This is a genomic window from Ottowia sp. (genome assembly GCF_047601385.1).
Lineage (GTDB): Bacteria > Pseudomonadota > Gammaproteobacteria > Burkholderiales > Burkholderiaceae_C > Ottowia.
On the sequence record NZ_JASGJP010000001.1, the window covers coordinates 3,081,616 to 3,137,030 of the forward strand.

Annotated in this window: 57 protein-coding genes (2 of these 57 only partly in view); 37 read left to right on the forward strand and 20 right to left on the reverse strand. The window is 68.5% G+C overall.

Features of this window, described 5'->3' with window-relative positions:
* From ccsB to QM772_RS14925, 3 genes are all read left to right on the forward strand, one after another.
* On the forward strand, positions 1–494 hold the final stretch of the coding sequence (ccsB, locus tag QM772_RS14915) for a c-type cytochrome biogenesis protein CcsB (protein WP_415137796.1). 844 nt of this gene lie to the left of the window's left edge; the window shows 494 of its 1,338 coding nt (coding positions 845–1,338); its start codon lies off the left edge, out of view; the stop codon is at positions 492–494.
* Between the two features lie 157 nt (positions 495–651).
* Positions 652–1,647, forward strand: coding sequence for a protein-methionine-sulfoxide reductase catalytic subunit MsrP (gene msrP / locus QM772_RS14920; RefSeq protein ID WP_415137798.1), 996 nt, complete (start codon positions 652–654; stop codon positions 1,645–1,647).
* A 4-nt stretch (positions 1,648–1,651) separates the two neighbouring features.
* The gene (locus QM772_RS14925) at positions 1,652–2,251 is read left to right on the forward strand and encodes a sulfite oxidase heme-binding subunit YedZ (protein ID WP_415137800.1); all 600 of its coding nucleotides are present in this window, start codon (positions 1,652–1,654) and stop codon (positions 2,249–2,251) included.
* Between the two features lie 96 nt (positions 2,252–2,347).
* Here QM772_RS14925 and lysA read toward each other — a convergent pair whose 3' ends face one another.
* Positions 2,348–3,652, reverse strand: coding sequence for a diaminopimelate decarboxylase (gene lysA, locus QM772_RS14930; RefSeq protein WP_415137802.1), 1,305 nt, complete (start codon positions 3,650–3,652; stop codon positions 2,348–2,350).
* Positions 3,649–3,900 (reverse strand): LPS translocon maturation chaperone LptM, encoded by a 252-nt coding sequence (lptM, locus tag QM772_RS14935; protein ID WP_415137804.1) that lies wholly within the window; start codon positions 3,898–3,900, stop codon positions 3,649–3,651. The genes lysA and lptM overlap by 4 nt, the downstream gene beginning before the upstream one ends.
* A 14-nt stretch (positions 3,901–3,914) precedes the next feature.
* Here lptM and cyaY point away from each other — a divergent pair, with 14 nt between their 5' ends.
* Complete coding sequence (cyaY, locus tag QM772_RS14940; protein WP_415137806.1) at positions 3,915–4,247, forward strand: iron donor protein CyaY; 333 nt, start codon at positions 3,915–3,917, stop codon at positions 4,245–4,247.
* A gap of 10 nt (positions 4,248–4,257) precedes the next feature.
* Here the strand turns inward: cyaY and QM772_RS14945 are convergent, their stop codons facing one another.
* Positions 4,258–6,654 carry a penicillin-binding protein 1A gene (locus QM772_RS14945; RefSeq protein ID WP_415137808.1) on the reverse strand — a complete coding sequence of 799 codons (2,397 nt, stop codon included), beginning with the start codon at positions 6,652–6,654 and terminating at the stop codon, positions 4,258–4,260.
* 327 nt (positions 6,655–6,981) lie between these two features.
* Here QM772_RS14945 and QM772_RS14950 point away from each other — a divergent pair, with 327 nt between their 5' ends.
* From QM772_RS14950 to QM772_RS15005, 12 genes are all read left to right on the forward strand, one after another.
* Positions 6,982–8,052 carry a pilus assembly protein PilM gene (locus QM772_RS14950; RefSeq protein WP_415139610.1) on the forward strand — a complete coding sequence of 357 codons (1,071 nt, stop codon included), beginning with the start codon at positions 6,982–6,984 and terminating at the stop codon, positions 8,050–8,052.
* Positions 8,049–8,669 carry a PilN domain-containing protein gene (locus QM772_RS14955; RefSeq protein ID WP_415137810.1) on the forward strand — a complete coding sequence of 207 codons (621 nt, stop codon included), beginning with the start codon at positions 8,049–8,051 and terminating at the stop codon, positions 8,667–8,669. Before QM772_RS14950 ends, QM772_RS14955 begins: the two co-directional genes overlap by 4 nt.
* A 2-nt stretch (positions 8,670–8,671) precedes the next feature.
* Positions 8,672–9,388 (forward strand): type 4a pilus biogenesis protein PilO, encoded by a 717-nt coding sequence (locus tag QM772_RS14960; RefSeq protein WP_415137812.1) that lies wholly within the window; start codon positions 8,672–8,674, stop codon positions 9,386–9,388.
* Positions 9,385–9,927 carry a pilus assembly protein PilP gene (locus QM772_RS14965; RefSeq protein ID WP_415137814.1) on the forward strand — a complete coding sequence of 181 codons (543 nt, stop codon included), beginning with the start codon at positions 9,385–9,387 and terminating at the stop codon, positions 9,925–9,927. Before QM772_RS14960 ends, QM772_RS14965 begins: the two co-directional genes overlap by 4 nt.
* Entirely contained in the window at positions 9,924–12,095 is a 2,172-nt protein-coding gene (gene pilQ, locus QM772_RS14970) for a type IV pilus secretin PilQ (protein ID WP_415137816.1), read from the forward strand. The genes QM772_RS14965 and pilQ overlap by 4 nt, the downstream gene beginning before the upstream one ends.
* Before the next feature lie 55 nt (positions 12,096–12,150).
* Positions 12,151–13,584: a putative Ig domain-containing protein gene (locus QM772_RS14975; RefSeq protein WP_415137818.1), complete on the forward strand. Its 1,434-nt coding sequence runs from the start codon at positions 12,151–12,153 to the stop codon at positions 13,582–13,584.
* Positions 13,585–13,694: 110 nt separating this feature from the next.
* Positions 13,695–14,225, forward strand: a complete 531-nt coding sequence (locus QM772_RS14980; protein ID WP_415137820.1) for a shikimate kinase — start codon at positions 13,695–13,697, stop codon at positions 14,223–14,225.
* A gap of 32 nt (positions 14,226–14,257) precedes the next feature.
* Positions 14,258–15,367 (forward strand): 3-dehydroquinate synthase, encoded by a 1,110-nt coding sequence (gene aroB / locus QM772_RS14985; protein ID WP_415137822.1) that lies wholly within the window; start codon positions 14,258–14,260, stop codon positions 15,365–15,367.
* A gap of 221 nt (positions 15,368–15,588) precedes the next feature.
* Positions 15,589–16,812, forward strand: coding sequence for a deoxyguanosinetriphosphate triphosphohydrolase family protein (locus tag QM772_RS14990; RefSeq protein ID WP_415137824.1), 1,224 nt, complete (start codon positions 15,589–15,591; stop codon positions 16,810–16,812).
* On the forward strand, positions 16,809–18,008 hold the full coding sequence (locus QM772_RS14995; protein ID WP_415137826.1) for a CynX/NimT family MFS transporter: 1,200 nt from the start codon (positions 16,809–16,811) through the stop codon (positions 18,006–18,008). The genes QM772_RS14990 and QM772_RS14995 overlap by 4 nt, the downstream gene beginning before the upstream one ends.
* Positions 18,005–18,565, forward strand: coding sequence for a DUF1415 domain-containing protein (locus QM772_RS15000; RefSeq protein WP_415137828.1), 561 nt, complete (start codon positions 18,005–18,007; stop codon positions 18,563–18,565). The genes QM772_RS14995 and QM772_RS15000 overlap by 4 nt, the downstream gene beginning before the upstream one ends.
* On the forward strand, positions 18,562–19,485 hold the full coding sequence (locus tag QM772_RS15005) for a class I SAM-dependent methyltransferase (protein ID WP_415137830.1): 924 nt from the start codon (positions 18,562–18,564) through the stop codon (positions 19,483–19,485). The genes QM772_RS15000 and QM772_RS15005 overlap by 4 nt, the downstream gene beginning before the upstream one ends.
* Here QM772_RS15005 and prmC read toward each other — a convergent pair.
* The 12 genes from prmC to hemA all read right to left on the reverse strand — a co-directional run bounded on the left by prmC (position 19,465) and on the right by hemA (position 30,181).
* Positions 19,465–20,289, reverse strand: coding sequence for a peptide chain release factor N(5)-glutamine methyltransferase (gene prmC, locus QM772_RS15010; RefSeq protein WP_415137832.1), 825 nt, complete (start codon positions 20,287–20,289; stop codon positions 19,465–19,467). The two genes, QM772_RS15005 and prmC, sit on opposite strands and share 21 nt — an antisense overlap.
* Before the next feature lie 76 nt (positions 20,290–20,365).
* Complete coding sequence (locus QM772_RS15015; protein WP_415137834.1) at positions 20,366–20,737, reverse strand: BON domain-containing protein; 372 nt, start codon at positions 20,735–20,737, stop codon at positions 20,366–20,368.
* A gap of 43 nt (positions 20,738–20,780) precedes the next feature.
* On the reverse strand, positions 20,781–21,020 hold the full coding sequence (locus tag QM772_RS15020) for a hypothetical protein (RefSeq protein WP_415137836.1): 240 nt from the start codon (positions 21,018–21,020) through the stop codon (positions 20,781–20,783).
* Positions 21,021–21,055: 35 nt separating this feature from the next.
* Entirely contained in the window at positions 21,056–22,138 is a 1,083-nt protein-coding gene (gene prfA / locus QM772_RS15025; protein WP_415137838.1) for a peptide chain release factor 1, read from the reverse strand.
* Between the two features lie 39 nt (positions 22,139–22,177).
* Positions 22,178–22,594 (reverse strand): type IV pilin protein, encoded by a 417-nt coding sequence (locus tag QM772_RS15030; protein ID WP_415137840.1) that lies wholly within the window; start codon positions 22,592–22,594, stop codon positions 22,178–22,180.
* Positions 22,595–22,608: 14 nt separating this feature from the next.
* Entirely contained in the window at positions 22,609–25,821 is a 3,213-nt protein-coding gene (locus QM772_RS15035; protein ID WP_415137842.1) for a PilC/PilY family type IV pilus protein, read from the reverse strand.
* Between the two features lie 25 nt (positions 25,822–25,846).
* Positions 25,847–26,566 (reverse strand): hypothetical protein, encoded by a 720-nt coding sequence (locus QM772_RS15040; protein ID WP_415137844.1) that lies wholly within the window; start codon positions 26,564–26,566, stop codon positions 25,847–25,849.
* Positions 26,567–26,569: 3 nt separating this feature from the next.
* Positions 26,570–27,319 carry a PilW family protein gene (locus tag QM772_RS15045; protein ID WP_415137846.1) on the reverse strand — a complete coding sequence of 250 codons (750 nt, stop codon included), beginning with the start codon at positions 27,317–27,319 and terminating at the stop codon, positions 26,570–26,572.
* On the reverse strand, positions 27,316–27,891 hold the full coding sequence (pilV, locus tag QM772_RS15050; protein WP_415137848.1) for a type IV pilus modification protein PilV: 576 nt from the start codon (positions 27,889–27,891) through the stop codon (positions 27,316–27,318). The genes QM772_RS15045 and pilV overlap by 4 nt, the downstream gene beginning before the upstream one ends.
* Before the next feature lie 24 nt (positions 27,892–27,915).
* The gene (locus QM772_RS15055; RefSeq protein WP_415137850.1) at positions 27,916–28,473 is read right to left on the reverse strand and encodes a GspH/FimT family pseudopilin; all 558 of its coding nucleotides are present in this window, start codon (positions 28,471–28,473) and stop codon (positions 27,916–27,918) included.
* A gap of 94 nt (positions 28,474–28,567) precedes the next feature.
* Positions 28,568–28,795, reverse strand: coding sequence for a BrnA antitoxin family protein (locus QM772_RS15060; RefSeq protein ID WP_415137852.1), 228 nt, complete (start codon positions 28,793–28,795; stop codon positions 28,568–28,570).
* Between the two features lie 105 nt (positions 28,796–28,900).
* Positions 28,901–30,181 (reverse strand): glutamyl-tRNA reductase, encoded by a 1,281-nt coding sequence (hemA, locus tag QM772_RS15065; protein ID WP_415137854.1) that lies wholly within the window; start codon positions 30,179–30,181, stop codon positions 28,901–28,903.
* A gap of 78 nt (positions 30,182–30,259) precedes the next feature.
* On the opposite strand from hemA, the gene QM772_RS15070 reads away from it, so the two are divergent.
* The gene (locus QM772_RS15070) at positions 30,260–30,532 is read left to right on the forward strand and encodes a hypothetical protein (protein WP_415139612.1); all 273 of its coding nucleotides are present in this window, start codon (positions 30,260–30,262) and stop codon (positions 30,530–30,532) included.
* On the opposite strand, the gene ugpQ is transcribed toward QM772_RS15070, so the two are convergent.
* Entirely contained in the window at positions 30,529–31,272 is a 744-nt protein-coding gene (ugpQ, locus tag QM772_RS15075) for a glycerophosphodiester phosphodiesterase (protein WP_415137856.1), read from the reverse strand. The genes QM772_RS15070 and ugpQ overlap by 4 nt on opposite strands.
* A gap of 227 nt (positions 31,273–31,499) precedes the next feature.
* Between ugpQ and serA the strand changes: the two genes are divergently transcribed.
* Together serA and QM772_RS15085 are read left to right on the forward strand one after the other, a co-directional pair.
* Entirely contained in the window at positions 31,500–32,729 is a 1,230-nt protein-coding gene (gene serA / locus QM772_RS15080) for a phosphoglycerate dehydrogenase (protein WP_415137858.1), read from the forward strand.
* A gap of 52 nt (positions 32,730–32,781) precedes the next feature.
* Complete coding sequence (locus QM772_RS15085; RefSeq protein WP_415137860.1) at positions 32,782–36,666, forward strand: DUF3683 domain-containing protein; 3,885 nt, start codon at positions 32,782–32,784, stop codon at positions 36,664–36,666.
* 251 nt (positions 36,667–36,917) lie between these two features.
* Here QM772_RS15085 and QM772_RS15090 read toward each other — a convergent pair whose 3' ends face one another.
* On the reverse strand, positions 36,918–37,247 hold the full coding sequence (locus tag QM772_RS15090; RefSeq protein WP_415137861.1) for a hypothetical protein: 330 nt from the start codon (positions 37,245–37,247) through the stop codon (positions 36,918–36,920).
* 104 nt (positions 37,248–37,351) lie between these two features.
* Between QM772_RS15090 and QM772_RS15095 the strand changes: the two genes are divergently transcribed.
* Positions 37,352–38,335, forward strand: coding sequence for a LysR family transcriptional regulator (locus tag QM772_RS15095; protein WP_415137863.1), 984 nt, complete (start codon positions 37,352–37,354; stop codon positions 38,333–38,335).
* On the opposite strand, the gene QM772_RS15100 is transcribed toward QM772_RS15095, so the two are convergent.
* The gene (locus tag QM772_RS15100) at positions 38,332–39,405 is read right to left on the reverse strand and encodes an AI-2E family transporter (RefSeq protein ID WP_415137865.1); all 1,074 of its coding nucleotides are present in this window, start codon (positions 39,403–39,405) and stop codon (positions 38,332–38,334) included. The two genes, QM772_RS15095 and QM772_RS15100, sit on opposite strands and share 4 nt — an antisense overlap.
* Positions 39,406–39,499: 94 nt before the next feature.
* Here QM772_RS15100 and QM772_RS15105 point away from each other — a divergent pair, with 94 nt between their 5' ends.
* From QM772_RS15105 to QM772_RS15180, 16 genes are all read left to right on the forward strand, one after another.
* Positions 39,500–39,922, forward strand: a complete 423-nt coding sequence (locus QM772_RS15105) for a gamma-butyrobetaine hydroxylase-like domain-containing protein (RefSeq protein WP_415137867.1) — start codon at positions 39,500–39,502, stop codon at positions 39,920–39,922.
* A gap of 79 nt (positions 39,923–40,001) precedes the next feature.
* A complete protein-coding gene (ubiE, locus tag QM772_RS15110; protein ID WP_415137869.1) occupies positions 40,002–40,736 on the forward strand; it encodes a bifunctional demethylmenaquinone methyltransferase/2-methoxy-6-polyprenyl-1,4-benzoquinol methylase UbiE in 735 nt (244 codons plus the stop codon).
* Positions 40,737–40,782: 46 nt separating this feature from the next.
* The gene (locus QM772_RS15115; protein ID WP_415137871.1) at positions 40,783–41,775 is read left to right on the forward strand and encodes a Tim44 domain-containing protein; all 993 of its coding nucleotides are present in this window, start codon (positions 40,783–40,785) and stop codon (positions 41,773–41,775) included.
* 31 nt (positions 41,776–41,806) lie between these two features.
* A complete protein-coding gene (locus QM772_RS15120; RefSeq protein WP_415137873.1) occupies positions 41,807–42,337 on the forward strand; it encodes a hypothetical protein in 531 nt (176 codons plus the stop codon).
* A complete protein-coding gene (gene ubiB / locus QM772_RS15125) occupies positions 42,334–43,914 on the forward strand; it encodes a ubiquinone biosynthesis regulatory protein kinase UbiB (RefSeq protein ID WP_415137875.1) in 1,581 nt (526 codons plus the stop codon). The genes QM772_RS15120 and ubiB overlap by 4 nt, the downstream gene beginning before the upstream one ends.
* A gap of 9 nt (positions 43,915–43,923) precedes the next feature.
* Positions 43,924–45,390, forward strand: coding sequence for a sodium:solute symporter family protein (locus tag QM772_RS15130; protein WP_415137877.1), 1,467 nt, complete (start codon positions 43,924–43,926; stop codon positions 45,388–45,390).
* 148 nt (positions 45,391–45,538) lie between these two features.
* A complete protein-coding gene (locus QM772_RS15135; protein WP_415137879.1) occupies positions 45,539–45,871 on the forward strand; it encodes an FmdB family zinc ribbon protein in 333 nt (110 codons plus the stop codon).
* A 20-nt stretch (positions 45,872–45,891) separates the two neighbouring features.
* Complete coding sequence (locus QM772_RS15140) at positions 45,892–46,593, forward strand: DUF502 domain-containing protein (RefSeq protein ID WP_415139614.1); 702 nt, start codon at positions 45,892–45,894, stop codon at positions 46,591–46,593.
* Positions 46,594–46,622: 29 nt separating this feature from the next.
* Complete coding sequence (aspS, locus tag QM772_RS15145) at positions 46,623–48,416, forward strand: aspartate--tRNA ligase (RefSeq protein ID WP_415137881.1); 1,794 nt, start codon at positions 46,623–46,625, stop codon at positions 48,414–48,416.
* Positions 48,417–48,502: 86 nt separating this feature from the next.
* On the forward strand, positions 48,503–48,829 hold the full coding sequence (locus tag QM772_RS15150) for a DUF883 family protein (RefSeq protein ID WP_415137883.1): 327 nt from the start codon (positions 48,503–48,505) through the stop codon (positions 48,827–48,829).
* A gap of 34 nt (positions 48,830–48,863) precedes the next feature.
* Complete coding sequence (locus QM772_RS15155) at positions 48,864–49,244, forward strand: phage holin family protein (protein WP_415137885.1); 381 nt, start codon at positions 48,864–48,866, stop codon at positions 49,242–49,244.
* A gap of 61 nt (positions 49,245–49,305) precedes the next feature.
* Positions 49,306–49,620 (forward strand): YqjK family protein, encoded by a 315-nt coding sequence (locus QM772_RS15160; protein ID WP_415137887.1) that lies wholly within the window; start codon positions 49,306–49,308, stop codon positions 49,618–49,620.
* 29 nt (positions 49,621–49,649) lie between these two features.
* Entirely contained in the window at positions 49,650–50,126 is a 477-nt protein-coding gene (nudB, locus tag QM772_RS15165; RefSeq protein ID WP_415137889.1) for a dihydroneopterin triphosphate diphosphatase, read from the forward strand.
* A complete protein-coding gene (locus QM772_RS15170) occupies positions 50,123–50,884 on the forward strand; it encodes an endonuclease/exonuclease/phosphatase family protein (protein WP_415137891.1) in 762 nt (253 codons plus the stop codon). Before nudB ends, QM772_RS15170 begins: the two co-directional genes overlap by 4 nt.
* Before the next feature lie 172 nt (positions 50,885–51,056).
* A complete protein-coding gene (gene folE / locus QM772_RS15175) occupies positions 51,057–51,782 on the forward strand; it encodes a GTP cyclohydrolase I (protein ID WP_415137893.1) in 726 nt (241 codons plus the stop codon).
* 4 nt (positions 51,783–51,786) lie between these two features.
* Positions 51,787–52,209, forward strand: coding sequence for a BLUF domain-containing protein (locus tag QM772_RS15180; protein WP_415137895.1), 423 nt, complete (start codon positions 51,787–51,789; stop codon positions 52,207–52,209).
* 69 nt (positions 52,210–52,278) lie between these two features.
* Here QM772_RS15180 and QM772_RS15185 read toward each other — a convergent pair whose 3' ends face one another.
* Positions 52,279–53,973 (reverse strand): SulP family inorganic anion transporter, encoded by a 1,695-nt coding sequence (locus QM772_RS15185; RefSeq protein ID WP_415137897.1) that lies wholly within the window; start codon positions 53,971–53,973, stop codon positions 52,279–52,281.
* Positions 53,974–54,032: 59 nt separating this feature from the next.
* Here QM772_RS15185 and QM772_RS15190 point away from each other — a divergent pair, with 59 nt between their 5' ends.
* Positions 54,033–54,656: a hypothetical protein gene (locus tag QM772_RS15190; RefSeq protein ID WP_415137899.1), complete on the forward strand. Its 624-nt coding sequence runs from the start codon at positions 54,033–54,035 to the stop codon at positions 54,654–54,656.
* Positions 54,657–54,830: 174 nt separating this feature from the next.
* Here the strand turns inward: QM772_RS15190 and QM772_RS15195 are convergent, their stop codons facing one another.
* On the reverse strand, positions 54,831–55,415 hold the end of the coding sequence (locus QM772_RS15195; RefSeq protein ID WP_415137901.1) for a sulfatase. Its footprint extends 741 nt past the window's final position; 585 of the gene's 1,326 nt are visible here — the last part of the coding sequence; the start codon falls outside the window, past its right edge; the stop codon is at positions 54,831–54,833.

Here is a 55,415-nt window from a genome sequence, read left to right on the forward strand (position 1 = left end):
GCTGGTGGCGGCTGACGCCGATCTGGCTGCTGGGCATCGCGCTGTGCTTCGTGCCCATCGCCTTCCGCCAGCGCGGCGTGGGCGAGGCGGGCGGCAGCTACTGGCTGGGCTACGCCATCGTCGCGGCGCTGATCGTGGGGGGCATCCTGCTGGGCCGCCGGCGCATCGCCGCGCGGCTGCCCGGCTTCGAGGTGCTGGACGACGTGATGTACAAGTCCATCGCCGTCGGCTTCGCCTTCTTCACCATCGCCACCGTGCTGGGCGCGCTGTGGGCCGCCGAAGCCTGGGGCGGCTACTGGAGCTGGGACCCGAAGGAGACCTGGGCTCTGATCGTGTGGCTGAACTACGCCGCCTGGCTGCACATGCGGCTGATGAAGGGCCTGCGCGGCACCGTGGCCTCGTGGTGGGCGCTGGCGGGGCTGGCGGTGACGACCTTCGCCTTCATCGGCGTCAACATGTTCCTGTCCGGCCTGCACAGCTACGGCACGCTGTAGCGCGTTTTCCAAGGCAAATCGGGCTCCAGCGCTTGCAGGACGTGCGCTGGAAGCTATTGTTTAAGTAGCATCCGCCGTGGCGGGCCGCCGGAACGAACCGGCGCGTGCCCGGCTCCAACGGCCCGGCGCCCCCGGCGCAGACTTCCGAGGCTTCACCATGCTGATCCGACCCCGCGACCCCGGCTTCGTGCATCCCCAGGCCAGCGACATCACGCCGCGCGCCGTCTACGAAGGCCGCCGCGCCTGGCTGCGCCGGATGGCCGGCGGCGCGGCCGGCGCCGCGCTGGCGGGCTGGGCGGGGCGCGAGGCGCTGGCGCAGCCCGCCCCGCCGGTCAAGCGGGCGGCGCTGTCCGGCACGCCCTCGGCGGTGGCCGGCGCGATGACCATGGAGAAGCCGACCGGCTACCAGGACGCCGCCGGCTACAACAACTTCTACGAGTTCGGCATCGGCAAGGACGACCCGGCGCGCCACGCGCACACGCTCAAGACGCGGCCGTGGACGGTGGAGGTCGAGGGCCTGGTGGGCAAGCCCGGCCGCTTCGCCATCGAAGACCTGCTGACGCTCGCGCCGATGGAAGAGCGCATCTACCGCCTGCGCTGCGTCGAGGGCTGGTCGATGGTGATCCCCTGGGTGGGCTATTCGCTGTCGGCGCTGATCAAGCGCGTGGAACCGCTGGGCAGCGCCAGGTACGTCGAGTTCGTGACGCTGGCCGACCCGCGGCAGATGCCCGGTCTGCGCTCGCGCGTGCTCGACTGGCCCTACGTCGAGGCGCTGCGGCTGGACGAGGCGCAGCACCCGCTCACCCTGCTGGCCTTCGGCATGTACGGCGAGGTGCTGCCCCACCAGAACGGCGCGCCGGTGCGGCTGGTGGTGCCGTGGAAGTACGGCTTCAAGTCGGCCAAGTCGATCGTGAAGATCCGCTTCGCCGAGAAGCAGCCCGGCACCGCCTGGAACAAGGCCGCGGCCAACGAATACGGCTTTTATTCCAACGTCAACCCCGGCGTGGACCACCCGCGCTGGAGCCAGGCCACCGAGCGCCGCATCGGCGAGGACGGCCTGTTCGCCAAGAAGCGCAAGACGCTGCTGTTCAACGGCTACGAGGCGCAGGTCGGCCAGCTCTACGCCGGCATGGATCTCCAAAAAAATTACTGAGCCCATGCGCGCCTGGCTGCTGCGCCCGGCCGCCAAGCCGGTGGTCTTCGTCCTGTGCCTGCTGCCGCTGGCGTGGCTGATATACGGGGCCGCGGCCGACCGGCTGGGCGCCAACCCGGCCGAGGCGCTGATCCGCTCCACCGGCGACTGGACGCTGCGCTTCCTGTGCCTGACCCTCGCCGTCACGCCGCTGCGCCAGCTCACCCGCACGCCGCAGCTGGCGCGCTACCGCCGCATGCTGGGGCTGTTCACGTTCTTCCATGCCTGTCTGCACCTGCTGGCCTACGGCTGGCTCGACATGGGGTTCGACGTGGCCGACATCGCGCGCGACATCCTCAAGCGGCCCTTCATCCTGGTCGGCTTCGGCACCTGGCTGCTGCTGCTGCCGCTGGCGCTGACTTCGTTCAACCGCGCCGCGCGCTGGCTGGGCGGGCGCCAGTGGCAGGCGCTGCACCGGCTGGTCTACCTGATCGCGGGGCTGGCGCTGCTGCACTTCTTCTGGATGCGCGGCGGCAAGAACGACTTTGCCGAGGTGGGCGCGTACGCGGCCATCATCGCGGCCCTGCTGGGCTGGCGCGCCTACCGGCATCTCGCGCCGAAGTAAGCGGCTCTCGATGGAATATTGGGAGTATGTACGTCCGGCGCTCGATTGACGGGCGCTGGAGGCCGTGCATGCGGGGAGTATGCTGGCCGTGAGGGCTTAAGCCAGCTCGTCGCGGAACAGGTCCTGCACGCCCTCGCGCCGGCGGACGAGCCGCGCCTCGGCGCCCGACACCAGCACCTCGGCCGCGCGCGGGCGCGTGTTGTAGTTGCTGGCCATCGCCATGCAGTACGCGCCCGCCGACAGCACCGCCAGGTGCTCGCCCGGCGCCACCGCCAGCGCGCGGTCGCGCCCCAGCCAGTCGCCGCTCTCGCACACCGGGCCGACCACGTCGTAGATGACGGCGGGCGCGCCGGGCGCCGGAGCCGCCAGCGGCTCGATGCGGTGGAAGGCCTGGTACAGCGCCGGCCGCGGCAGGTCGTTCATGGCGGCATCGACGATGCAGAAGTTCTTCTGCTCGCCCGGCTTGATGTACAGCACCTCGGTCACGCACACGCCGGCGTTGCCCACCAGCGAGCGGCCGGGCTCGATCACCACCTTGCGGTTGCCGAAGCCCCGCGCATCCAGCCGCGCCAGCAGCGCCGACCACAGCGCGTCGGCGGGGGGGGGCAGAGATGGGTCGTCCGTGCCGCCGTAGTCGATGCCCAGGCCGCCGCCGAAGTCGATGTGGTGGATCGGGATGCCGGCCGCCTCGATGGCGGCCACCAGGTCGAGCACGCGGTCCATCGCCTCCAGGTAGGGCGCCGGCTCGGTGATCTGCGAGCCGATGTGGCAGTCGATGCCCGCCACCCGCAGGCCGGGCAGGCTGGCGGCGCGCCGGTAGGCGGCCAGCGCCTGCTCGTGCGCGATGCCGAACTTGTTGCCCTTCAGCCCGGTGGAGATGTAGGGGTGCGTCCTGGCATCGACGTTGGGATTGACGCGGATGCTGACCGGCGCCACCCGGCCACAGCCCTGGGCCACCTCGCTCAGCACGTCCAGCTCGGCCAGGCTCTCGACGTTGAAGCAGCCCACGCCGGCTTCCAGCGCGCGGCGCATTTCCTGCCGCGTCTTGCCGATGCCCGAGAAGATGATTTTCTCCGGCGCCGCGCCCACCGCCAGCGCGCGCTCCAGCTCGCCGCCGGAGACGATGTCGAAGCCGCAGCCCGCATCGGCCAGCAGTTTCAGGATCGCCAGCGACGAATTGGCCTTGACGGCGTAGCAGATCAGCGCGTCGCGCCCGGCCAGCCCGCGCTGGTAGGCCGCCAGCGCGTGCCCGATGGCGGCGCTGGAATAGACGAACAGCGGCGTGCCGTGCGCGCGCGCCAGATCGGCCAGGGCCACGTCCTCCACCATCAACTGGCCATGGCGATAGGACACGAAGGGCGCGCCGGGCAGGGGCGCCGGGCTCGGGGCGGCAGGGGTCATTGGATGTCGGGAACGTTGGGCAGCGCCGGCACCGGCACCGGGCGTGGCGGGGCCGATGCGGCGGAGGCGGGCGGCGCCGGCGCGCGGGCGCCGCCGAACACCGTCTGCGGCAGGGTGGCGCGCTGCTGCGCGGCGGGCGTGTCGGGGATGGTCAAAGGCCCTTTCTGCCCGCAGGCCGAAAGGATGGCCGCCCCCGCGAGCGCCAGGCCCGTGGCTAGAATGATTCGGTGCACCGGCTGGAACGACATGGACTGGAATTGTAATGACCGATCTTGAGTACCTGGACCGTGCCGAGGCCCTGCTGAGCGCCGTCGAGGCGCAGTGCGACCGCCTCAACGAGCGCACCGACGCCGACATCGACAACCAGCGCGTCGGCGGCATGATCACGCTGGTGTTCCCCGACCGCAGCCAGATCGTCATCAACCTGCAGAAGCCGCTGCACGAGGTCTGGCTGGCCGCGCGCTCGGGCGGCTACCACTACCGGCTGGCCGACGGCGCGTGGCGCGACACCAAGACGGGCGAGGAATTCTTCGAGCGGCTGTCGCAGAGCGCCAGCGAGCACGCGGGCATGGCGCTGCGCTTCGACCCCGCGTAGCTGATCTGGCCTAGTTCTTGAACAGGTCGAGGATGCGGTTGCGCTCCTCGGACGGCGCGGGCGCTTGTCCGCCCTCCGGCGAAGTGGCCGGGTCGGGTTCCAGCCCGGCGCCGCCCAGGTTGCTGATGCCGCCGCCGCGCGCGTATTCCTCGTAGTACCAGTCGCCGCCGACGCGCACCACGCCCTCGGGCGGGGTGGCCTCGGCCACCGGCACGCCCTTGAGCGCGGTCTGCATGAAGTTGATCCAGATCGGCAGGCTCAGGCCGCCGCCGGTCTCGCGCGCGCCCAGGTTGCGCGGCGTGTCGTAGCCCATCCACACCACGGCGGCCAGCGTCGGCTGGTAGCCGGCGAACCAGGCGTCCATCGAGTCGTTGGTGGTGCCGGTCTTGCCGCCGATGTCGGGGCGCTTGAGCGTGGCCTGCGCGCGCGCGGCGGTGCCGCTGCGGGCCACCTCTTGCAGCATGGTATTCATGACGAAGGCGTTGCGCGCGTCGATGGCGCGGTTGGATCCGACCAGGCCGGCCGGCTGGCTCTCGACCAGCACCTTGCCGGACTGGTCGGTGACGCGCGTGATCAGGAACGGGTTGATGCGGTAGCCGCCGTTGGCGAACACCGAGAACCCCGCCGCCAGCTGCATCGGCGTGACCGAGCCGGCGCCCAGCGCCATGGTGAGGTAGGGCGGGTGCTTGTCGGCGTCGAAGCCGAAGCGCGCCACCCAGTCCTGCGCGTACTGCGGGGTGATGGTTTGCAGCACGCGGATCGAGATCATGTTGCGCGAGCGGGCCAGGCCGCGCTTCATCGTCATCGGGCCCTCGAAGCCGCCTTCGTAGTTCTTGGGCTCCCAGGGCTGGCCGCCGGTGACGCTGCTGTCGAAGAACAGCGGCGTGTCGTTGATCATGGTGGTGGGGGAGAAGCCTTTTTCCAGCGATGCCGAATAGATGAACGGCTTGAAGCTGGAGCCCGGCTGCCGCCAGGCCTGGGTGACGTGGTTGAACTTGTTCTTGTCGAAGTCGAAGCCGCCCACCAGCGCCTTGACGGCGCCGTTGCGCGGGTCCAGCGCGACCAGCGCGCCCTCGACCTCGGGCAGTTGCGTGGTCTCCCAGCCCCCGCGCGCGGTCTTGACCACGCGGATCACCGCGCCCGGACGAATCTTGACCGCCGGTGCCGCCTTGGGCGACAGGCCGGACTGAATGGCGCGCAGGCCGTCGCCGGTGATCTCGATCCGCTCGCCGCCCTGGCGCATGGCCACGACCTGGCGCGCGCCGGCTTCGAGCACGACGGCGGCGAGCATGTCGCCGATGTCGGCGCGGTCGGCCAGCGCGTCGTCCACGGCCTCGGCGCGCTCCCGGGCGTCCCGCGGCAGATCGACGAACTTCTCCGGGCCGCGGAACGGCTGGCGGCGCTCGTAGTCGAGGATGCCGCGGCGCAGCGCGTCGTAGGCGGCCGTCTGGTCCTCGGCATTGAGCGAGGTGTAGACGTTCAGGCCGCGGCTGTAGGTCTGGTCGCCGTACTGCGCGAACATCATCTGGCGCACCATCTCGGCCACGTACTCGGCGTGCACCTTGGTGGCGGCGTTGGCCGGCCGGATGCGCAGCTCCTGCTGCTTGGCCTCCGCCGCCTGCTCGGCGGTGATGAAGCCGTGTTCCTGCATGCGGTCGATGATGTAAAGCTGCCGCTCGCGCGCCCGCGTGAAGTTGGCGATGGGGTTGGCGGTGGAGGGGAACTTGGGGATGCCGGCCAGCATGGCGGCCTCGGCCACCGTCAGGTTCTTCAGCGGCTTGCCGAAGTAGGTCTCGGACGCCGCCGCGAAGCCGTAGGCCCGGTTGCCCAGGAAGATCTGGTTCATGTAGATCTCCAGGATCTGATCCTTGGTGAGCAGGTGCTCCAGCTTGAACGTGAGCAGAATCTCGTAGATCTTGCGGGTGTAGGTCTTTTCCGAGGACAGGTAGACGTTGCGCGCCACCTGCATGGTGATGGTGGAGGCGCCCTGGCTTTTTTCGCGCCCCAGGTTGGCCAGCGCCGCGCGCAGCACGCCCAGGTAGTCCACGCCGCTGTGCTCGTAGAAGCGGGCATCCTCGATGGCGAGCACGGCGTCCTTCATCACCTGGGGCACGTCCTTGATCGGCGTGAGGTTGCGGCGCTCCTCGCCGAACTCCCCGATCAGCATGCCCTCGGAGGTGAAGACGCGCAGCGGCAGCTTGGGCCGGTAGTTCGACAGCTCGGACACGTCGGGCAGGTTGGGGTAGGCGATCGCCAGGGCCATCAACCCGGCCATCACGGCGCACAGGAACAGTGCTGCCAGCGCGCCGCCCGACCAGGCCAGGCCCTTGGCGAGCCACAGCAGCCAGCGTGGGCCGGAGCGCCCTGTGCGCTTGTTCACGCGGGCTGGCGAATTTTTAGTGGGCATGGCGCAACATCGGTAGTTAGTAGGTACTTTCGTGAGACAGTCTGCCCAGGCTGCTTGCTTGCGATTGCAAACAGATGCCGACGTTCACGCACAGGGCTAGGATTGTCCGCTCAGACGAGGGGCCACGTCATCAGAACTGCGGCGCGAGGGTTTCGGTGCGCGCGCAATGGTAAGCAAGTGTCCGAAGGCGTTAGTTTTTGACAACGGGCGCAACGGAGTCCATCTGGCTTTTTCTTTGCCCGACAAGGGGCTTGCTGCTAGCATTCAAGTGGATTCTTAAGTGTGTTCGACTTTTGCAATAAAAAGTAACAAGGTACTGTCTTGAACATGGGTTCGTTGTTCAGCCGCCAGGCGGCGCCAATGATGGGGCTCGACGTCAGTTCGTCCAGTGTCAAGCTGGTTGAACTGGGGCAGGACCGTGCGGGCAATCTCGTTCTGGAGCGCTGCGGCATCGAGCCGCTTGAGCGTGGCTGGATCAGCGACGGCAACATCGAGAAGTTCGATGAGGTCGTGGAAGCCACCCGCAGGTTGATCAGCAAGAGCGGCAGCAAGGCCAGGGACGTGGCCATGGCCCTGCCGGCGTCCGTTGTCATCAGCAAGAAGATCATCCTCCCCGGCGGGCTCAGCGAGCGGGAGATGGAGGTGCAGGTCGAGTCCGAGGCCAATCAATACATCCCATTCTCGCTGGACGAAGTGAGTCTTGACTTCTGTGTCGTGGGGCCGAGCGCTTCTTCGGCCGGCGACGTGGAGGTGATGATCGCTGCCTCGCGCAAGGAAAAGGTCGAGGATCGGCAGGGGCTGGCCGAAGCCGTGGGGCTTCATCCGGTGATTCTGGATGTCGAGTCCTATGCGTCGCGCCTGGCCGCCGGCCGTGTGATCGGGCGCCTGCCGAGCGGCGGGGCCGACGCCGTGATCGCGCTGTTCGAAATCGGTGCGATGACTTCCATCATGCAGGTTCTGCGCAACGAGGAGCTCCTCTACGAGCGGGACCAGGTTTTTGGCGGCGCGCAGTTGACGCAGATGCTGGTGCGCCAATACGGCTTCACGCTGGAGGAGGCCGAATCGAAGAAGCGAGCCGGTGAACTGCCGGACGACTACGGCGTGACGGTGCTGCAGCCCTTTGTCGAGTCGCTGGCGCAGGAGCTCGAGCGTGCGCTCAAGTTCTTCTTCACGAGCACGCCGCACAACCGGGTGGACTACATTCTTCTGGCGGGAGGGACGGCTGGCCTGCCTGGATTGACCGAAGCGGTCACGCGGCATACCTCGTTTCCCTGCCAGGCGATCAATCCGTTCGATGGCATGGAGGTCGGTCGCGCGGTGCGCGAGAAGAAGATGCTGCGCGAGGCGCCGTCCTACCTGACGGCGTGCGGCCTGGCGATGCGGAGGTTCCTGCGGTGATTCTGATCAACCTCCTTCCCCACCGCGAAATGGCGCGCAAGCGGGCGCGCCAGGTGTTCAATGTCTCGCTGGGTGCTGCCGCGCTTCTGGGCTTGCTCATCGGCGGCTTGATCTACCTTTGGTACCAGGGTGCCATCTCGGATCAGCAGGATCGCAATGCCTTCCTGACTTCGGAGATCAAGAAGCTGGACGAGGAAATCAAGGAAATTGCCACCCTGCAGGAAGAAATCGCGGCGCTCAAGGCGCGCCAGGAAGCCGTCGAAAACCTGCAATCGGATCGCAATCTCCCGGTGCACCTGATGAATGAGTCCGTTCGCCAGCTTCCGGATGGGGTATACCTGAAGAGCATCAAGCAGGAAAACCAGAACGTTCTGATCCGCGGCCTGGCGCAATCCAACGAGCGGGTGTCCGAGTTGCTGCGCAATCTCTCGCGCCACAGCGAATGGGTCACCAAGCCCGAACTCATCGAGATCGTTGCCGCCAACGTGGCGCTCAGCGCGCGGGAGCAGCGGCGTGTATATGACTTCACCGTTCGGGTGCAACTGCAGCGCGCCAGCGATGTCGCATCCGCAGCTCGGGCGGCAAGTGCGACTCAACAAGCCGCGCCCAAGGGTTAGATATGGCAGCGAAAGCGAAGTCCTCAGCGAACGTCGATGTCTCGGCCGCGTTGCGCAACCTGGGTGGGCAGTTCCGTGGCCTGGATACCCGCGACCCGTCCGCCTGGCCCAGCATCCCCCGGTACACGCTGTATGCCGTGGTCGCCGTGGCCGTGGTGGTGGCGTTGTGGTATCTCTGGCTGAATGGGTATGAGGCGGAGTTGGAGGGCGAGCGTGCCAAGGAGGTGACGCTGCGCGCGGACTACCAGACCAAGGTCCAGCGTGCGGTCAGCCTGGAGGAACTCAAGAAGCAGCGAGCGCAGGTGCAGCAATACGTGAATGTTCTTGAGAAACAACTGCCCAGCAAGGCCGAGATGGATGCGCTGCTGTCCGACATCAACCAGGCTGGGCTTGGCCGCAGTCTTCAGTTCGAACTGTTCCGGCCGGGTCAGATCGTGGTGCGGGATTATTACGCCGAGCTGCCGATCGCTCTGAAGGTGTCGGGGCGCTATCACGACATCGGCGCGTTCACGGCCGATATCGCCAATCTTTCTCGTATCGTGACCTTGAACAATATTGCCGTGGCACGGCCGTCGAACGACAAGGACAATAAATCGGGAGCCATGGTGCTGGAGGCAACCGCCAAGACTTTCCGGTATCTGGACGCCGAGGAAATCGCTGCCCAGCGTGCTGCCCAGCGGGCCGCCAGCAAGAAGAATCAGCCGGGGGCCAAGAAATGACGCGCAGCAAGCTCCATCTGCTTCAATGGCCTTTGCTCATGCTGATCGTGGGCTGCGCCGCCGGAATCGGTGACCTGCAGCAATGGGTCGCTGAGCAGCGCCGCCAGGCGGTACCCAGGGTCACGCCTTTGAGCGAACCCAAGCAGTATGTGCCATTGCCTTATACCGAGGGTGCCGCAGCGGACCCTTTCAGCTCGGAGCGGTTGACCATGGCGTTGAGGCGAGACAGCGCCACGGGCAGTCCCAGCACGGCCCTGATTGCCCCGGAGTTGAACCGCCGCAAGGAGCCGCTGGAAGCGCTTCCGCTGGACGTGATGTCCATGGTGGGCAGTCTGGATCGCAATGGCCGGCGTGTTGCGCTGGTGAAGGTCGACAACCTGCTGCATCAAGTTCGGGTGGGCAACTACCTCGGGCAGAACTATGGATTGGTCACCAAGGTGTCGGAGCACGAAGTCACTTTGCGGGAAATCGTGCAGGACGCGGCGGGAGAGTGGATTGAGCGCGCCGCGACCCTACAGCTCCAGGAGAATACGAAATGAGGAAGAGGTCTGATCTGATGAGTGGCATGCTCCGGAGCGCGGTTGTTGGTCTGGCCGCGTGGTGCGCGGCGATGAGCGCGCAGGCGCAATCGGTCATCGAAGCCGTTTCGGGATCGATGCAAGGCGGGACGGAAGTCGTGCGCATCGATCTGAGCGAGCCGCCGAGCGCCGTGCCAGTGGGGTTTGTCGTTCAGTCGCCCGCCCGGATCGCGCTGGATTTTCCCGGGGCCAAGAGTGGGTTGCCTCAGGGCCAGATTGAACTGGGCAAGGGCAATGCGCGCACGGCCAACGTGGTTCAGGCGGCTGACCGCACCCGTGTGGTGCTGAACCTGAGCCAGTCGACGGCGTACCGCGCCGAAGTGCAAGGGCGGTCGGTGTTCGTCTCGCTGAATCCCGTTTCCGCGGCGCCGTCCGCGCCGGTGGCCCAGCAGGTTTTTTCGGAAAGCCGCAATGATTCCGCGATGCCGCTGCGCGACATCGACTTCCGCCGTGGCGTTGAGAACACGGGCCGTGTGATCGTGGACCTGGCCAGCAACCAGGTGGGCGTGGATATTCGGCAGCAAGGCCAGAGCCTCGTCGTCGAATTCCTGAAGACCAGCCTGCCGGAGGGGTTGCGGCGTCGTCTGGATGTGGCGGATTTCGGCACCCCGGTGCAAACCATCACCACGATCCAGTCGGGAGACCGCGTGAGGATGGTGATCGAGCCCAAGGGCTTGTGGGAACATAGCGCCTATCAGAGCGACAACCAGCTGGTGGTGGAGGTGCGCCAGCAGAAGGTGAGTCAGGACAAGCTGACGCAAGGCCCGGGCTACCGGGGCGAGCGGCTTTCGCTCAACTTCCAGAACATCGACGTGCGCTCGCTGCTGCAGGTCATCGCCGATTTCACCAACTTCAACATCGTCACCTCCGACAGCGTCCAGGGCAACCTGACGCTGCGGCTCAAGGATGTTCCCTGGGACCAGGCGCTGGACATCATTCTGCAGGCCAAGGGGCTGGGGATGAAACGCAGCGGCAACGTGCTCCAGATCGCGCCCAAGGAAGAGATGGCCGCCAAGGAGAAGGCGGAGCTTGAGGCGCAAGTGGCGATTCGCAACCTCGAACCGCTGCGTACCGAGTCATTCCAACTGAACTACACCAAGGCGGACGACATCAAGTCGCAATTGACCCAAGGTGGTGGAGCAGGCGGGAGCGGGCATGGGAGCGGGAGCGCGGGCAGTGGTACCCAGAGCTCCCTGCTGAGTTCGCGCGGATCGGTCATCGCCGAGCCGAGGACCAACCAGTTGTTTGTTTCGGACATCCCTTCCAGGCTCGAGCAGATCCGGGAGATGATTGTCAAGCTGGACGTGCCGGTTCGCCAGGTGCTGATCGAGGCGCGCATCGTGGAGGCCACCGATACGTTCGGCAAATCTCTTGGCATCAAGCTGGGCGGCGGCGATCTGCGCGGGATCAATGGTGGTGACGCAGGCTATGCCGTCGGCGGCGGCAACCGGGTCGCGTTTGGTGGTACCTACAGCGCCATCGGCGCTACCACGGGAGCGTTCGCCTCTTCCGCGCTGACCTCGGACACCTCGCAGTTCGTGAATCTCCCGGCCTCGGCGATCAATGGGGTATCGCCCTCCAGCTTCGCGATCTCGCTCTTCAGCTCCGCCGCCAACCGGTTCCTGAACCTGGAGATTTCCGCGCTGGAAGCCGACGGCAAAGGCCGCATCGTCTCCAGCCCGCGGGTGGTGACGGCCGACCAGACCAAGGCGCTCATCGAGCAGGGTACGGAGTTTCCGTACGAGCAGGCCACGTCCAGCGGCGCGACGTCCATCGCGTTCCGCAAGGCCGTCCTGAAGCTGGAGGTCACGCCGCAGATCACGCCCGAAGGCGACATCATCCTCGACCTGGACGTCAACAAGGACAGCCCGGGCACCGAGGTGCGGGGCGGCATGTCGATCAACACCAAGCGGATTCGTACCCAGGTGCTGGTCGAAAACGGGGGGACGGTGGTCATCGGGGGTATCTTCGAACTCACCGAGAGTGAGTCGGAGAACAAGGTGCCGGTGCTGGGCGACGTGCCCGTGCTGGGCAACCTGTTCAAGCAGCGCACACGTTCGGCCGACAAGCAGGAGATGCTGGTGTTCATCACGCCGAAAATGATTTCCGAGCGGGGTGCGGTGCGCTGAGTGCGCCACGTGCCGGGTCGGATGTGTTCGACATTCATGAAAATAGGTTGACGATATGCGAAAGTTGATTGGAATCCTGGGGCTGGCGGCCACCGCGCTGCTGGTGGGCTGCGGCGGCGGCGGCGGCAGCTCGGGCGATACCACCGAGCGCTACAGCATCACGCTGCAGGCGGAGAGCACCAGCCTGCCGGTGAATACCGGGAGCTATCCGGTGGGCATCGGGGCTTCTGCGCCCTATACCACCACGCTGTACGTCAACGCCAAGGAGGGCAACGACCCCATTCCCAGTGGCGAGGACATCTTTTCGTGCAATACCGCCTACGGTCTTTCCTCCGGGCCGCTCTATTACCTGGATGGCGATGAGGACCACGAGGACGACGATGGCAACCCGCTGGCCTATCGCAGCATCACGCTCGGCTCGAACGCGGGTGGCAACTCGTTCCATTTCCATGCGGGCAACCAGGCTGGCGTGGCGACCATCACCTGCGCCGTGACCGACCCGCGCGACAGCCGGGTCTACAGCGCCAGCGTGAGCATCACGGTCGGCGGCGGCTCGGGCACGGGCCTGCCTGCCAGCGTGTATGCCATCGCGCAGTCCGAATACCTCGGCACGCAAGGCAACCTCAGCAACCTCCCGGCCAGCGTCAACATCAGCGCGACGGTGATGGACGATGCCGTTCAGCCGGTTCCCAATCCGTCGGCCGCCAACCTGCAGATCCGCATCCTGCCCACCACGGCCGCCGCCACCGGCGCCCGCCTGCTGCTGGGCGGGCAGAGTGGCAGCCAGGTGCTGGCCACCACGACAGGCGGCGTGGCGAACTTCTCGCTCTCCAGCGGGACGACCCGCGGCGCGATCGTGCTGGAGCTGACGGCCGACCGCTACGACAACAACGTCGCCAACGGCATTCAGGATCCCATCGTGCAACTGACGGCGATCGCGGTGGTCGACGGCGTGTCCACGACCACGCTCGCCTTCAGCGCAGCCACTGTCGAAGCCGCCAACGGCACGTCCTTCGCTCAGGCGCTGGAGGCCAGCGGTGGTACGGCGCCCTACCAGTGGGCCATCGTGTCGGGCACGCTGCCGACGGGCTTGACCCTGAGCAGCAGCGGTATCATCAGCGGCAAGCCGCAGACAACGCTGGGCACCTACGCGGTGACGGTGCGCGTCACGGATGCCCTCGGCGACAGCGTGCAAGCCGTGGTGACCATCACGGTCACCGGCCAGGCCCTCGCGGCCAGCGGGTCGTGCAGTGCCACCAAGGGCGTGGCATCCTCCTGCGCCCTCACGGCCACCGGCGGCACGGGTTCGTACACCTGGTCGGCCGTGGGTGGCTTGCCCGACGGCGTGTCGCTGAGCTCCAGCGGAGTCGTCAACATCAGCGCCTCGGCGGCTGCGGGTGCCTCCACTGTGGCCGCGCGTGTCACGGACAGCGCCGGCTCCTACACCATCATCAGTGTGGCGATCACCGTCACCGACCCGGCGGACTAGAGGGCGGCAGACGCAGCGGGCCAAGGCCCTGGCCAGCCTGCCGCAATTCGGCCCGCGTGCTGCACAGGCGTATCCTGTGCTCCAATCCCCGGCTTGTCCGGGGATTTTTCATGAACATCATTCTGGTCGGCATGCCGGGCAGCGGCAAATCCACCGTCGGGCGTTCTTTGGCGCGGCGGCTGCAGATGGACCTGGCGGATTCCGACCAGGTGATCGAGCAGCGGCTGGGTTGCACCATCCGCAGCTATTTCGATCAGCATGGCGAGGCCGCCTTCCGCGACGTCGAGGCGTCGGTGATCGACGAGTTGACGCGCGGCGCGCCGATCGTGCTGGCCACGGGCGGCGGCGCGGTGCTTCGGCCGGCCAGTCGGCAGCGGCTGCGCGAGCGTGGCACCGTGATCTACCTCAGGTCGTCGCCCGAGCACTTGATCCGCCGTCTGCGCCACGACACCAAGCGGCCGCTGTTGCAGGTGGCCGACCCGCTGGGGCGCCTGCGCGAGCTGTACAACGCGCGCGACCCGCTCTACCGCGAATGCGCGCATTTCGTGATCGACACGCATGGCACGACGCTGTCCGCGCTGGTCAATCGCGTGCTGATGCAGCTCGAATTGGCCGCACCTGCCGAACCGGGAGGCGAATAAGCGGCGCGCTGCCAGCCCCTACACTCACGTCCATGCGAGGATTTCAGTTGGCACAGCAGGTGCCCATCGCGCTCGGCGAGCGCAGCTACCAGATCGCCATCGGCCCCGGCCTGCTCGATGACCCGGCGTCGTACCAGGCGGCGCCCGCACGCACGCAGGCACTGGTGGTCACCAACACCACCGTGGCGCCGCTGTATGGCGAGCGGCTGGCGCGCGCGCTGGCCGGCCGCCATGCGCAGGTGCGCCAGCTCGTGCTGCCCGACGGCGAGCAGCACAAGACCTGGGAATCGCTCAACCTGATCTTCGACGCGCTGCTCGGCCACGGCGCCGACCGCAAGACCGTGCTCTACGCCCTGGGCGGCGGCGTGGTGGGCGACATGACAGGCTTCGCCGCCGCCTGCTACATGCGCGGCGTGCCCTTCGTGCAGGTGCCGACCACGCTGCTGGCGCAGGTCGATTCGTCGGTGGGCGGCAAGACCGCCATCAACCACCCGCTGGGCAAGAACATGATCGGCGCCTTCTACCAGCCGCTGGCGGTGGTGTGCGACCTGGAGGTGCTGCGCACCCTGCCGCCGCGCGAGCTGTCCGCCGGCCTGGCGGAGGTCATCAAATACGGGCCGATCGCCGATATGGCCTTTCTCGACTGGATCGAGGCGCACGTCGATGCCCTGCGCGCCTGCGATGCCGACGCGCTGGCGCACGCCGTGCGGCGCAGCTGCGAGGTCAAGGCCCACGTGGTGGGCCAGGACGAGCGCGAGAGCGGCCTGCGCGCCATCCTCAACTTCGGCCACACCTTCGGCCACGCCATCGAGGCCGGCATGGGCTACGGCGCCTGGCTGCACGGCGAGGCGGTGGGCGCCGGCATGGTGATGGCGGCCGAGCTGTCGCGCGCGCTGGGCCTGGTCGATGCCGCCTTCGTGCAGCGGCTGACGGCGCTGATCGCGCGCGCCGGCCTGCCCACGCGCGGCGCCGTGATCGACGCGCAGGACAACGCCGGCCGCTACCTGCAACTGATGCGCGTGGACAAAAAGGCCGAGGCGGGCGAGATCCGCTTCGTCGTCATCGACGGCCCCGGCCGCGCGGCGGTGCGCGCCGCGCCCGACGCGCTGGTGCGCCAGGTCATCGACCGCTGCTGTGAATGACATCTCCCCCGTTGCTCCACTCGCTGCGCGATGTTGCGGCATCCCCCCTCAAGGGGGCGCGCCCGCTGGCCGGGGGAACCCCGGCCAGGAGCGCACTGGCATGGCCTGCTCCGCGGCCTTTCGGCTCTTTGGGTTTCATGCCCCGCAGCCGATGGACGGTGTTCATGCTGCTGTTTTAATAGCTGCTTGCGCCCGTGGATCAAGCGCTGGAGCCCGATTTGATGCATAAGCCCGGTGCGCTGGCCGCGTACGCCAGCGACCCGGCGCACACCCGCGGCCGGCGCCACCCGACCACGCCCGCGCCCACCCGCAACGCCTACCAGCGCGACCGCGACCGCATCGTCCACTCCACCGCGTTCCGCCGGCTGGTCTACAAGACGCAGGTGTTCCTCAACCACGAGGGCGACCTGTTCCGCACGCGCCTGACGCATTCGCTGGAGGTGGCGCAGCTCGCGCGTTCCATCGCCCGCGCGCTGCGCCTGAACGAGGACCTGACCGAGGCCATCGCCCTGGCGCACGACCTGGGCCACACGCCCTTCGGCCACGCCGGGCAGGACGCGCTGAACGACTGCATGGCCGCGCACGGCGGCTTCGAGCACAACCTGCAAAGCCTGCGCGTGGTCGATGAGCTGGAGCACCGCTACCCCGGCCACGACGGGCTGAACCTTACTTTCGAGACGCGCGAAGGCATCCTCAAGCACTGCTCGGCCGCCAACGCGCGCCGGCTGGAGGCGGCCGAGCCCGGCGGCGTGGGGCGCCGCTTCCTGCCGCCGGGCCGCCCCAAGGCAGGGACGGCCCCCTCGGGGGGCAGCGAACCACGCGACAGCGGGGCAGCGTGGGGGCCCTTCCACGGCACCCAGCCCAGCCTGGAGGCGCAGCTCGCCAACCTGGCCGACGAGATCGCCTACAACGCGCACGACCTCGACGACGGCGTGCGTTCCGGCCTGCTCACGCTGGCGCAGATGGCCGAGGTGCCGCTGTTCGCGCGCTTCCTGCACGCCACGCAGCACGAGCATCCCGGCCTGCAGGGCCGCCGCGTGCTGTACGAGTCCATCCGCCGCATGCTGTCGGCCCAGGTGTACGACGTGATCGACGCCACCGGCGCCGCGCTGCAAGCGGCCGCGCCCGCCAGCGCCGACGAGGCCCGCTGCGCCGGCCCGCTGGTGCGCTTTGGCGACGAGATGCGCGCGCAGTCGGCCGCGCTCAAGCGCTTCCTGTTCGCCAACCTCTACCGCCACCCGCAGGTGGTGCACACCACCGACCAGGCCAAGCAGGCGGTGCGCGAGCTGTTCGCCGCCTACTGCGCGCGGCCAAACGAACTGCGGCCCGAGTTCGCCGCCCGTGCCGACCGCGAGCGCGCCGTGGCCGACTACATCGCCGGCATGACCGACCGCTTCGCCCTGCGCGAGCACGAGCGGCTGACGGGCCGGCGTTTGTTGGCATGAGCGCAGTGCCATCGCAGCACCCGCACGCCGGCGCCGCCTGGGTCGTCATCCTCGCCGGCGTCGCCGCCGCCATGCACGTGGCCAAGCTGCCGCCCGCGCTGCCCGTGCTCCAGCAGCAGTTGGGCATCGGGCTGGTGCAGGCGGGCTTCCTGCTGTCGCTGGTGCAACTCGCCACCATGGCGCTGGGCATCGTCGCCGGGCTGACGGCCGATGGCATCGGCCTCAAGCGCAGCATGACCATCGGCCTGGCGCTGCTGTTCGCCGCCGGGCTGGCCGGTGGCTGGGCGCGCGGCGCGGGCACGCTGCTGGCGCTGCGCGCGCTGGAGGGGCTGGGCTTTCTGCTGGCCACCGTGCCCGCGCCCAGCCTGGTGCGCCGCTGCGTGCCGCCCACGCAGACCATGCGCATGCTCGGCTTCTGGGGCGCCTTCATGCCCTTCGGCACCGCGCTGGCGCTGCTGTGCGGCCCGGCCGTGCTGGGGTGGGCGGGCTGGCCCGGCTGGTGGTGGCTGATCGCGCTGCTGTCGGGCGTGATGGCGCTGGCCGTGCAGGCGCGCGTGCCGGCCGACCCGCCCCGCGCCGCCGTGCACGCGGACGGCTGGGGCGCGCGCCTGGGCAGCACGCTGGGCTGCGGCGGGCCTTGGCTGGCGGCGCTGACCTTCTGCTTCTATTCCGCGCAGTGGCTGGCGGTGATCGGCTTCCTGCCCTCGCTCTACGCCCAGTCGGGCTGGGGCGGCGCGCTGGGCGCGGTGCTGACGGCGCTGGTGGCGGCGGTCAACATCGTCGGCAACGTCGCCGCCGGCCGGCTGCTGTCGGCCGGGGTGGCGCCGCGCACGCTGCTGTGGGCCGGCTTCGGCGCCATGGCGCTGGGCGCCTTCCTCGCCTACGGCGTGCCCACGCAGCACCTGGCGCTGCCGCGCTACGCCGGCGCGCTGCTGTTCTCGGCCGTCGGCGGCCTGATCCCCGGCAGCCTGTTCGCGCTGGCGCCGCGCCTGGCGCCCAGCGACCGCACCGTGTCCACCACCGTGGGCTGGATCATGCAGTGGTCCGCCCTCGGCCAGGTGGGCGGCCCGCCGCTGGCGGCCTGGGTGGCCAGCCGCGCGGGCGGCTGGCAACTGACCTGGGTGGTGACCGGCGCCGCCTGCCTCTGCGGCGCGCTGATGGCGTGGCTGATCGGCCGCCGGCTGAACGCAGCATGACCGCGCCCGACACCGTCATCGCCGACACCCGCCGCTGGCTGGAGCGCGCCGTCATCGGCCTGAACCTGTGCCCCTTCGCCAAGGCGCCGCACGCCAAGGGCCAGATCCATTACGCCGTGTACGGCGGCGCCGAGCCCGATGAACTGCTGGCCCTGCTGCGCACTGAATTGCAGGCGCTGGCCGCCCTCGATGCCGCCGAGCGCGAAACCACGCTGCTAATGGCGCCGCGCCTGTTCGCCGTCTTCCTGGACTTCAACGACTTCCTGGGCGAGGCTGATGCCGTGCTGATCGATCTGGAACTGGACGGCATCTTGCAGATCGCCCCGTTCCACCCACGCTTTCAGTTCGCCGGTACCGCCGAGGACGACATCACCAACGCCACCAACCGCGCGCCGTACCCTACGCTGCACCTGCTGCGCGAGGCCAGCATCGACCGCGCCGTCGCCGCCTTCCCCGAGGCCAGCACGATCTATGAGGCCAACATGGCGACGCTGGAAAAATTGGGTGCCGAGGGGTGGGTGGCGTTGAACGTCGGCGCTTCGGAGCAAGAGCCATGAAATCATCTGCATCGAAATCGATAGCTGCCGGCGCGCACCAGACGGGCGCTAGCGGCCTAAAACATACTGAAAACACCGTAGTGGCCGAACTGCGCCCCGGCCAGTCGCTGGAACTGCTGAAAGAGCTGCACATCCTCACCCGCGACGGCCGGCTCAACCAGGACTCGCGCCGCAAGCTCAAGCAGGTCGAGCACCTGGTGCAGTTCATCGAAAAAATCCTGAACGAGCTGACGCCCGCCGAGGGCCAGGCACTGACGCTGGCCGACCACGGCGCCGGCAAGTCGTACCTGGGCTTCATCCTGTACGACCTGTGGTTCAAACCGCACGGCAACGGCGTCATCTACGGCATCGAGACGCGGCCCGAGCTGGTGCGGCGCTCGCGCGAACTGGCGCAGCGCCTGGGCTTCGAGCGCATGCGCTTCCTGAACGAAAGCGCCGCCGACTCGGCGCACGACGCCGCGCTGCCCGCGCGCATCGACGTCGTCACCGCGCTGCACGCCTGCGACACCGCCACCGACGACGCCATCGCCTTCGGCCTGGCCAAGCGCGCGCAGGCCATGGTGCTGGTGCCCTGCTGCCAGGCCGAGGTGGCCGCCAGCCTGCGCCGGCACAAGGCCCTGCAACTGGCGCGCACGCCGCTGGCCGAGCTGTGGCGCCACCCGCTGCACACGCGCGAGATCGGCAGCCAGCTCACCAACGTGCTGCGCTGCCTGTATCTGCAATCGCAGGGCTACGCGGTGACGGTGACCGAGCTGGTCGGCTGGGAGCACAGCCTGAAGAACGAGCTGATCATCGCCCGCTGGATGGGCCAGCGCCAGCGCGCCGCCGCCGAGCGCTTGCGCGCGCTGCTGGACGAGTTCGGTTTGCAAGAGCTGCTGGCGCAGCGCTTCCCGGCGCTCTCAGTCGAAGCGCCCGCCTGAGCAGCGCTCCACGCCGCCCAGGTCGCGCCGCGACTGCACCTGCGTGAAGCCGGCCGCCGCCAGCAGGCCGCGCACCGCCGCCGCCTGGTCCCAGCCGTGTTCCAGCAGCAGCCAGCCGCCCGGCGCCAGGTGCGCAGATGCGCCGGCGACGATGCGGCGGAGGTCGTCCAGCCCGTCCGCGCCGCTGACCAGCGCCTGGCGCGGCTCGCGCGCCAGCGCGGGCAGGTGCGCGTCGCCCTCGGCGATGTAGGGCGGGTTGCTGGCGACCAGGTCGAAGCGCTCGCCCGCCACCGGCGCCCACCAGTCGCCGCGCCGCAAGTCCAGCGCCAGCCCCAGCCGATCCGCGTTGCCGCGCGCCACCGCGAGCGCGTCGGCGCTGGCGTCCACCGCCGTCACCCGCGCGCGCGGCCGCTGGTGGGCGACGGCCAGGGCGATGGCGCCGCTGCCGGTGCCCAGGTCGAGCACGCGGCAAGGCGCGCCGGCGGGCAGCAGCGCCAGCGCCCAGTCCACCAGCGTCTCGGTGTCGTCGCGCGGGTCGAGCACGCGCGCGTCCACGTGCAGGCACAGGCCGTGGAAGTGCTTCTCGCCCGTCAGATAGGCCACCGGCTCGCCGCCCAGCCGGCGCGCGGCCAGCGCCCGCACGCGCGCGGCCGCGTCGGGCGGCAGCGGGTCGGCGTCGTGTGCCAGCAGCCAGGCGCGCGCATGCGCGGGCTGGCCCAGGGCGTGCAGCAGCAGCATCTGCGCCTCCAGCCTGGGCAGGCCGCGCGATTGCAACTGGCGCAGGGCGGCGGCCAGGGTGTCCATTGCTATATTAGATATAGCTTCTGGCGCTTGCTGGGCGGGCGCTGGAGGCCGATTCGGCTATGAAAAACGCAGTCGATCACGGCGCGCTCATGCGGTCCACCACGTCGCGCACGCCGGCGATGCCGCGCGCCGTGCGCACGGCCAGCACGCGCGCGTCGGCGCTGGGCAGCGTGCCGCTGAGCACCATCACGCCGCCTTCGAAACCCTCCACGCCCAACTGCGCGCCGGCCAGCCCCGGCTCGGCCGCCAGTGCCGCGCGCACCCGCTCGGCGATGCGCTGTGCGCCAGCGGTGGTGCCGGCCTCGACGTGGGCCGGAATCTCCTCCAGCCGCGGCACCTGCGGCAGCGGAATCTGCCGAGGCGTGGCGCCCCAGGGCGTGCCGCCCTGGCAGGCGGTGAGCAAGGCAGCGGCCAGGGCCGACAGCAGAAGGGAAGGGAGTGTGCGCATGGCGTTCGTTCCTCGATGAAAAAACCGCCCGGAGGCGGTCTTGTCAGCCATTGATTTCCAGTCGGCGCTCAATGCGTTCTATGCGCTCCTTGAGTTTATCGACTGTGTGACGATCCTCGATGATTTCCGCGTAGTTCTCGCCTGAATCGCGGGCGATGCGGGCAATGCCTAGCTCGATCTGCGACAGGCGTCGCGGTATTTCCGCATCGCGTTCACGCGCCGACGACTGCTCGGCCTGAATCTTCTTCAGGTGCTCGATCACCAGGTTATCGACGTTTTCCATACGAGCAGTCTAGCCCGTTTGCCGAGCGATGTCTCTCAGGCGTTCACCTCCAGCTCCGCCATCTGCTCCGCCTCGCGCGCCGCGCGCAGCGCCGCCAGCACGTCGGCCAGGTCGCCCTCCATCACCTGCGGCAGCTTGTACAGCGTGAGGTTGATGCGGTGGTCCGTCACCCGCCCCTGCGGGAAGTTGTAGGTGCGGATGCGGTCCGATCGGTCGCCGCTGCCGATCAGGCCCTTGCGCGTGGCCGCCTCCTTGGCGGCGCGCTCGCTGCGCTCTTTTTCCTGCAAGCGCGCCTGCAGCACGCGCAGCGCCTGCGCCTTGTTGGCGTGCTGGCTGCGGCCGTCCTGGCACTCGGCCACGATGCCCGTGGGCAGGTGCACCACGCGCACCGCCGAATCGGTCTTGTTGATGTGCTGGCCGCCCGCGCCGCTGGCGCGGAAGGTGTCGATGCGCAAGTCGGCCGGGTTCAGCGTGACGGCCTCGGCCTCGTCCGGCTCGGGCATCACCGCCACCGTGGCGGCGCTGGTGTGGATGCGCCCCTGCGTCTCCGTCACCGGCACGCGCTGCACGCGGTGGCCGCCGGACTCGAAGCGCAGCCAGCCGTAGGCATCCGCGCCCTCGATGCGCAGCACCACCTCCTTGTAGCCGCCCAGCTCGGCGGGCGATTCGCTCATCACCTCCACCCGCCAGCCCTGCGCCTGCGCGTAGCGCGTGTACATGCGCGCCAGATCGCCCGCGAACAGGGCCGATTCGTCGCCGCCCGTGCCCGCGCGGACCTCGACGAAGGCGTTGCGCGCGTCGTCGGGGTCCTTGGGCAGCAGCATGCGCTGCAATTCGGCCTCCAGTTCGGCCAATTCGGCCTCGGCAGCGGCGATCTCCTCGCCGGCCATGTCGGCCATGTCGGGCTCATGAAGCAGATCGCGCGCCTCGGCCAGGTCGGCTTCGCGCTGCTGAAAGCGCGCCCAGCGCCCGGCGACCGCGGCCACCTCGGTGTGCTCGCGCGAGAGCCTCATGAACTGGCCCATGTCGGCCATCACGTCGGGCTGGGCCAGCAAAAAATCCAGTTCGGCCAGGCGGTCGGCGTGGCGGGCGAGCTGGGCGCGGAGAAAGGGTTTCATGGGGCTGGCGAAACCCCTGATTGTCGCCGCTTCAGAGGGCTATTTGCTCCAGCACTCGGCGGCGGTCAGGGAGCCCGTGACGCCCTGCGCACCGGTATTGGTCAGCGTGAAGTTGCCGCACTTGTCGCTGGTCTGGCCGCCCTGCGCCGTCGCCGTGAGTGTGTAGCTGGTGCCATCGGCGCTGGAGTAGGAGATCGCGTAGGCGTTCGACTGCACCGACTGCAATTCAGCAGGCAGCGAACTGCCCGATGGCAGGTAGGCACCGGTCGAGGTGGAGACGCGCTCCAGCCAAACCGCTGCCGCCTGCAGGCCAGCCTTGGCGTCCGCTCGCTTGCCGCGCTTGACGTATTCGCTGTAGGCCGGCAGGGCGATGGCCGCCAAGATGGCGATGATCGCCACGACGATCATCACTTCGATCAGCGTGAAACCATCTTGCCCAAGAGTCCTGCGTCGCATGTCGTCGTTCCTTCTCATTGCATCTGACGCCAACTGGGCGCTTTGAAGTAGCGGCCCAGCAGCTTGCGCACCTCGGGGTCGCTGCTGTCACAATCCGTTCCCACGCAGGTCGAGAAGGACGCGGTGTTCGTGCGCGTTTCCACCGCGCCCAGTTCCCCTTCGGCACGGTTGATGCCCGTGGTGTCCGCCCACACGTCGGCCGCTGGCGCATTGCCCGTCACGGCATTGAGCACGGTGGTGTAGTAGGCGGCGGGAGACGTGTCCACCGCATCGCAGGGATTGCTGGTCACCGGGGCTACTGCCGGTATGTCGGAAAGCAAGTCCAGCAAGTCGCCATCGAACCACCTGGGGTTGCGCACCACGCGTTCGCGCTCCAAAGGCAAGTCCAAATACCAGCCCCGATAGGTGGTGCCGATTTCATCCACCCCGTCAGCCGCCACATCCAGGGCGCGACTGGTGATCGTGCCGGCGCTGTTTATGGTCTGTTTCAGCATGGCGCTGCTGCGTGTGCCCGGCAACGGGTTCCACGTGGTCTGACTCATGTCCGCCGGGGCTGCCACCGTCACGCCGCCCGCCTTGTAGGCCTTGGTGGAATCGCTGTCGAGACTGAAGCCGAAGTCGTACAGGCCATAGAACGACTGTACGGAAATGTCGGAGCGGTCGGCCACCGTCAGGCTCTGCCCCGTGCCGAACACCACCATCAGGCCCTTGGTTGGATGAACCTGGTAGACCGGCGCCGTGGTGATGGGCTGCACCGCACCGCTATCGTTTACAGACGTGAACATGGCTTTGCCACCCGCCACCCCCCAATTGCTCGCATCCGTGCTGGCCAAGTCGAACTTGTACAGGTTGCCCTTCAGGTCGCCTGCATAGGCTACGTCGGGCAGGCCATCGCCGTTCAGGTCGATCAGGCGCGGGGCCGACAGGCCGTTGCCCAGGCCGGCAGTGGTTGTGGCGTAGATCTTCTTGGGTGTACTGCCATCCAGGTATTGAATGATGAGCACGGCTTTTTCGTCGGTGCTGTTGTAGCCGTTGCCTGTTACCAGCGCCCACTTGCCGTTGTTCATGCGCGAGATCTGGCGCGTGGCCAGCAGGTTGCCTTTTTCCGTCACCGCTTTCTGGGTGATGTAGCCGATGTCAGGATCGGCGGTTTTGCTTCCCGGCAGGTAGCCCGTCGTGGTGTCCATCAGCACCTTCGATGCCGACATCGAAGTCGGGTCGGTCACGTCCAGCATGAAGAAGCCCTTGCCACCCGCGCCCATGAAGCCTACCAGCGCTGTTCCCCACGTACTGCATGCGGTTCCAGTGTAAGCCTTGCAGTAGTCGGCCGTGAACGGCGAGCCATCGACGAAATATTTATGCGAATAAGTCGTGCTCGTCAGGCTGGCGAGGTTGGCATAGGCGCCAAGCGGCACATAGGCAAACAGTTCCTGACCGTCGTCGGCGTCGAAGGCGTGCAGCATGCCATCATTAGCACCCACGAACAGCGCATCGGTTCGGTTCGCCTGCTGCTGCTGCTGGGTGAAGTCCAGATAATCCGCGGCCGGGTAGCCCGCATTGGGCACACCTTTCATGAACCAGACGTTGGAGTTCACGATATCGCCCAGCACCGTTTTGCGCTCACGGTAGGTCGTGCCTTCGCCAGTGCGGTCGCCACGCAGGTAGCTGAGCCGCCCCGTCCCCAGGGCCGTGGTGGTGGTATCCACGGTAGCCGTGCCGCGCAAGTCCGTCTGCTGATCGGTGCTCAGGTTCGCCCACGCGAAGGTGCTGCCCGTCCATGCAGGGACCGAGCCCGTCAGGTTGATCTGCGAGGTGAAGATGGCGCGGCCGCTCGCCGTCCTGGCATCGAGCAGGCTGGCTGCCGTGTTGTCACCCCAGGGCTTGCTCGCCGTGTTCACGCCGCCCTGTGCCTTGAGGGTCACCGCCGTCACGTCGCCCGACCATTTCTCGGAATCGTATGAAGTATAGAAAGCCGTGGATTCGCTGTAGGCCGACAGCGTGCTGCCTGTGGCCGACGTGACCTGCTCCTCGGGCACGTAGCCCACGTCGACCAGCAGATCCTTGAGCGCCGCCACCAACTCCTCCTGGCTCGTGGCCGGATAAAACTTGCCGCGGCCATTGATGGCCATGTGCATCATTTCCATGTACTTGTGCTGGGTGCTCCAAGTGTTGTTGGGCCAGCTCAGCGTGCCCAGCATGAGCTTCTTCAAGTCTGCGCTGTCATACAGCGTTTCGCCGGCGGTCATCTTGGGGCTCGTCGCCCAGCCGGAGGCCGTGGTGCCGTAACCAATGGTGTAGGTACTCACATGCTGCCAGGTGGCCGGGTCGTTCTTGGGGTTCCAGAACGGTTCGATGCCATTCTCGCTCTGCGTGATCCTCTCCAGGGTTTTCACGTTGTTATTGCTGGCGATGCTATCAGCATCCTTGGCCCAGTAGTGGAAGGCCAGATCTGCCAGGGTATTGGAGTAAGTAGTGCTACTTGACTGGGTTTGTTTATAGATGTTGGCGGAATTGGAGTCAGCCGGCGGATAAGGGGTCTTCCCATCTCCCAGTGTTCGTGTGACGGAGTCGAGATCGTTTGACGAGTTGAGTTTTACTGCGGTGGTTTGAGCCACATTATATTCACCATCCGTCAGCAGCATGACATAGGATTTGCGGCAGGTCAGGTAATCGCCTACCTCGGTGCCGGGTACTTCTGCCCAGGGGCTGTTGACGTTGGTGTATGCAATATCGAACTGCGACAAGGCTTTTTGATATGCATTATGCGTTGGCGTGCTGCCGGTGGAGCTAAATACATTATTGACCCAGTTGATGAAATTTGCTCGATGTGTCTCGGTCAAAGGTCGAACGATGTTTCCTTGTGCGCCACAACTATTTGCAGTCGAAGAGAACGACGAGCAACTATAGGTTACCTTGCTTTTCGTCCAGTCATTCAATGTATTCCAGCCCAGGCGAATGGAGTTCGCAGGCACATTGGCCGACGAAAAGGCCGTCACCAGGGCCGCCTTCAAGTTGTCGAAGCGAGAAAGCGTCTGGCCATCTTTGTTGTCACTCATGCTCCCGGAGTTATCGAGCGTGAGAATCAAATTCGGCGGCGGCGGCACCACGGTGACGGAGCCTGCGGGTGCTTGCGCCAGCGTCAATTGTGCGGCCATGGCGGGCAGTGCCGTGAGCAGGCCACAGGCACTCAATGCGGCACAAAGCTTGCAAGTCTGGAATTTTTTCATGTTACACCTCACCATTCATATCTAATTAGCTGCTGGCCTTCTTGCCAACCACGATCTTTTGGACTACCGAGCGTGTATTTCGTGTGCCTTCGACCAGGGCCGTGATGCGGTAGATCACGTTCATGTCGGTGGGTGCCAGTTCGGTGCCGGAAAAAACGCCCGACGAGGCGTCGTAGGGCAGAATCTCAACCCAGTACCAGGAGTTGCTGCTGTTCAGGCGCGGGTTGGATTTGTCACTGGTGCTGCCGTAGGTGCCGCCCGTGAATTGTCCATAATGCGCGGCACGCTTTTTCAGGTTGGCGACCACCGTGGCATCGTCCCAGAATGCATAGGGCTGATTGCTCGAGTTGAGCAGGGGGTAGCAAATGCCTGAGATGCACCCGGTTCCACCGCTTTTCTTGCTGAGATAAAGACCGGCCTGTACGTTGGAAAGATCGTCGGGCATGGGGAAATACATTTTGCCGCCGCTGTCTGTATCGGCATCGGCAATGCTGCCGTATTCCCTGCAATTGGTGCCCGAGCACAGGCTGCCGGTGGCACTCTGCGTCATGATGTCCAGTTCGGCATCATGAACCAAGGCTTGCGCAGCTTCGTAGGCGCGCTGGTATTCGGCCGTGTTGCCGGTGACGGTTTCGTTGAACTGCGAGCTTTTGAAGCCCATGGCCACCGCGATGGCCGTGAGCAGCACGATCACCATGACGATGAACAATGAAATGCCGGTCTGTTTTTTCTTGGGGGCGCGCATGATTCACCTCTGGGCGGAAAACACGGTGAACAAATTGCGCTGCACCACGTGCAGGCGATCACTTCGGCTGACGCTGGTGCCCTCGCAGTCGGTGTAGTTGGCGCCATTGGTCGGCGTGGCCTTGGTGCCCACCAGGTCGAGACACACCTCGACGGCATCGACCAGCGCCCAGTCCGTGGGGGTGTCGACGAATTGCTTGGTGGTGTCGCTGACACGCACGCGGTAGCGCACTTTGAAGGCGTTGACGTTGCTGATGACGGGCTGGCCACCGGTGTTCGAGCCGGTGACGCACATCAGGTTGCCATTGTTGAGGTAGAAGTCGCTGCGGCGATTCGAACTGGTGACTGTCTCGCCCAGGCAGTTCCGGATGAGATCCGTGTAAACGGTGCTGCTCTGCTGCTGTTGCGAGATGCTGAGGAAATCGGCGCCGTTCGGCGGCGACCAATTGGCAATAGACGTGCCGTTCACCCAGGTGTAGGCGCTGAAGCGGAAGTTGTTGTTGTCGACGATGTATTCAGGCTCGACCGAACCGGCCTCGCGCACCTGCTTGCCGATGACGCGGAAGGCGTGCGCCCCCTCCTGCCTGATCTGTGTCAGCTCGGAAATCTGCCGGCCTATGCCGCTGGTGCTCTGGAACACCATGAGGGCCGCGCCGATGATGAACAGGCCGATCGTGATGGCGACCAGCAACTCGACCAGCGTCATGCCCGCCTGTCGCAGGCGTGCGCGCGAACGATAAGGCAAGGTGTTCATGGTTCGATGTAGGCGAGGTGGCAGATGTAGCCCGACCAGCATGCAACGCCGCTGTTCACGTTGGCGGTGGGCACGATGAAGTTCCTGAGGTAGTCGGAGGAGGCATCGGTGTTTTTCTCGCGCAACGTCCAGCCGATGAGCACGCCAAGTTGACGGTTGCCGGTGGTGGTGGCGTCGTTGTCCGACGAAATGAAGGTTTGAACCTTGGCGCCGGGCATGGTGGCCTGGAAGTTCTCCTGCCAGCGGTCGAGGTCGTAGGCGGCCAGCGCCGCCGCGTTGCACGCGCTGCCCGTGCAGTCGGTCGAGCCCGCCGCGCGGGTGTCGTCGAAAACGTAGTTGGCCAGCGCGGCGTAGCTGTCGGGGTTGGCTTTGACGCGTTCGGACAGGTCGTCGATCAGCAGCATGGCCTGGGTGCGGCCGGCGGCAGTGTTGGTGTCCATCAGCGTGCGTGCCTGCACGCCGAGCATGCCGATGATGGCAATGGCCAGGATGATCAACGAAACAAGCGACTCAATCAGCGTGGCGCCGCGTTGGCGCTTCGCAGGAGCGTGGATGTGCGATGAGATGTGCATGGGTTGTCTCTTGCGAGGTCGGGATCAAGAGCAACTGTCGGCCTGGCGAAGGCGCCCGCCGGACGACAGGCACAGGTACTGATCCAAGGTCAAGTCGCTGCCACCCTTCTTGTGCAGGATGTGGATGTTGTAGCCGGCACCTGGGTTGCCCCAGCGGTTCAGGCTGAGTGTTGAACTGCTGCTGGGCGCGTAGATGAAGTTCTTTTCGTTGGCCTGCACGCGCTTGAGGACGCCGTCAGCGGGAACGCCAACGGCGCCGCTGGGAATCGAGGTGAGTACCACCTGCCAACCGCAACTCCATTCATCGTTGCTGCCCGTTGTGCAACTGGCCGAGTTCGGGAGCCTGGCGATCTGTACGTTGCCGCCCCACTTGACCGCTTCGCTGCGCGCGAAATAGATGGTATCGATCAGGGCGTTGATGTCCTGATTCAGCTGCCATTTCTTGATCAGATTGTTGAAGCTAGGAAGGGCGAGCGCGGCCAGAATCGCCACAATGGCAATGACGACCATCAACTCGATGGCCGTGAAGCCGCGCGATGCCAGGGGCCTGCGCTTGCCAGGGGCAATGGGCGGATGTTCCATGCCGGGCATGCTAGGCCGGCTCAAGGCTCCCTGCATCCGCCGCTGGACGAGCGGCGCCCGGAGGGTGACAAGCGGTTACATCGATCTTGGCGAATCAGGCCTTGGCGGCGGGCCAGGCGATGCGCACCTTGCGATGCGTCATGACGCAATCACGCAGATAGAGGTTGATGAGGCTTTGATAGGGCACCCCCGCCTCGTTGGCCATGTCCTTGAAATAATCGACCACGTCCTCCGACAGGCGCATGGAGACGGGTTTCTTGAGCTTGGCCGCATAGGGGTTCTTGCGCGAGCGCATGCGGGAGAAATCGTATTCGGCTTTCATGGTTCAACCTCGCGTGTAGTGGCGGGCTTCGGATTTCGTGGCTTTCCGGGCGGAGATGATGCGAACGATTTCCCCGTCGCGGAGCAACAGGCGCGAGGGAGGAGATCAGTCGGCTGAAATCTTCCCGCGCAGAAACAGCCGCTCGATGGCGTGCGTGGTTTGTTCGCGGCTGCCCGGGTCGGCGGCGTGCAGCTCGGCCATGGCCCCGTGCAGCATCTTCTGCGTCAGCCCGCGCGAGAGGGCATCGAGCACGGCCTCGACGTCCTCCCCTTTGGCCAGGCGCCTGCGGGCGCGGGCCAGTTCCAGGGCGCGCCATTCGTCGGCCTGGGCGTTGAGCTGGCGGATCAGCGGCACCACGCCGGCGGCGGGGTCGCGCTGGCCCATCCAGTGCATGAAGCTCTGCACGCCGGCGTCGATGATGGCCTCGGCCTGCGCGACGGCGGCCTGGCGGCTGGCCTGGCCGGTCTGCACCACCTGGGCCAGGTCGTCCACGGTGTAGAGGTACACGTCGCCGAGCTGCTTGACCTCGGGCTCGATGTCGCGCGGCACGGCCAGGTCCACCATGAAGATGGGGCGGTGGCGGCGCTTCTTGAGCGCGCGCTCGGTGGCGCCCAGGCCGATGATGGGCAGGGTGCTGGCGGTGCAGCTGACGACGGCGTCGAACTCGTGCAGGCGCTCGGGCAGGTCGGCCAGGCGCATGACCTCGCCGCCGAAGCGGCTGGCCAGCTTCTCGCCGCGCTCCAGCGTGCGGTTGGCGATGGCGATGGCGGCGGGGCTCCTGGCCGCGAAGTGGGTGGCGGCCAGCTCGATCATCTCGCCGGCGCCGACGAACAGCACCCTGATGCGGCCGAGGTCCTCGAACAGGTTGCCGGCCAGCCGCACGGCGGCGGCGGCCATGCTGATGGAGTGCGCGCCGATCTCGGTGGAGCTGCGCACCTCCTTGGCGACGGCGAAGCTGCGCTGGAAGAGCTGGTTCAGCGTGCTGCCCAGGGCGCCGGCCTCCTCGGCGGCGCGCACGGCGCTTTTCATCTGGCCCAGGATCTGGGGCTCGCCCAGCACCATGCTGTCGAGTCCGCTGGCGACGCGGAAGGCGTGGCGGGCGGCGTGGCCGTCTTGCAGCACGTAGGTGTGGTCGCGCAGCGCGTCGGCCGGCACGTCGCCCGCGCGTGCGAGCCAGCCCAGGGTGTGGTCGACCTGCGCGTTGTCCGACGCGCAATACACCTCGGTGCGGTTGCAGGTGGAGAGGATGGCGGCCTCCGGGTGCCGCGCATGCGAGGTGCGCAGGCCCTGCAGGGCCGGTGCCATCTGGTCGAGCGCGAACGCAAAACGGCCGCGCAGATCCAGCGGCGCCGTGTTGTGGTTCAGTCCCAATGCCCAGACGGTCATGAGGGCGAATTATAAAATTCGGCAACATTCCGTGGCGGGCGAACCGCCGCGGACTTGACCGGCATCAAGAATCCACGCATGGACTTCATGGACTTCGTCTGGCACGTCGCGGGCTTTCTGGCTCCGGCGCTGTTCGTCGCGGCCGGGCTGGCGGCGCTGGCCCGGGTTGTTGAAAGAAAATGGGCTCCGGCGCGCGTCCTGCTTGCGCAGGCAGCTATTAATTTTGTAGTTGGCCTGGCGGTTCTGCTGGCCGGCCTGGCGTTGACGGGCCACGACGGCCGGATGCTGACTTACGCGGCGCTGGTGCTGGCCTGCGCGGCCAGCCAGGCCTGGCTGTCGCGGCGGCGTTAGGTTGCCGGGCTGAACAGCGCCACTTGGTCGGTGATGATGCCGTCGGTGCCCAGCGCGACCAGCCGCTCGGCCGCCCATTCGTCGTTGACGGTGTAGGACAGGCGGCGCAGCCCCAGCGCCCCGGCCTGGGCGACCAGCGCCGCGTCCCACAGGGCATGGTTGCAGACGAGGGCGGCGCAGCCCAGGCGCTGGGCGGCGTCGGACCAGCCGGCCCACAGCGTGTCCAGCAGCAGCCCGCGCGGCAGATGGGGGGCGGCCTGCCGGGCGGCGTGCAGGGCCTCGGGGCTGAACGAGGTCAGCAGCGGCGGCACGGGAGCTTGGCGCCACAGGCGCGCGGCGGCTTCGGCGACGGCGCGGCCGGTGGCGGCCTCCTGTCCGGGCGTGGGCTTGATCTCGATGTTCAGCAGGTGGCCGTTGGCCTGGCACCAGCGGGCGACGTTGGCCAGCGTGGGGATCGGCTCGCCGGCGTAGGCGCGCGAATGCCAGCCACCGGCGTCGAGCTGCGCCAGCTCGGCCCAGGGCCGCTCGCCGGCCGTGCCCTGGCCGCTGGTGGTGCGCTCCAGCGTGGCGTCGTGCAGCAGAAAGGGCACGCCGTCGGCCGAGAGCTTGGCGTCGCATTCGAACATGCGCCACCCGTGCCGCGCGCCCAGGCGGAAGGCGGCCAGCGTGTTCTCGGGCGCCAGCTTGCCGGCGCCGCGGTGGGCGATCCAGAACGGGTAGGGCCAGGCGGAAGGGTTCATTGGTCAAATCGGCCTCCAGCGCCCGTCCATCAAGCGCTGGCAGCTATCAAACGGATAGTATGCATCAAGACTCGATGCGCGGGCCGGTGATTTCGCCGCAGCGGTGCAAGGCGGCGCCACGGGCTTGAAGCCGCCGGGGACGACCCCGCGCGCCGGCATAGGGCGGAGCCGATCAGGGCTATTGCTGCGGTGCACAATAGCCGGCTTTCGCTCTGGTGACGCCCCGCATGGCCAAGACTTCCCTGGACAAAAGCAAGATCAGGTTCCTGCTGCTCGAAGGCATCCACGCCTCGGCGCTGGAGGTGCTGCGCGGCGCCGGCTACTCGCAGATCGAGGCGCTGCCCGGCGCGCTGGAGGGCGCTGAGCTGCGCGCCAAGCTGGCCGATGCGCACTTCGTCGGCATCCGCTCGCGCACGCAGCTCACGGCCGAGGTGTTCGCCGCCGCGCCCAAGCTGGTGGCCGTGGGCGCCTTCTGCATCGGCACCAACCAGATCGACCTGGAGGCGGCGCGCGAGCGCGGCATCGCCGTGTTCAACGCGCCGTATTCCAACACCCGCTCGGTGGCCGAACTGGTGCTGGCCGAGGCCATCCTGCTGCTGCGCGGCGTGCCGGCCAAGAACGCGGCGGCGCACCGCGGCGGCTGGCTGAAAAGCGCCGACAACGCCTTCGAGATCCGCGGCAAGACGCTGGGCATCGTCGGCTACGGCTCCATCGGCACGCAGCTCTCGGTGCTGGCGGAGGGCCTGGGCATGCAGGTGGTCTTCCACGACGTGGTCAACAAGCTGCCGCTGGGCAACGCGCGCCAGGCGCCGTCGCTGCAAGCCCTGCTGGCGCAGAGCGACATCGTCAGCCTGCACGTGCCCGAGCTGCCGTCCACGCAGTGGATGATCGGCGAGGCCGAGCTGGCGGCCATGAAGCCGGGCGCGATCCTCATCAACGCCTCGCGCGGCACCGTGGTGCGCATCGATCCGCTGGCCGAGGCGCTGAAGGCCGGCCGGCTGCTGGGCGCGGCCATCGACGTGTTCCCCACCGAGCCCAAGAGCAACAAGGACGAGTTCCAGTCGCCCCTGCGCGGGCTGGACAACGTCATCCTCACGCCGCACATCGGCGGCTCCACCATGGAGGCGCAGGCCAACATCGGGCTGGAGGTGGCCGAGAAGCTGGTCAAGTACAGCGACAACGGCACCAGCATCACCTCGGTGAACTTCCCCGAGGTGGCGCTGCCCGCGCACCCCGGCCGGCACCGCATCCTGCACATCCACCGCAACGTGCCGGGCGTGCTCTCGGCCATCAACCAGGTGTTCGCCGACAACCAGATCAACATCTCCTCGCAGTACCTCCAGACCAACGAGAAGGTGGGCTACGTGGTGATCGACGTGGACGCCGAATCGTCCGAGCTGGCGCAGCAGCGGCTGGTGGAGGTGCCGGGCACCATCCGCTGCCGCGTGCTGTTCTAGCCCCCCAGTAAAATCACAGGCCCGATTCCACGCGGGCCGACCGCTCCCCACGATGAACGTCCCGTTAGCGCTGGCGGCGCTGACAGCGCAGGCCGCCGAGCCCGCGCGTCTGCGCGAGATCCCGTACAACTACACCAGCTTCTCCGACCGCGAGATCGTGCTGCGCCTGCTGGGCGCGCGCGCCTGGGAGATCCTGGCGCAGCTGCGCGGCGAGCGCCACACCGGCCGCTCCGCCCGCATGCTGTACGAGGTGCTGGGCGACATCTGGGTGGTGCGCCGCAACCCCTATCTGCAAGACGACCTGCTGGACAACCCGCAGCGCCGCCGCCTGCTGGTGGAGGCGCTGCACCACCGCCTGGCGGAGGTCGAAAAGCGCCGCACGCCGCAGGATGATGCGGCGCGCGACGCCATGGTGGGCGAGCTGCTGGCGGCCGCGCGCCGCGTGGTGGAGGCCTTCGACCGCTCGTTCGCCAAGGTGGCCGAGCTGCGCCGCCGCGCCGCGCGGTCTTTAGCCAAGCACACGCACAAGGACAACATCAAGTTCGACGGCCTCTCGCGCGTCAGCCACGTGACCGACGCGACCGACTGGCGCGTCGAATTTCCGCTGGTGGTGCTCACGCCCGACACCGAGGCCGAGATGGCCGCGCTGGTCAAGGGTTGCATCGAGCTGGGCCTGACCATCATCCCGCGCGGCGGCGGCACCGGCTATACCGGCGGCGCCATTCCGCTGGACTGGAAGAGCGCCGTCATCAACACCGAGAAGCTCATCACCCTGGGCGCGGTGGAGCGCATCCGCCTGCCGGGGCTGGACCGCGAGGTGCCCACCATCCACACCGAGGCCGGCGTGGTGACCCAGCGCGTGGCCGACGCGGCGGAGGCCGCCGGCCTGGTGTTCGCCTGCGACCCCACCAGCGCCGAGGCGAGCTGCATCGGCGGCAACATCGCCATGAACGCCGGCGGCAAGAAGGCCGTGCTGTGGGGCACCGCGCTGGACAACCTGGCGAGCTGGCGCATGGTCACGCCCGAGGGCGAGTGGCTGGAAGTCACGCGGCTGAATCACAACCTGGGCAAGATCCACGACGCTGAGATGGCCAGCTTCGAGCTGAGGTATTCCGACGCCAGCGGCCAGAAGGCACTGCGCGCCGAGCGTCTGGACATCCCCGGCGCCACCTTCCGCAAGGCCGGCCTGGGCAAGGACGTGACCGACAAGTTCCTCGCCGGCCTGCCCGGCGTGCAGAAGGAGGGCTGCGACGGCCTGATCACCAGCGCGCGCTGGGTGCTGCACCGCATGCCCGAGCACACGCGCACCGTCTGCCTGGAGTTCTTCGGCCACGCCAAGGACGCGGTGCCCAGCATCGTCGAGATCAAGGACTTCATGTTCGCCGAAGCCCGGCGCACGGGTGTGCTGCTGGCCGGGCTTGAACACCTGGACGACCGCTACCTGCGCGCCGTCGGCTACACCACCAAGAGCAAACGCGGCGGCCTGCCCAAGATGGTGCTGATCGGCGACATCACCGGCGACGACCCCGACGCCGTGGCCCGCGCCGCCAGCGAGGTGGTGCGCATCGCCAACTCGCGCTCGGGCGAGGGTTTCACCGCCGTGGCCGCCGACGCGCGCAAGAAGTTCTGGGCCGACCGCAAGAAGACCGCCGCCATCAGCCGCCACACCAACGCCTTCAAGATCAACGAGGACGTGGTGATCCCGCTGCCGCGCATGGCCGAGTACACCGACGGCATCGAGCGCATCAACATCGAGCTGAGCCTGCGCAACAAGATCGAGCTGGCGGGCGAGCTGGAGCGCTTCCTGTCGCGCGGCCAGCTGCCGCTGGGCCAGTCGGAGGAGGGCGGCGAGCCGCCTTCGCCCGAGCTGCTGGAGGAGAAGGTGGCCCAGGCCCTCGCCGTGGTGCGCGAGACGCGCGCCCTGTGGCAGGACTGGCTGGCGCGCGTGGACGAGTTGTTCCCGCAGTTGCAGGACCACAGCCTGCGCGCGAGCTGGAAGACGCAGATCCGCGAGCCGCTGCGCGCCCTCTTCACCGGCAGCGACTTCGAGCCGCTGATGAAGGCGCTGGGCGAGGTGCAGCAGCGCGTGCTCAAGGGCCGTGTGTGGGTGGCGCTGCACATGCACGCGGGCGACGGCAACGTGCACACCAACATCCCCGTGCACAGCGACAACTACGCCATGCTGCAAACCGCGCACGAGGCGGTGGACCGCATCATGGCGCTGGCGCGCGGGCTGGATGGGGTGATCAGCGGCGAGCACGGCATCGGCATCACCAAGCTCGAATACCTGAGCGACGCCGAGCTGGCGCCGTTCGCCGCCTATAAGCAGAAGGTCGATCCCGAAGGCCGCTTCAACCGCGGCAAATTGCTACGGAATAAAGAGCTGCCGGCGCTTGCTGGACGGGCGCTACGGGCCGATTTGACCAATGCCTACACGCCCAGCTTCGGCCTGATGGGGCACGAGTCCATCATCCTGCGGCAGAGCGACATCGGCGCCATCGCCGACTCCGTCAAGGACTGCCTGCGCTGCGGCAAGTGCAAGCCCGAGTGCAGCACCCACGTGCCGCGCGCCAACCTGCTGTACAGCCCGCGCAACAAGATCCTGGCCACCTCGCTGCTGGTCGAGGCCTTCCTGTACGAGGAGCAGACGCGCCGCGGCGTCAGCCTCAAGCACTGGGAGGAGTTCGAGGACGTGGCCGACCACTGCACCGTGTGCCACAAGTGCCTCTCGCCCTGCCCGGTGAAGATCGACTTCGGCGACGTCACCATGAACATGCGCAACCTGCTGCGCAAGATGGGCCGCAAGTCGTTCCGGCCCGGCAACGCGGCGGCGATGTTCTTCCTCAACGCGACCGACCCGCGCGTCATCAACGCCACGCGCGCCGCCATGACCGGCGCGGCCTTCAAGGCGCAGCGCGCGGCGGTCGATCTGCTCAAGGTCGCCGGCCGCCGGCAGACGCGGCACCCGCCCGCCACCGTCGGCGCGCCGACCCTGCGCGAGCAGGTGATCCACTTCGTCAACAAGAAGATGCCCGGCGGCCTGCCCAAGAAGACGGCGCGCGCGCTGCTCGACATCGAGGATCGCGCCTACGTGCCCGTCATCCGCGACCCGCAGGCCACCTCGGTGGACAGCGAGGCGGTGTTCTACTTCCCCGGCTGCGGCTCCGAGCGCCTGTTCTCGCAGGTGGGCCTGGCGACGCAGGCCATGCTGTGGCACGCCGGCGTGCAGACCGTGCTGCCGCCCGGCTACGTGTGCTGCGGCTACCCGCAGCGCGGCAGCGGCCAGAACGACCGCGCCGACAAGATGATCACCGACAACCGCGTGCTGCTGCACCGGGTGGCCAACACCCTGAACTACCTCGACATCAAGACGGTGGTGGTGAGCTGCGGCACCTGCTACGACCAGATCGCCGGCTATGAATTCGACAAGATCTTCCCCGGCAGCCGCATCATCGACATCCACGAATATCTGCTGGAAAAAGGCATCACGCTGCCAGCGGCCAGCCAGGGCGCGTACCTCTACCACGAGCCCTGCCACAACCCGATGAAGCAGCAGGACTCCACGAAGACGGTGAAGGCGCTGGTGGGCGAGCAGGTGCTGAAAAGCAACCGCTGCTGCGGCGAGAGCGGCACGCTGGGCGTGACGCGGCCCGACGTGTCCACCCAGGTGCGCTTCCGCAAGGAAGAGGAAATCCGCAAGGGCGAAGCGGCGTTGCGCGCCAGCGGCGCCGTGGGCGGGCAGGGCAACGTCAAGATCCTCACCAGCTGCCCGAGCTGCCTGCAGGGCCTCAAGCGCTACGAGGACGACCTGACGAATGGCCTGCTGGAGGCCGACTACATCGTCGTCGAGATGGCGCGCCACATCCTGGGCGAGGACTGGATGCGCGACTACGTGGACAAGGCCAACGCGGGCGGGATCGAGCGCGTGCTGGTCTGAGAGACGGTGTGAACGAACCCCACCTGCCCGCCTTGGGCGCCCGAACCCGCCCGCTCCGCGCTGCAAATGCCCGCCATGGCGCGAGCCATGGCTGTGCCTTGCTTGCGCCTTGATCGGACGAGTCCGGGCACTCCTTTCGGGCACGCGGGGTTCGTTCACACCCTATGAGCCGTCCCGGCCAGAAAAAAAGAGCCGCCCTTGCGAGGCGGCTCCTGCTTTGATGCGCGGCGCCTGCCGGCGGCGGCCCGGCCTCAGGCTCCGCCGTGGCGGGAGATGGCGACCTGCAGTTCGTGCATCACGCGCGGGTCGCGCTTGGCCGTGGCGAAGAAGCGGGCGTCCTCGCGCGCCTCGGCCGAGCGGCTGCACAGGGCCTGAAAGCCTTGCACGGGATTCGCGCCGTGCGCCTCGGCGGCGCGGCGGCACATGGCCTGCCAGCCTTGTGCCAGGCCCGCCGAGAACACTTGCGCCAGGCTGCTGCCCAGCTCGTGGAGATAGGCGATCCCCCGCTCGGCGCGCGCCACGCCGGCGTGCCTGAGAGAAGAATCGAAGGAACTATCGATCGAAATGAATTGCGTACTCATGTGACCCTCCTGAGGGGCGATGGCCGAAGCCGATGTCCGTAGGTTAGGGTTTTCCCTGTGTATTTTCAAATTTATATTCATGATGCTGATCATTCATTGAATTTATGAGCATCAACTTCCGCACGCTGGACCTGAACCTGCTGCGCGTCTTCGACGAGGTGATGGCCGAGCGCAGCATCACCCGCGCGGCGCAAAACCTGTCGATCACCCAGCCCGCCGCGAGCAACGCCCTGCGGCGGCTGCGCGAGGCGCTGGGCGACGAACTGGTGCGCCGCGCCGGCGCCGGCGTGGAGCCCACGCCGCGCGCGCTGGCGCTCTGGCCGGTGGTGCGCGACACGCTGCGCCAGCTGGAGCATTCGCTGGCGCCGGCCAGCTTCGACCCGGCCACGGCCGACAACGTGTTCACCCTGGCCACCGCCGACGCCACCGCGGCCGAGCTGCTGCCGGGCATGGCGCGGCGGCTGGCCAGCGAGGCGCCGGGCGTGACGCTGCACGTGGTGCCGCTGACCACCTACGACCCGCGCCCCCTGCTGGCCGGCGAGGAGGTGGACCTGGCGGTGGGCCACTTCCCCGCCGTGATGGCCGACCTCACCGCCCGTGTGCAGGCCGGCGAGGCGATGGCCTTCGAGTCGCACCGCCTCTACGTGGGCCGCTACGGCTGCCTGATGCGGCGCGGCCACCCGCTGGCGCGCGGGCGGCTGACGCTGGACGGCTACTGCGCGGCGCGCCACCTGCTGGTGAGCTTCTCGGGCCGGCCGTGGGGCTTCGTGGACGAGGCGCTGGCCGCCATCGGGCGCCAGCGCCGGGTGGCGATGACGGCCAACCAGCTCTTCACCGCCGGCCGGGTGGTGGCCGGCTCGGACCTGCTGACGGTGCTGCCGCGGCATTTCGCGGACATGGCGGTCCTGGGCGACGGCCTCGTGGTGCGCGACATGCCGCTGGAGCTGCCGGCCATCCACATCGACATGCTGTGGCACCGCCGGCTGCATGGCGCGCCGGGCCACGACTGGCTGCGCCGGGCGCTGGCGCAGTCGGCCGGGGAGGCGCTGGCGCGCCTGCCGGGAGCCGCCGTCGAAGTGGCGCCCTAAACCTGCGCGTCCGGCGCCGGGTCGTCTTCCTCCTCGCGCGAGAACAGCGCCCAGGCGGCCATGAACAGCGCCGCGATGGTCGGGCCGATCACGAAGCCCGAGATGCCGAACAGCGAGATGCCGCCCAGCGTGGTCAGCAGCACCACGTAGTCGGGCAGCTTGGTGTCCTTGCCGACCAGGATGGGGCGCAGCACGTTGTCCACCATGCCGACCGCCAGCGCGCCCCAGGCCGCCAGCGCCACGCCCTGCCACACGGAGCCGGTGGCCGCCAGGTAGATGGCCACCGGGCCCCAGATCAGCGCCGCGCCCACGGCCGGCAGCAGCGACAGCAGCGCCATCACCGCGCCCCACAGCACCGCGCCGTGGATGCCCAGCACCCAGAACGCCAGCCCGCCCAGCGCGCCCTGCGCCAGCGCCACCACCACGTTGCCCTTGACGGTGGCGCGCACCACGGTGGAGAACTTGTTGGCGAGGTAGTGGGTCTGCGCGCGCTCCATCGGCACCGTCTGGCGGATCATCTTGGACAGCTGCTCGCCGTCGCGCAGGAAGAAGAACAGCAGGTACAGCATCACCGTCAGGTTGACCACGAACACCAGCGCGTTCTGCCCGATCGACAGCGCCTGCGAGGTGATGGCCTGCCCGCTCTTGAGCAGCGCGTCGGAGAACTTCTCCGCCACGCTCTGGATGTCGATCAGATCGAACCGCGCCATCAGCTCGGTCAGCCACCTGGGCAGCACCGCCAGCACCTGCTGCGCGTAGGCGCGGAAGTTGATGTCGCCCGCGCCGACGCGCGCCACCAGGGTCGAGATCTCGTTGGCCGCCGCCGCGCTGAGCAGCACCATCGGCAGGATCACGATCAGCATGATGAACACCAGCGTCAGCAGCGCCGCCAGATTGCGCCGCCCGCGCAGCCGCCGCAGCAGCGCCTGGAAGGTGGAGTTGAACAGCAGCGCCATGATCACCGCCCAGAACACGGCGCCGAAGAAGGGCGACAGCACCCAGACGAACGCCGCCGTGACGATGGCCAGCAGCAGCAGGAAGACGGCGCGTTGCAGGCCGGGCGAGTTCATGTGCGGGAAATATACCGGATCGGGGCGCGCGTCTGGTGGGTGCGGGCACAATCGGGCGTCCGTCCTACACGCCGCTTGCGGCCCGCCTCCCGCCATGGCCCGCGCCTCCGCCGCCTACCCCAGCCACCCGCCGACCGAGCTGGTGGTGCACGCCCGCTCGCGCGTGCTCGAACTGGCCTTCCCCGACGGCGCGCGCTTCCGCATCCCGTTCGAGCTGATGCGCATCTGCTCGCCCTCGGCCGAGGTGCAGGGCCACGGGCCGGGCCAGGAGGTGCCGCAGACCGGCAAGCGCGAGGTCGAGATCACCGACCTCGCCCCCGTCGGCCACTACGCCGTGCAGCCGCGCTTCTCCGACGGGCACGACAGCGGCATCTTCACCTGGGAATACCTGTACTTCCTGGGCGCCGAGCAGGACGCGCTGTGGCGTGAATACGCCGAGCGCCTGGCCGCCGCCGGCCTGGACCGCGACGCACCCATGCCGCCCAAGCCAGGCGGCGCCTGCGGGCGTGGCCATTGATGGATGCTATTGTTAAAGTAGCTGCCAGCGCTTGCCAGACAAGCGCTGGAGCCCTATTTCATTCATAATTTTGAAACCCATGACGAAGACCCACTTCGGCTACGAAACGGTGGACGAGCAGGACAAGGCGCGCCGCGTGCGCGGCGTGTTCGACTCCGTCGCCGGCAAGTACGACCTGATGAACGACCTCATGTCCGGCGGCCTGCACCGGGCCTGGAAGGCGTACACGGTGATGGTCGCCAACGTGCAGGCGGGCCAGCGCGTGCTCGACATCGCCGGCGGCACGGGCGACCTGGCGCTGGCCTTCGCCAGGCGCGCGGGGGCCGCCGGCCAGGTGGTGCACACCGACATCAACGAAGCCATGCTGCGCACCGGCCGCGACCGGCTGCTGGACGCCGGCGTGATCCTGCCCACCGTGGTGTGCGACGCCGAGCGCCTGCCTTTCGCCGACGGCCACTTCGACCTCATCAGCGTCGCCTTCGGCCTGCGCAACATGACCCGCAAGGACGCCGCCCTGCGCGAGATGGCGCGTGTGCTCAAGCCCGGCGGCCGGCTGCTGGTGCTGGAGTTCTCCCAGGCCGCCAAGCCGCTGCGCGGGCTCTACGACCTGTATTCCTTCAAGGTGCTGCCGCGCCTGGGCCAACTGGTGGCGGGCGACGCCGACAGCTACCGCTACCTGGCCGAATCGATCCGCATGCACCCCAATCAGGCGGAACTCAAGGCCCTGATGAAGGTCAATGGGTTTGGCCACGTCGATTTCCACAACATGACGGGTGGGGTTGTCGCCCTTCACGTCGGTATCAAATGCGGCTAGGCTTTTGCAGGCCGATTTCCATGACTCAGACCGGAGACCCCACCCGATGACCCTTCGCCACCTTGCCTCCCGGCTTTTTACCCTGCTGCTGGCCGTGGCCCTGACGGGGCTGTTCGTCTTCGACGCCGAGGCGCGCCGCCTGGGCGGCGGCAAGTCGATCGGCCGCCAGTCCAGCAACGTCACGCAGCGCGAGGCCGCGCCGCCCACCGCGCCGGCCAACACCACGCCATCGGCGACCAATGCCGGCGCGGCCGGTGCCGGCACCGCGGCGGCGGCTGGCGCCGCCGCGCGCAAGCCCTGGGCCGGCATGCTGGGCGGCCTGGCGGCCGGCCTGGGCCTGGCCTGGCTGGCGCATTCGCTCGGCCTCGGCCCGGCGTTCGCCAATTTCCTGTTGATCCTGCTGCTGGCGGTGGTGGTCATGGCCGTCATCGGCATGGTGCGCCGCTCGCGCGCGCCATCGCGGGCCGGCGGCCTGGCCTACCAGGGCGCCGGCGCGCCCAGCCCGGTCACACCGCGCCAGTACAACCCCACCAACATCGGAAACGACGCCTCGGCCCGCCCGTGGGAAGGCACGGCCGCGCAGTTCGACGCCGGCGCCGCCGGCGGCGGCTCGATGATCGGCTCGGCCCTGCGCGGCTCGCAGAGCTGGGGCGTGCCGGCCGATTTCGACATCGACGGCTTCATCGAGGCCGCCAAGCGCAACTTCATCACCCTGCAGGACGCCTGGGACCGCTCCGACACCAACGCCCTGCGCGCCATGATGACCGACGGCATGCTGGCCGAGATCCAGTCCCAGCTGGCCGAGCGCGAGCACGCCGCGCCGGGCGCGGCCAACCGCACCGAGGTGGTCATGCTGGAGGCGCAGCTCCTGGGCATCGAGGAGCTGGACGACGTCTACATGGCCAGCGTCGAGTTCAGCGGCATGATCCGCGAGGACGCCTCCGCCGGCCCCAGCCCGTTCCGCGAGGTCTGGAACATGACCAAGCCGCGCAGCGGCCGCGGCGGCTGGCTGGTGGCGGGGGTTCAAGCCCTTCAGTAAGCCGACTTCGCACAGTGATAATCGGGGGACGATGGCAACACAGTCCCCCTTTTCTTTGCTCGCCGACACGCTCGGCAAGCTGGCGGAGAACCTGAAGGCGCCGGCCTGGCTGGTGGATGAAGTGCAGCACCGGCTGGTGCTGTTCCTCAACCACGTGCTGATGCAGGAGCCCGAGGCGCAGGCGCGGCTGGCGCGCCAGCAGGGCCGCGTGGTGCGCCTGCAATGGCGCGACTTCAGCATGCAGCTGGCCGCCACCCCGGCCGGCCTGTGCGAGCTGGCGCCGGCCGCCACGCCCGACCTGCTGCTGACGGTGACCGACGCCTCGCCGCTCGACCTGGCACGCAACGCGCTGCGCGGCGACCGCCCGGGCGTGCGCATCGAGGGCGACGTGGACTTCGCCGCCGAGGTCAACTGGCTGGTGGACCACGTGCGCTGGGACGCCGAGGAGGACCTCTCGCGCCTGGTCGGCGACGCGCCGGCGCACACCCTCGCCAACTTCGGGCGCGGCGCGGCGCAGGCGCTGCGCGCCTTCGTCGGCAAGCTGCCGGGCCAGGGCAGATGAAGCGCCTGCTGCGCGCCACCTACATCGCGTGGGTGGCCTTGCGCTATGGGCTGGACGAACTGGTGCTGACCAGCTTTCGCCACCCGGGCGTGCGGCTGGCGGCACGCATCGCGTCCGTCGGGCGCGACCTGTCGGCGCCGCGCGGGCAGCGCCTGCGCGAGGCGCTGCAGCGGCTGGGGCCCATCTTCGTCAAGTTCGGCCAGGTGCTCTCCACGCGGCGCGACCTGCTGCCGCCCGACGTGGCCGACGAACTGGCCAGGCTACAGGACCGCGTGCCGCCGTTCCCGGCCGAGGTGGCCATCGCCACCATCGAGCGGGCGTTCCGCAAGCCGCTGGGCGACATCTTCAGCAGCTTCGAGCGCGAGCCGGTGGCCAGCGCCTCCATCGCCCAGGTGCACTTCGCCACGCTGCGGGACGAGCACGGGCGTGAGCGTGAGGTCGCCGTCAAGGTGCTGCGCCCGGGCATGCAGAAGGTGATCGAGCAGGATCTGGACCTGATCCGCACCATGGCCGGCTGGGTCGAGCGCCTGTCGGCCGACGGCAAGCGCCTGAAGCCGCGCGAGGTGGTGGCCGAGTTCGACAAGTACCTGCACGACGAGCTGGACCTGGTGCGCGAGGCCGCCAGCGCTGCCCAATTGCGGCGCAACATGGCCGGGCTGGACCTGGTGCTGATCCCCGAGATGTTCTGGGACTGGATCCGCCCCGACGTGCTGGTGATGGAACGCATGACGGGCATCCCCATCGGCCAGGTGGATCGCCTGCGCGAGGCCGGCGTGGACCTGAAGCAGCTGGCGCGCGACGGCGTCACCATCTTCTTCACCCAGGTGTTCCGCGACGGCTTCTTCCACGCCGACATGCACCCCGGCAACATCATGGTCAGCGTGGCGCCGGGCACCTTCGGGCGCTACGTGTCGCTGGACTTCGGCATCGTCGGCACGCTGACGCAGACCGACAAGGAATACCTGGCGCAGAACTTCACCGCCTTCTTCCGGCGCGACTACAAGCGCGTGGCCGAGCTGCATGTGGAAAGCGGCTGGGTGCCGGCGGACACGCGGGTGGACGAGCTGGAGTCGGCCATCCGCAGCGTGTGCGAGCCGTACTTCGACCGCCCCTTGAGCCAGATCTCGCTCGGCATGGTGCTGATGCGCCTGTTCCAGACCTCGCGGCGCTTCCACGTCGAGATCCAGCCGCAGCTGGTGCTGCTGCAGAAGACGCTGCTCAACGTCGAGGGCCTGGGCCGCCAGCTCGACCCGGAACTGGATCTGTGGGCCACCGCCAAGCCGTTCCTGGAGAAATGGATGCTGGAGCAGGTGGGCCCCAAGCGCTTCTGGCGCGAGCTGAAGGAGCAGGCGCCGTACTACGCCAAAATGCTGCCCGACCTGCCGCGCCTGCTGCACGGCTACCTGCAACAGCGGCCGGACGAGGGCCTGAACGCCCAGCTGCTGGAGGTCATCCGCGAGCAGCGCCGCACCAACCGCCTGCTGGCCGCCATCCTGTACGCGGGCGCGGGCTTTCTGCTGGGGCTGGTGGCGATGCAGCTCTACATCTGGGTCAGGATCAACTTCAACTGGGGGTAGGTTTCGCGCATGAACTGGACGCTCTTCATCTTCGTCATCGCCTACCTCGTCGGCACGCTGATGATCGGCGTGTGGGCCGGGCGGCGCATCAAGACCACGTCGGACTTCGCCCTGGCCGGGCGCAACCTGCCGCTGATCATGATCGTCACCACCACCTTCGCCACCTGGTTCGGCGCCGAGACGGTGATGGGCATCCCGGCCAAGTTCGTGCAGGGCGGGCTGCATTCCATCGTCGAGGACCCGTTCGGCGCCGGCATGTGCCTGATCCTGGTGGGCGCCTTCTTCGCCGCGCGCCTGTACCGCATGAACCTGCTGACCATCGGCGACTTCTACCGCCAGCGCTTCGGCAAGGGCGTGGAGGTGTTCTGCTCGGTCGCCATCATCCTCAGCTACCTGGGCTGGGTGGGGGCGCAGATCACGGCGCTGGGGCTGGTGTTCAACGTGCTCTCGGGCGGCGAGATCTCCACCACCACGGGCATGGTCATCGGCACCGTCGCCGTGCTGGTGTACGTGGTGGTCGGCGGCTTCCTGGCCGTGGCCTGGACCGACTTCATCCAGATGATCGTGCTGGTGATCGGCATGTCGGTGATCGCCTTCTTCGCGGCCGACCTGGCCGGCGGCGCCGGCAAGGTCGTCGCGCTGGCCAGCAGCCAGGACATGTTCCGCTTCTGGCCCGAGCCGAGCTTCAAGGAGATCGCCTTCTTCATCGGCGCCGGCATCACCATGATGCTGGGCAGCATCCCGCAGCAGGACGTGTTCCAGCGCGTGATGTCGGCCCGGGACGCGGGCACGGCGCAGAAGGGCGCCATGATCGGCGGCGCGGCCTACATCCTGTTCGCCTTCGTGCCGATGTTCATCGTCACCGCCGCGGTGGCCGTCATGGGCAACAGCGCGCTGGAGCTGGCGGCCAACGACTACCAGCGGGTGCTGCCCACCTTCATCATGGGGCACATGAACCTGTTCCTGCAGATCCTGTTCTTCGGCGCGCTGCTGTCGGCCATCAAGAGCACGTCGTCGGCCACGCTGCTGGCGCCGTCCACCAGCTTCGTCGAGAACATCCTGAAGAACCTCTACCCCGGCATGAGCGACCGGCAGCTGCTGGTGGCCATGCGCGTGACCATCCTCGTCTTCTCCTTCGGCGTGCTGGCCTACGCCATCGCGATGGAGGGCACCTCGATCTACGAGCTGGTGGCCGGGGCCTACCAGGTGCCGCTGGTGGGGGCTTTCGTGCCGCTGGTGATGGGTCTGTACTGGAAGCGCGCCACCACGCAGGGCGCGGTGCTGTCGATCCTGCTGGGCCTGGGCACCTGGATCCTGTTCTTCCCCGAAGTCACCGGGCTGGGCGAGGCGTTCCCGGGTCAACTGGCCGGGCTGCTGATGGCCTTCGTTGGCATGCTGGCCGGCTCGCTGCTGCCGCAGTGGCTGCCCAACCAGCACGCCCACACGCACCACCTGGCGCCGAAGTCAGGGCACTGATTTGCTCCTGTATTAGTAGCTGCTGGCGATTGCCTGACGGGCGCTGGAGGCCAAAAAGGCTCTGAATCCTGAGCGGCCGCGCGGGCAGGGGCCGGCTTTTATAATGACGGGTTTTGCGCGCTGCGCGCGAACTCCAGTCCCTCCCACCATGCCTATCTACGCCTACAAATGCGGTGCCTGCGGCTTCGCCAAGGACGTGCTGCAGAAAATGTCGGACGCGCCGCTCACGGTGTGTCCGAGCTGCGGCGCGCCGGCTTTCGCCAAGCAGCTCACCGCGGCCGGCTTCCAGCTCAAGGGCTCCGGCTGGTACGTGACCGACTTCCGCGACGGCGGCCAGGGCGCCTCCGCCGCCAAGGACAAGCCCGCCGCCGACGGTGCCGCCAAGGGCGATGCCGCACCCGCGCCCAGCCCAGCGCCGGCACCCGCCGCATCGCCGGCACCCGCGCCCGCGCCCGCCAGCGGCGGCAAATCGACCGACTGATCCGCTGCCGCCCGGCCATGATGTCCCGCATTCGCCAATACTTCGCCACCGGCCTGCTGGTGTGGCTGCCCATGGGCGTCACCGTGTGGGTGCTGCTGTGGCTGGTCGGCATCCTGGACAGCATCTTCCTGGGCGTGCTGGCGGCGGCCGAGGCCCTGCTGCCCGGCCTGGGGCCGCTGGCCGAGCGGCTGCGCCACATTCCGGGCCTGGGCGTGATCCTGGTGGCCATCGTCATCTTCGGCACCGGCCTCTTCGTGGCCAACATGTTCGGCCAGTGGTGGCTGCGCCAGTGGGACCGGCTGATGACGCGCATCCCGGTGGTGCGCAGCATCTATTCCAGCGTCAAGCAGGTGTCGGACACGCTGTTCTCCGGCTCCGGCCAGGCCTTCTCCAAGGCGTTGCTCGTGCAGTACCCGCGCCAGGGCGCCTGGACCATCGCCTTCCTCACCGGCAAGCCCGGCGGCGAGGTGGCGCGCCACCTGGAGGGCGAGTTCGTCAGCGTCTACGTGCCCACCACGCCCAACCCCACCTCGGGCTTCTTCCTGATGGTGCCGCGCGCCGACGTGGTCGAGCTGAAGATGACCGTGGACGAGGCGCTGAAGTACGTCATTTCCATGGGCGTCGTGGTACCGCCGATGCGCGAGCCGCGCCCCGGCCAGCCGCTGCCCGCGCCGCAGGTGCCGGGCGTCACCGGGCCGCTCAATCCGCCCGCCGATTCCTGAACACCGCCCTTTCCCGAGAGTCCCTCCTCATGTCCATGCGTTCCCACTACTGCGGCCTCGTCACCGAGGCCCTGATCGGCCAGACCGTCTCCCTGTGCGGCTGGGTCAACCGCCGGCGCGACCACGGCGGCGTGATCTTCGTCGACCTGCGCGACCGCGAGGGCTACGTGCAGGTGGTGTGCGACCCCGACCGCCCGGCGATGTTCGCGGTGGCCGAGGACCTGCGCAACGAGTTCTGCGTGCAGGTGCAGGGCCTGGTGCGCGCGCGTCCCGAAGGCACCACCAACGACGGCCTCAAGAGCGGCAAGATCGAGGTGCTGTGCCATGAGCTGAAGGTGCTCAACCCCTCCGTCACGCCGCCGTTCCAGCTGGACGACGAGAACCTGTCGGAGACCACGCGCCTCACCCATCGCGTGCTCGATTTGCGCCGCCCCACCATGCAGCACAACCTGATGCTGCGCTACCGCGTGGCGATGGAGGTGCGCAAGTTCCTCGACGAGCACGGCTTCGTCGACATCGAGACGCCCATGCTCACCAAGAGCACACCCGAGGGCGCGCGCGACTACCTGGTGCCCAGCCGCGTGCACGACGGCCACTTCTTCGCGCTGCCGCAGTCGCCCCAACTCTTCAAGCAGCTGCTGATGGTGGCCGGCTACGACCGCTATTACCAGATCACCAAGTGCTTCCGCGACGAAGACCTGCGCGCCGACCGCCAGCCCGAGTTCACGCAGATCGACATCGAGACCTCGTTCCTGGGCGAGCAGGAGATCCGCGACCTGTTCCAGGGCATGATCGCCCACGTGTTCCAGAAGGCCCTGGGCGTGGACCTGGGCGCCTTCCCCGTCATGCCCTACGCCGAGGCCATGCACCGCTACGGCTCCGACAAGCCCGACCTGCGCGTCCAGCTCGAATTCACCGAGCTGACCGACGTGATGCGGGACGTGGACTTCAAGGTCTTCAGTGGCCCGGCCACCACCCCGGGCGGCCGCGTGGTGGCGCTGCGCGTGCCCGGCGGCGGCGAGATCAGCCGCGGCGAGATCGACGGCTACACCGACTTCGTCAAGATCTACGGCGCCAAGGGCCTGGCGTGGATCAAGGTCAATGAGGTGGCCAAGGGCCGCGATGGCCTGCAGAGCCCCGTCGTCAAGAACCTGCACGACGCGGCGATAGCCGCCATCCTGGAGCGCACCGGCGCGCAGAGCGGCGACATCCTGTTCTTCGGCGCCGACAAGGCCAAGGTGGTCAACGACGCCATCGGCGCGTTGCGCCTGAAGATCGGCCACTCCGAATTCGCCAAGAAGAGCGGCCTGTTCGAGAACCGCTGGGCGCCGCTGTGGGTGGTGGACTTCCCGATGTTCGAGTTCGACGAGGACGACCAGCGCTGGAACGCCGTGCACCACCCTTTCACCGCGCCCAAGGACGGCCACGAGGACTACATGGACTCCGACCCCGGCAAATGCGTCGCCAAGGCCTACGACATGGTGCTCAACGGCTGGGAGCTGGGCGGCGGCTCGGTGCGCATCCACCGCGCCGAGGTGCAGAGCAAGGTGTTCGCCGCGCTGCGCATCGGGCCGGAGGAGGCGCAGGCCAAGTTCGGCTTCCTGCTGGACGCGCTGCAATACGGCGCGCCGCCGCACGGCGGCCTGGCCTTCGGGCTGGACCGGCTGGTCACGCTGATGACCGGCGCCGAGTCCATCCGCGACGTGATCGCCTTCCCCAAGACGCAGCGCGCCCAGTGCCTGCTGACCCAGGCGCCCAGCGCGGTGGACGAGAAGCAGCTGCGCGAGCTGCACATCCGCCTGCGCAACCCGCAGCCGGCCTAGGAGCGTGAACACGTTCTGAGGGCAGCGTCCTACGCGGCGCGGGCGGGGGCTCTGTTACGATCGATTTCCCCATAAGGAGTGCCGCCATGAACTATTCCGAACTCGCCGATTCCGCCGCCGAAACCAAGGATCAGCTGGTCGCCAACCTGCGCCGCGTGATCTCCGACGCCGAGGACCTGCTGGCCGCCACCGCCGGCCAGACCGACAGCAAAGTGGCCGAGCTGCGTGCCCGCGCCAAGGAGAACCTCGCCGTGGCGCGCGAGAAGCTGGCCGACGTCAGCGCCGCCGGCCGCGCGCGCGCGCGCCAGGCCGCCGCCGTCACCGACGAGTACGTGCACGACAACCCCTGGTCTTCGATCGGCGCCGCCGCCGCCGTGGGCCTGCTGATCGGCGTGCTGCTGGGCCGCCGCTGAGCGCCGCAGCGCCTTCCAGGCCGCGCACCTCGCCATGACCCGACCCTCCGCCGACCCCGGTACCGCCGCGCGCGTGCGCGGCCTGCTGGCCGACGTGTTCGAGCTGGCGCAGGTTCGGCTGGAGCTGTTCACCGTCGAGGCGCGGCAAGAGCTTTCGCGCCTGACCTGGATGGCCGTGATGGCCGCGCTGGCGGTGGTGTTCGTCAGCTTCGGCCTGATCTTCCTGGCGATCTTCCTCACCGTGCTGCTGTGGGACACGCAGCGCCTGCTGGCGCTGGGCGTGTTCACCACCCTCTTCCTCGGCGGCGGGCTGGTGCTGGCCGGGCTGGCCTGGCAGCGCGCGCGCCAGGGCGCCCGCATGTTCGCCGCCACCCGCGACGAGCTCCGCCGCGACCAGGAAAGGCTGCGCCCATGAGCGTCCGCCCGGCCGCTCCGAAGGACGCTCGCACCGCAGTGCGAAGCACGGAGGTGTTCCGATGAACGCCGACCACGGCACCGACCTGGCCGCGCGCCGCGAGCAGCTGCGCCTGCGCTCGGCGCAGCTGCGCGAGCAGATCGCCGTCGATACGCGGGTGCTGCGGCCCGGCTTTCGCGCCGTAGACCGCGTGCGCGGCGGCGTGCGCTCGGTGCGCGACAACCGGGCCCTGGTGCTGCTGGCGGGCGCCGCGCTGGCCGGTGCCACGCTGGCGCGGCCGCGCGCCATGGTCAACCTGGGCCTGCGCGCGTGGTCCGGCTGGCAGGTGTTCCGGCGCGTGCGGCCGCTGGTTGGCGGCCTCCTGCGCCAACTCTGAGTTTCCAGGGGCGCCGCGCGCCAGCCGCCATGAGCCCACCCGCCCGCTGCAAGGTGCCGGAGTCGGTGCTGGTGGTGATCCACACCGACGCGCTCGACGTGCTGCTGATCCGCCGCGCCGACACCGAGGCGGAATTCTGGCAATCGGTCACCGGCAGCAAGGACACGCCCGACGAGCCGCTGCACGTCACCGCCGCGCGCGAGGTGCGCGAGGAAACCGGCATCGACGCTCACGCCCCCGGCTGCCTGCTGGCCGACTGGCACCTCCAGAACCACTACGACATCTATCCGCGCTGGCGCAGCCGCTACGCCCCCGGCGTCACGCGCAACACCGAGCACGTGTTCGGCCTGCGCGTGCCCGCCGGGGTGGCGGTGCGGCTGAACCCGCGCGAGCACACGCACTTCGCCTGGCTGCCCTGGCGCGCCGCCGCCGACCGCTGCTTCTCGCCCTCCAACGCCGAGGCCTGCCTGCTGCTGCCGCGCTTTGCCACGGGGATGCCTGTATGACCATCGACAGCACGTTCGGTGACATTCCCCAGGTGCTGCGCGTGGCCACCTACAACATCCACAAGGGGGTGCAGGGCATCGGCCCGGCGCGGCGGCTGGAGATCCACAACCTGGCGCTGGCCGTCGAGACGCTGGACGCCGACATCGTCTGCCTGCAGGAAGTGCGCGCCACGAACCGGCGCGAGGCCGAATACTTCACCCAGTGGCCCGAGCTGTCGCAGGCCGAGTTCCTGGCGCCCGAGGGCTACGAGGCGGTGTACCGCACCAATGCGGTGACCAGGCACGGCGAGCATGGCAACGCGCTGCTGTCGCGCTGGCCCATCGTCGCCCACCGGCACGAGGACATGTCCGACCACCGCTTCGAGCAGCGCGGCCTGCTGCACGCCGAGGTGCTGGTGGCCGGCCGCCCGCTGCACGTGATCGTGGTGCACTTCGGCCTGATTCCGGCCAGCCGCCAGCGCCAGACCGAGCAGCTGCGCCGCTACATCGCGCGCGAGATCCCGCTCCATGTCCCCGTGGTCGTGGCCGGCGACTTCAACGACTGGGGCACGCGCGTGCGCCGCCTGCTGCACGTCGATGCGCTGCACGCCTTCGAAGGCCCGCGCACGCTGACCTACCCCTCGCGCCTGCCCGTGGTGCAGCTCGACCACATCTACGCCCGGGGCCTGGCGCCGCTCAGCCTGGCGGCGCCGCGCGGGCGCGTGTGGAGCCGCATGTCCGACCACCTGCCGCTGATCGCCGAGTTTCGCCTGGGATGACACCACGCCCGGCGCTTCATCATCGTCATCCCCGCGCAGGCGGGGATGACGAGATACGGATGCCGTCGCTGGCGGCGTTCGCTATTAATAAAATAGCTGCTGACGCTTGCTGTATGGGCGCTGGAGGCCAAAAACACCCAGAATCTTTTGCTGCTACCATCGACGGCAGACCATGAAGCCCCAACCCGACCTTCCCACGCCCGACGCGCCCGAGGACGAAGGCACGCCCGTCTCCGTCAAGATCCGCGAGCGCATCCGCGCCGCCGGCCGCCGCTTCAACGCCAACGACAACATCGCCGACTTCATCCAGCCCGGCGAGCTGGCGCGCCTGCTGGACGAGGTCACCGGCAAGATGCAGGGCGTGCTCGACAGCCTGGTGATCGACACCGGGCGCGACCACAACACCGGCGACACCGCGCGCCGCGTCGCCAAGATGTACGTCAGCGAGGTGTTCAAGGGCCGCTACGCGCCCATGCCCTCGATCACCGAGTTCCCCAACGTCGAGCGGCTGAACGAGCTGATGATCGTCGGCCCCATCACCGTGCGCTCGGCGTGCAGCCACCACTTCTGCCCCGTCATCGGCAAGCTGTGGATCGGCGTCATGCCCAACGAGCACACCAACGTCATCGGCCTGTCCAAGTACGCGCGCGTGGCCGAGTGGATCATGAACCGCCCGCAGATCCAGGAAGAGGCCGTGGTGCAGCTGGCCGACCTGATCCAGCACAAGACCAAGCCCGACGGCCTGGCCCTGGTCATGGAGGCCACGCACTTCTGCGTGGCCTGGCGCGGCGTGAAGGACATGGACAGCAAGATGATCAACTCCGTCATGCGCGGCGTGTTCCTGAAAGACGCCAACCTGCGGCGCGAATTCCTGTCCCTCATCCCCCAACGGAGCTGACGCCATGCTCGTCCGCCTGCTCTACGCCAGCCGCGCCACCGACGCCTCGCAGCCGGTGATCGACCGCATCCTCGCGGCCGCGCGCCCGCACAACCACCAGCTCGGCGTGACCGGCATCCTGGTCTACGGCGGCGGCATCTTCATGCAGGCCATCGAGGGCGGCCGCCAGGCCGTCAGCGACCTGTACGGCGCCATCCAGCGCGATGCGCGCCACCAGGACGTGGTGCTGCTGCACTACGAGGAAATCCTGGAGCGCCGCTTCGGCGGCTGGACCATGGGCCTGGTGGACCTGGCCCGCGTCAACGCCAGCGTGGTGCTGAAGTACTCCGAGCGCGCCGAACTGGACCCCTACAGCGTCTCCGGCAAGGTGTCGATGGCGCTGCTGGAGGAGCTGATGGCCACGGCGAGCATCGTCGGGCACACCTGATGATCCTAAAAAGATAGCTGCCAGCGCTTTCTGGGCGCGCGCTGGAGCCTGTTTTGGCTTGGAAATGCTTCAGATCGCCGCCGCCGGCAGGTCGTGCGGATCGGGCGGCAGGGCGAGGTCGCGCAGCGCCTGCACCGCCTCCGCATCCGTGCGGTACAGCCTCGGCGCCGCCTGCGGCCCCAGCGCGCCGGCGGCGCGCAGCACCAGTTCCACCGGCAGCTTCATGCCGGCCACGTGCAGCGTCACGCCCTGCTGCGCCAGTTGGGCCGTCAGGCGCGCGAAGGCTTCGGCGCCGGTGGCGTCCATGCGGTTGATGGGCTGGGCGAACAGGCACACGTGCCGCGTGCCGGGGCGGACGGCCAGGAATTCGGCCACGTTGCGCTCGAACTGCGCGGCGGTGGCGAAGTCCAGCGCCGCGTCCATGCGCAGCGCGTAGGTCTGCGGCGCCAGCGGCGGCAGTTTCCACAGGTGGCGGTCGCGCAGGCTGCCGTCGGCGTGCAGGCCGACCTCGATGATGCGCGGGTGCAGCCGCTGGTACAGGAAGTACGACAGCGACCCCAGCACCCCCGCCAGCACGCCCCAGTACAGCGCCGGCGCCGCCAGGAGGGTGACGGCGAAGGTGGCGCCGGCGATGGCCGCCTCCACGCGCGAGATGCGCCACAGCCGTGTGAACTCGCGCGGCTTCAGCAGCCCCACCACGGCGGCCAGCACGATGGCCGCCAGCACCGCCTGCGGCACGTGGCGCAGCACCGGCGTGAACACCAGCAGCGCCGCCAGCACCACGGCGACGGAGAAGACGGTGGCCCAGCCGGTCTGCGCGCCGGCGTACAGGTTCAGCGCCGAGCGCGAGAACGACGAACTGGTGGGGAACGCGCCCGACAGGCCCGAGGCGATCTTGGCCAGCCCCTGGCCGATCAGGTCCTGGTCCTGGTTCCAGCGCTCGCCCTTGCGCTGGCTGTCCACCTTGGCGCTGGAGGCGGTCTCCAGGAAGCTCACCAGCGTGATCACCAGCGTCGGCATCACCAGCTGCCCCAGCACCTGCCAGCCGGGCCAGCCCGGCAGGTAGGGCGCCGGCAGCCCCTGCGGCAGCGGGCCGACCACGCGGCCGCTGTTGGCCTCGAAGCCCATCGCCCAGCTGATGCCGGCCGCCGCCAGCACCACCACCAGCACGGTGGGGAAGGTGGGCTTCCAGCGCCGCGCGCCCATCAGCAGCGCCAGCGCCGCCAGGCCGAAGGCGGCGGCCACGGGATGGATGGACGGCGCGGCCAGCATGCGCGCCCAGTCGCCGTTGAAGCCCAGCAGCGCCGGCAGCTGCGAGACGATGATCAGCACCGCCGCCGCCTGGGTGAAGGCCATCAGCACCGGCGCGTTGACGATGTTCAGCAGCCAGCCGAAGCGCGCCGCGCCCAGCACCACCTGCAGCGCGCCCGAGAGCAGCGCCAGCCACACGGCCAGCGCCACCCATTCGGGGCTGCCGGGCGCGGCCAGCGGCGCCAGCGAGGCGTGGATCAGCAGGCAGGAGAGCGCCGTCGGCCCCACCGACAGCCGCGCCGAGGCCGAGAACAGCACCGCGATCAGCGCCGGCAGCATGGCGGCGTAGATGCCTGTCACCAGCGGCATGCCGGCGAGCTGGGCGTAGGCCACGCCCTGGGGGATGACCATCAGCCCCACCGTCAGCCCCGCCAGCGCCTCGCCGCGCAGCAGCGCCGCCGTGGGGCGCGGCCAGCGCAGGAAGGGCAAGTGGCGCGCGAGGCGGGGCGGCATGGGCGCCGATGGTACGGCACGGCGCCGTGCAAGTCCGTAAAAGGCAAGACAATCCCGCCATGATCCGCCCCACGCTGTTCGCCACCGCCCTGATGCTGCCGCTGCTGGCCGGCGCCCAGGCCATCAAGTGCCGCGACCCGGCCACCGGCCGCACGCTCTACACCGACCAGCCCTGCAAGGGCGGCGAGCTGGTGGTGCCCGCGCGCACCGAGGAAGACGTGCGGCGCGACGCCGAGGCCGCCATGCAGGCGCGCGAGGACGCCCTGCGGCGCGAGCAGGCCGCGCTGGAACGCGCGCGCCAGCAACTGCAAGCGGCGCAGCAGGCGGCGCAGGCCGCCCAGGCCAGCGCGCGGGCGCCGCAGCCGCCGGCCGAGTCCGAGGCCTGCCGCGCGGCGCGCGCCGAGGCGAGCTTCCGCGCCGCCAGCTTCGCCGCCAGCGCGGAGGAGATCCGCACCGCGCGCTACAACGCCGCCCTGGCCTGCGGCCAGCCGCCGCCGGCCGACGTGGTGGTGGTGCAGCCCTACCCGCTGCAGGGGCTGCGGTCGCGCCCGCCGCGAGGCTACGACGAGCCGCGCGGCGGCGGTTTCGGCGTGCCGGTGCAGCGCCCCCGGCCCAGCCGGCCGGACCCGCGGCGGGACGAGCCGGTCCCGGTGCGCGTGCTGCCGTCCGGCGCCTCGCGCTGAAGACCTTCCCCGTCACTCCTACCCGCAGCGCGGGAACCCAAAGAGCCCGAGGGCCGCTTCGCCTGCCCTGCCAGTGCACCCGTGGCCGGGGTTCCCCCGGCCAGTGGGCGCGCCCCCTGGAGGGGGGATGCCGCAACATCGCGCAGCGAGTGGAGCAACGGGGGTGGGCCCATGTCAGCGCTGCGGCATGTCCTTGTACGAGTAGCCCAGGCTGATGGTGGCGTCTTCGGGAATCGGCGGCATGGTCGCGTTCCAGGCCTCCCACGCCTGGCGCATGGCGGCGAGGCGCTCCGGCTCCTTCTTGCCCTGGTTGGCGCGCTCGCGCTCGTCCTGCGGGATGTTGAACAGGTAGTCGTTGCCGTCCACGCGCAGGTATTTCCAGTCGCCCTCGCGCAGGGCGCGCTGGCCGCGGTGGTTCATGCGCCAATGCAGCGGGCGCGCGAAGCGGTGGCGCGCATCGCGCAGCACCGGCAGCAGCGAGACGCCGTCCAGCGGGTAGCCGGGGTGCGCGGCCACGCCGGCGGCGTCGAGCAGGGTGGCGGACCAGTCCATGCTCATGCACAGCTGCGCGCTCTCGCCGCCGGGGCGGATGGCGGCGGGCCAGTGCGCGATCCAGGGCACGCGGATGCCGCCCTCGGTCAGATCCATCTTGCCGCCGACCAGCGGCCAGTTGTCGGAGAAGCGCTCGCCGCCGTTGTCGCTGGTGAAGACGATCAGCGTGTCGTCCAGCTGGCCGTTGCGGCGCAGCGCCTCCACGAT

Coding starts and splice junctions, on each gene's coding strand:
- msrP (WP_415137798.1), top strand. CDS start 652: ATGCTGATCCGACCCCGCGACCCCGGCTTCGTGCATCCCCAGGCCAGC.
- QM772_RS14925 (WP_415137800.1), top strand. CDS start 1,652: ATGCGCGCCTGGCTGCTGCGCCCGGCCGCCAAGCCGGTGGTCTTCGTC.
- lysA (WP_415137802.1), bottom strand. CDS start 3,652: ATGACCCCTGCCGCCCCGAGCCCGGCGCCCCTGCCCGGCGCGCCCTTC.
- lptM (WP_415137804.1), bottom strand. CDS start 3,900: ATGTCGTTCCAGCCGGTGCACCGAATCATTCTAGCCACGGGCCTGGCG.
- cyaY (WP_415137806.1), top strand. CDS start 3,915: ATGACCGATCTTGAGTACCTGGACCGTGCCGAGGCCCTGCTGAGCGCC.
- QM772_RS14945 (WP_415137808.1), bottom strand. CDS start 6,654: ATGCCCACTAAAAATTCGCCAGCCCGCGTGAACAAGCGCACAGGGCGC.
- QM772_RS14950 (WP_415139610.1), top strand. CDS start 6,982: ATGGGTTCGTTGTTCAGCCGCCAGGCGGCGCCAATGATGGGGCTCGAC.
- QM772_RS14960 (WP_415137812.1), top strand. CDS start 8,672: ATGGCAGCGAAAGCGAAGTCCTCAGCGAACGTCGATGTCTCGGCCGCG.
- QM772_RS14965 (WP_415137814.1), top strand. CDS start 9,385: ATGACGCGCAGCAAGCTCCATCTGCTTCAATGGCCTTTGCTCATGCTG.
- pilQ (WP_415137816.1), top strand. CDS start 9,924: ATGAGGAAGAGGTCTGATCTGATGAGTGGCATGCTCCGGAGCGCGGTT.
- QM772_RS14975 (WP_415137818.1), top strand. CDS start 12,151: ATGCGAAAGTTGATTGGAATCCTGGGGCTGGCGGCCACCGCGCTGCTG.
- QM772_RS14980 (WP_415137820.1), top strand. CDS start 13,695: ATGAACATCATTCTGGTCGGCATGCCGGGCAGCGGCAAATCCACCGTC.
- aroB (WP_415137822.1), top strand. CDS start 14,258: ATGCGAGGATTTCAGTTGGCACAGCAGGTGCCCATCGCGCTCGGCGAG.
- QM772_RS14990 (WP_415137824.1), top strand. CDS start 15,589: ATGCATAAGCCCGGTGCGCTGGCCGCGTACGCCAGCGACCCGGCGCAC.
- QM772_RS14995 (WP_415137826.1), top strand. CDS start 16,809: ATGAGCGCAGTGCCATCGCAGCACCCGCACGCCGGCGCCGCCTGGGTC.
- QM772_RS15000 (WP_415137828.1), top strand. CDS start 18,005: ATGACCGCGCCCGACACCGTCATCGCCGACACCCGCCGCTGGCTGGAG.
- QM772_RS15005 (WP_415137830.1), top strand. CDS start 18,562: ATGAAATCATCTGCATCGAAATCGATAGCTGCCGGCGCGCACCAGACG.
- prmC (WP_415137832.1), bottom strand. CDS start 20,289: ATGGACACCCTGGCCGCCGCCCTGCGCCAGTTGCAATCGCGCGGCCTG.
- QM772_RS15015 (WP_415137834.1), bottom strand. CDS start 20,737: ATGCGCACACTCCCTTCCCTTCTGCTGTCGGCCCTGGCCGCTGCCTTG.
- QM772_RS15020 (WP_415137836.1), bottom strand. CDS start 21,020: ATGGAAAACGTCGATAACCTGGTGATCGAGCACCTGAAGAAGATTCAG.
- prfA (WP_415137838.1), bottom strand. CDS start 22,138: ATGAAACCCTTTCTCCGCGCCCAGCTCGCCCGCCACGCCGACCGCCTG.
- QM772_RS15030 (WP_415137840.1), bottom strand. CDS start 22,594: ATGCGACGCAGGACTCTTGGGCAAGATGGTTTCACGCTGATCGAAGTG.
- QM772_RS15035 (WP_415137842.1), bottom strand. CDS start 25,821: ATGAAAAAATTCCAGACTTGCAAGCTTTGTGCCGCATTGAGTGCCTGT.
- QM772_RS15040 (WP_415137844.1), bottom strand. CDS start 26,566: ATGCGCGCCCCCAAGAAAAAACAGACCGGCATTTCATTGTTCATCGTC.
- QM772_RS15045 (WP_415137846.1), bottom strand. CDS start 27,319: ATGAACACCTTGCCTTATCGTTCGCGCGCACGCCTGCGACAGGCGGGC.
- pilV (WP_415137848.1), bottom strand. CDS start 27,891: ATGCACATCTCATCGCACATCCACGCTCCTGCGAAGCGCCAACGCGGC.
- QM772_RS15055 (WP_415137850.1), bottom strand. CDS start 28,473: ATGGAACATCCGCCCATTGCCCCTGGCAAGCGCAGGCCCCTGGCATCG.
- QM772_RS15060 (WP_415137852.1), bottom strand. CDS start 28,795: ATGAAAGCCGAATACGATTTCTCCCGCATGCGCTCGCGCAAGAACCCC.
- hemA (WP_415137854.1), bottom strand. CDS start 30,181: ATGACCGTCTGGGCATTGGGACTGAACCACAACACGGCGCCGCTGGAT.
- QM772_RS15070 (WP_415139612.1), top strand. CDS start 30,260: ATGGACTTCATGGACTTCGTCTGGCACGTCGCGGGCTTTCTGGCTCCG.
- ugpQ (WP_415137856.1), bottom strand. CDS start 31,272: ATGAACCCTTCCGCCTGGCCCTACCCGTTCTGGATCGCCCACCGCGGC.
- serA (WP_415137858.1), top strand. CDS start 31,500: ATGGCCAAGACTTCCCTGGACAAAAGCAAGATCAGGTTCCTGCTGCTC.
- QM772_RS15085 (WP_415137860.1), top strand. CDS start 32,782: ATGAACGTCCCGTTAGCGCTGGCGGCGCTGACAGCGCAGGCCGCCGAG.
- QM772_RS15090 (WP_415137861.1), bottom strand. CDS start 37,247: ATGAGTACGCAATTCATTTCGATCGATAGTTCCTTCGATTCTTCTCTC.
- QM772_RS15095 (WP_415137863.1), top strand. CDS start 37,352: ATGAGCATCAACTTCCGCACGCTGGACCTGAACCTGCTGCGCGTCTTC.
- QM772_RS15100 (WP_415137865.1), bottom strand. CDS start 39,405: ATGAACTCGCCCGGCCTGCAACGCGCCGTCTTCCTGCTGCTGCTGGCC.
- QM772_RS15105 (WP_415137867.1), top strand. CDS start 39,500: ATGGCCCGCGCCTCCGCCGCCTACCCCAGCCACCCGCCGACCGAGCTG.
- ubiE (WP_415137869.1), top strand. CDS start 40,002: ATGACGAAGACCCACTTCGGCTACGAAACGGTGGACGAGCAGGACAAG.
- QM772_RS15115 (WP_415137871.1), top strand. CDS start 40,783: ATGACCCTTCGCCACCTTGCCTCCCGGCTTTTTACCCTGCTGCTGGCC.
- QM772_RS15120 (WP_415137873.1), top strand. CDS start 41,807: ATGGCAACACAGTCCCCCTTTTCTTTGCTCGCCGACACGCTCGGCAAG.
- ubiB (WP_415137875.1), top strand. CDS start 42,334: ATGAAGCGCCTGCTGCGCGCCACCTACATCGCGTGGGTGGCCTTGCGC.
- QM772_RS15130 (WP_415137877.1), top strand. CDS start 43,924: ATGAACTGGACGCTCTTCATCTTCGTCATCGCCTACCTCGTCGGCACG.
- QM772_RS15135 (WP_415137879.1), top strand. CDS start 45,539: ATGCCTATCTACGCCTACAAATGCGGTGCCTGCGGCTTCGCCAAGGAC.
- QM772_RS15140 (WP_415139614.1), top strand. CDS start 45,892: ATGTCCCGCATTCGCCAATACTTCGCCACCGGCCTGCTGGTGTGGCTG.
- aspS (WP_415137881.1), top strand. CDS start 46,623: ATGTCCATGCGTTCCCACTACTGCGGCCTCGTCACCGAGGCCCTGATC.
- QM772_RS15150 (WP_415137883.1), top strand. CDS start 48,503: ATGAACTATTCCGAACTCGCCGATTCCGCCGCCGAAACCAAGGATCAG.
- QM772_RS15155 (WP_415137885.1), top strand. CDS start 48,864: ATGACCCGACCCTCCGCCGACCCCGGTACCGCCGCGCGCGTGCGCGGC.
- QM772_RS15160 (WP_415137887.1), top strand. CDS start 49,306: ATGAACGCCGACCACGGCACCGACCTGGCCGCGCGCCGCGAGCAGCTG.
- nudB (WP_415137889.1), top strand. CDS start 49,650: ATGAGCCCACCCGCCCGCTGCAAGGTGCCGGAGTCGGTGCTGGTGGTG.
- QM772_RS15170 (WP_415137891.1), top strand. CDS start 50,123: ATGACCATCGACAGCACGTTCGGTGACATTCCCCAGGTGCTGCGCGTG.
- folE (WP_415137893.1), top strand. CDS start 51,057: ATGAAGCCCCAACCCGACCTTCCCACGCCCGACGCGCCCGAGGACGAA.
- QM772_RS15180 (WP_415137895.1), top strand. CDS start 51,787: ATGCTCGTCCGCCTGCTCTACGCCAGCCGCGCCACCGACGCCTCGCAG.
- QM772_RS15185 (WP_415137897.1), bottom strand. CDS start 53,973: ATGCCGCCCCGCCTCGCGCGCCACTTGCCCTTCCTGCGCTGGCCGCGC.
- QM772_RS15190 (WP_415137899.1), top strand. CDS start 54,033: ATGATCCGCCCCACGCTGTTCGCCACCGCCCTGATGCTGCCGCTGCTG.